Origin of the sequence: Limnohabitans sp. 2KL-3 (assembly GCF_001269405.1) — a bacterium.
Lineage (GTDB): Bacteria > Pseudomonadota > Gammaproteobacteria > Burkholderiales > Burkholderiaceae_C > Limnohabitans_A.
Genome location: NZ_CXON01000012.1, coordinates 1 through 55,891 on the forward strand (window position 1 = coordinate 1; position 55,891 = coordinate 55,891).

Consider the following 55,891-nt stretch of genomic DNA (forward strand, 5'->3'; position numbering starts at 1 on the left):
AGAGGGGCTCAAACGAGAACATGAATGGCTTGGTGCGGCAGTACCTGCCCAAGGGCACGGATTTGTCTGTTTACAGCCAAGAAGAACTGGATGCAATTGCAGATGAAATCAACAACCGCCCGCGCAAAGGTTTGGGGGTACGATCACCGCTGTCTGTTTACAGGGAACTGCTCCTGAACAGTCCGCAACACTCCACTCTCATCCACTGAAAAAAGGGTGTTGCACTTCGCTTTTGAATCCGCCCATCGATTGGATGACCTTCAATCGCTCCAGAAACGAGGTTTGCCAGCTTACTGGTAAACCTCTGTCAGCCAACCGAAGTTTCCAGCACCATACTGAGCGATCAATCGGCGCTCCGCCTCAAAGTAATCCTCAGCTTCAAATTTGACACGAAAACTTCGTGCCCCACCGTCTGTGTAGATATCTGCTTCGAACTTTCGCATCTGAATCTCCTTGTTAAGAGTAATCAGTATCAAGAAAAATTATGACATTTTTTGTCCCCATAAAATCCTATCTTGATTGATATAATTTAAATTAATAGAGACAAGAATTATCTCTATTTCAAACTAATATTTTTCATGTCAAAAAATTTTGTGGCATGGAAGTATTTGTTTATTAATATATGTTTATTTTTAATAAAAGGAGAATATTAAGTGATTAAATATAAGTCGCAAGAATTAGTGTTTGTTAGGCTATGCGTAGATGAAAGGTTAGTGCCTCAACTGACCGAAATTCCGTTAGGATTTAGACAAAAAATTTCGAAAGTTAAAGGTGAAACCATCGTTGATGTAGACATGTATTTGACTGTCGATTTCGTACAATGGATACAGGGTATGGGTTCATCTGTCGAAGTGATCCATCCGCCGGAATTCAGAGAGTTGATCAGGCAAGAGCTTGAACAAACCATCCACCAGTACAGACTGGTGTGAGTCAGTTGAAGGTCAACAACTAATTTAAAAGGTCACCGAATGGTCAAGAGCTCATTCCAAGCTGAATTGTTAGAAAAAATTCCCAGAGAACCTGATGCTTACATCACCATGACTGACATGGTGAAACGCATCCACAAGCACTGGGGTAAATCTACGTCGATAGAGAGTAAGCGTCGAAAGCTCAGTAACAACTTAAAGAAACTTGAGGAAATATTTCCGAATTCCTTAGACAAGAGAAAGTTGCCGGGAAATGACAAAGAGTACTATTTTAGATTTAAAAGTAACTCGTCGATTATGCCTGCGATGATGAGCCAAGAGCAAATGATTGCCTTCGGCCTGTTGAGCAAGTTTGGTACAGACTTACTTTCAGATAGAACCCACAGAGCATTGTCCCCTTTTTTTGAAAAAGCAAAAGAAAGTGCGGCTGGTGTGGCCAGGGATGCAGGGTATGGTGTGCGTGCATCAAAAAATTTGGGGCGGCATTGGCTTGAGAAGATCGCAGTAGTTCCTGCGGTGCTGCCCTTTTGCCCTCCTAAGATTGATGAAACCATCAAACAAATTGTGCATCAAGCACTCATTTTGGAGAAAAAATTACATCTGAAGATTGTCCACTCTCCGTCTAATGACATTGAAGATTGCGAAGTTAGTCCTTTAGCGTTGGTACAACAAGGGGTGCGCACGTATTTGATTGGGAAGAAGAAGGGCAAACGCACTGCAGATCGTTTTTTGTTGAAACGAATCTTGGAAGCAAAACAACTCAAGGGTGATCTTGAGGTCCCAGATAATTGGAACTTAGATACATTTCTTAAACAAGGCATTGGACATCCTGTTTTTCCTGTCGAAATTTACGGAAAGCTCGAGAACATCGAACTCAAGATCGATGCAGATTCTCAATGGCTCAAAGAAACCCCTTTGGCAGAAAATCCAATTATTGACAATTGCGAAGACGGTGGCTACATCATGAAAGTCGAGATGCCCATAACAGAGGAGTTGGTTCATTGGCTTCTCAGCATGGCATTCCATGTGAAGGTTATCAAGCCAGACTATCTGATGGCGCGGCTGAAAGATGATCTTAAAAAATCAGCGGCCATGTACAAGTGACTGCAAGGCATAGGGGATGTTTTAAGGTGTTTCGTCGAAACAGGATCATGCTGGTTGATCCTTGAGCGATGTGATGAATTATAAAGTATTTATTTTATTTCTTTCTCTATCAAAATGAAGACTCAGTGGGCGTTGATCATGCCATGCATCAAGGCGTTCTTCAGTAGTCGTCAGTCTCTGAGTACAGTGCCAAGAATTGCTGAGACGGAGCATTTTGAAATCCTAACGGGATTTTTCCCACAAGTCCGTTGACGTTCTTGACCACGGTGATTTCGGTTATTCCCGGGTTAAGAGTGTTTTTGTTATAGATGTCGTCACGGTAGCTGCACAAGATCAAATCCGCAATTTGATCAATGTTTCCCCATGTTCTTAAGTCTTTCATTTTTGGGCGCTTATATGTGCGCGCCTCTAGATCTTTAGGCAGCTCACAAAGTACAAGCATGGGACACTGGCATTCCATGGCCACAAGCTTCAAGTCGTTTGCCAGGCTGCACATATCAGAGGCCATGCTTTGTTCCTTCAATGAGGTGGTGTCTCTCAACAGTTGAAGTGAGTCCAAAACGATAAGACGCAACTGTCCGTATTGCTGCGAGAGCCGGTATAAGTCAGAGCGCAGCCGATCGACGGTAAGGTCAGGAATTTCTTGCAAGTACAAGGAGTTCGGACCTGAATGCTTGACAAAGTCCTTGAGGCGATCTTCATTTTTCTTTTCGTCATTGCTTGCTTTGAGGTTGAGCTCGGCTTGATCCACTGATCTAGTCTTGGTGAGCAAACTTGAGGCCACTTGACCTGCGTCTTTTTCAATCAGGAAAACGGCTACTGGCAATTCATCAGAGAGGGCAACATGTTCTGCGATGTTCATCGCAAAAACGATTTTTTTCGTTGAAGGACGGCCAGCCAATAAGATCAAATTGCCTGCGCAAAGGCCATTGGTCAACATGTCGAGGTCACGGAACCCGGTGCAGATTCCGCGCATCTGATGTCGGTTTTTTTTCATACTGCGTTCGCCTGGAAAGAGGTTTTTAGATCAGTCTATGACTTGCGATGAAAACTATTAGACTTCATGATTCAGATTATTGGGATTTTTTTGAGATAAAAGTTATCTCAAAATTTAAGTAAGCTATGAGCTTCACTCTTGGCGACATCCAAATGACCAATAAAATGAAAACCAGCAAGCAAACGGCCTTGATGGGTGACAATGCAGGTGTGATTCAAAAATGCGCATCACTGGCACTGGGGCTTGCGATTGCTATGCTGAGCTTCACAGTTTCGGCACAAAACAAGGTCGAGCATCTGACTCGTGATTGGCTCGATTTTTCTGATCAAAAATTGGGCGTGCAATTCAAGTATCCGCGCCACTGGAAGGTCTGGACCCAAGGCGACGATATCTTTTTGGATAAGCGGTCTTCGGTGCAGCAAAAGAGGACAAAATATTTCCAACTTGACAGTGTGGATCGCGCTTTCAATGGTCGCATTCATAGCAATGATGGCCTGTACCTACTTCATCTTGCTACGGGAGCAGGGGATTTCGAAGGCGCAAACAATCGGTATTTGGTTTTTAAACGTGAAGGCAAGGGTCTTCGCTTGGCCTACGGACGATTCGACAATCTTTCTGCTGAAAAAATTAAGACTAAGCAATGGTCAGGCTACGCTTCACCCGCTATCTGCAGCACCGAGGATGCCAGTGGGTTTCACGCCTCTGGTGGATTGTGTTACTGGAGTCTGATCAGTGATGGTCATAAATTTGTCTTGGCTGACTCTCAACCTTTGGAGACTGATCGAGAAGAAAAAATTGTTCACATGATTGTGATGAGCATCATTTTCATAAAGCCCAAAGGATGAACTCGTACGCAATTTCTTCTTGATGTCTTGATGGATAGGTATTAACCATTTATGTGATTTGCAATGCTTTTGTTTGCAAATTTCAGCATTGGCATCTGGGAAATTTTTTAAAGACAAAATTCTTCACATAACGTTCATATCCTAACTATCTAGGCAAGGAAATAGTCATGGGTAATGAAGAACAAATTGATGATCTTGAGGTTGGCGTGAATAGCATTGTTCGCGACGATACTTATACAGAGTTGCTTCGGCAGCGTGAGTTGCTCCAGCAGGCCATTGAGGAATCTGAAGCAATGGAATCTGACGGTCATCGTGAGCCGACTTTGGAATTGTTACCTCTTCCGGATTCTTGACAAATGAAACAAAACTCTGCCCCATACAGTCCCATTGCACGAGGCCTGCAAAGGATCAACCTCAACGCTTACAGACAAATAATCACGCACTCTATGCGGATGAAGGACTACGAGGGCGCCATTGACAGTTGGCAACGGGTCATCGCAATGACTGCACAAATCTGGGGTTCACAACACCTCAAGACTGTGGCGGCTCTGTATGAGCTTGGCAACTGTTACTTCAAAAATCATCAACCTAAATTGGCACTGCCCCACTTTGCACGTGCTTATGAAATTGCCTATCAAAATTATCCTGACATGAGCGCCACATTGCAAGAAATTAGGACCCAGATTCACATTGCCCAAATGGTCGCTGACTCCATTGGTCCTGAACCACAGATCAGCGACTGTTTGCTGACCAAGCTGATGAGTGTCAAAACACTTTTGAAGATGGTCACATTGGCTGAAAAAAGTGCTTTGCGTGGCCGCAACCAAGGCGCAGAAAAACTCTTTAGCGCTTGCCTAGCTGGATCACTAAGCCTGCTCGAGAAGGGTGAGTTGGCGGAAAGTAAAAATCTATTTGAAGTTGGATTCCTGCTGATGCAAGCCAATCGTATTAAAGAGGCGCACCAACTGCTGGCCCAAATTGTGCACGCATACCTAAGCACATATGCGGAATGTCCAACCGGTGGAGCACTGCATAACGCGCTCCTCGACTACAGTGAGTGTCTTCAGCAAATGGGCCTAGAACACTCCGCACTGCAAACAACGCGCCTATCTTTTGAAGTCATCAAACTCTGATCTGGGCCCGGTAACTTTCGTAATGTCTTAGGAGATAGGTTTGAACCAGTGATGGGATGGGCTACGCTCTGGTTTGCCAATTTCAGCATTGGCATCTGGAAAATTTTTTCAAGACAAAATTCTTCACATAACGTCCATATCCTAACTATCTAGGCAAGGAGATAGTCATGGGTATTGAAGAAAAAATTGATGATCTTGACGTTGGCGTGAATAGCATTGTTCGCGACGATACTTATACAGAGTTGCTTCGGCAGCGTGAGTTGCTTCAGCAGGCCATTGAGGAATCTGACGCGCTGGAAACTAACGATCGTAATGAGCCGTCCCCGGCAGTGGAACTGTTGGTGGATGAGGAGCTTTCATTCGTCAGCAGTCAAGATCTTGCATGCCAAGATCCAAAATATGTAGCTTGGTTGCGTATTGTGTGTCTGCGAGTTTTGGTATTGACGCCAGCACTGGGAAAGCTCAAAGAACGATTTGGCTACAGCTTGGTGAAGTTGTCGCAGTTTTTGGGAATGTCAAATCTGGATGAGTTTGCGCAGGCTTACCCATTGTTAAAAGTGCAAAAAACACTAGAGCAGCATTTGCTCGAGTGGGAGTCTCGTAATGGAAAGATGTGTCAATTTCCGGAAGTTCTGAATCAAAATCTTGATGCGATAACGTCATTGATCGGCTTGAGTCCGCTTGAGCGGGAAGTGCTCGGGCTGGGCGTATTGATCCACACGGAATCTTGCATGGATTTTTTGGGAGAAGTGATCGGTGGGGATCTGTTGGGTTATGCCGCTGAGCGAATCTTGGCGCCAATGCTGCGACAAAAAAACGAAATCGTAGCTGATGCGCTCAATCGTGAGGCAAAGCTTTATACGACAGGATTGCTCAAAATCGATATGAATGGGCGTTACATGCTGCGCCAACTTGTTGATTTGCTGACCGATTCTTTTGCTTCTCGGATGTTACTTCCACAAAAGGACATCCGCCTATTGCTGGAAGGCTTTGTGAAGCCTGTTTCAGGCGCAGTTCTGTCACCCAAAGACTATGAACATGTTCAACTTGACTTGAAAATTTCACTTGCCGTGCTCCACCATGCGCTTAAAAGCCATGCAGATGGGGTCAATATTCTGATTTATGGCAAACCAGGAACTGGCAAGACTGAATTTGTTCGTATGCTGGCATCGGTACTGAGTGTTCCGATGATCGAAATCAGTCCTAATAATTTGGCAGGTGAGGCCGTTACACCCATGCGGCGTTTGCACAGTTATCGAATAGCGCAGGCTTTTTTCTGTGATCAGCCGACGCTATTGATGTTTGATGAGTGTGCTGAGGTTCTTCAGCAAGTCACATTTGCGTTGAATGAAGACAATGAAGCCAAAGTGCCACGCAAGTCTTGGATCAACAAAATGCTGGAGAGTAACCAGATTCCTACCATTTGGATCACCAACTCGATTGACGGATTTGATCAAGCTTATTTGCGCCGATTTAGTGTGTGCTTTGAAATGCCTACACCGAGTCAGCAGCATCGCCTGAAAATTTTGGACAAAGCTTTTCAAGGTGCTATCAGTGATTCAGTGCGCCTCAAAATTGCTAAGCATAAGGATGTTTTTCCTGCATTGGTTGAGCAGACGGCTGGCATCGTGATGGCAACGGGAGCTTGTCAAACAGAGCGAGAATCGATGGCGATTCACTTGATCAATACTAAGCTCAAGATCAATGGGCTAACACAGATCAATTCACCCACTAGAACTGGCTTTGGAATTGAAGACTTTAAATCCGAATGGATCAACACCGACGTTGACCTTGAAGGTTTGCGTCAAGCTTTGAGTGACGGTGGCAGCGGTCGAATCTGCCTCTATGGACCTCCAGGGACAGGTAAGACCGCTATTGGTCAATGGTTGGCTTGCAAGCTTGATCTTGAGCATATGGTGGTCAAAGCCTCGGAGTTGATCAGTCCGTTTTTGGGTGAAACCGAGCAAAAAATCGCACAGGCCTTCAATCAAGCGCAACAACACGGCGCAATCTTGCAAATGGATGAGGTGGATTCATTTTTGCAAGAACGGCAAAAGGCTGCGCATCAATGGGAGGTCACACAGGTTAACGAAATGTTGACTCAAATGGAGGCTTTCACCGGTATCTTCATCGCATCGACCAATCTTTTTGAAAGTATCGATGAGGCCTCGTTGCGTCGCTTTGATATGGCCATTCAAATTGGCTTTATGAAGCCCCACGCTGCTTGGAGCATGTTTGTGCAGACATGCGAGAAACTCGGAATTAGCGAAGTTGATCCAAGTTTTCGAATGCGTCTTGCTCGCGTGAAAAACTTGACACCAGGTGATTTTGAGCAAGTGTGTCGTCGCAGTAAATTGCAATCAATCACTACAGCTTTGACAGTTCTGCGTTTTCTTGAGACTGCAGTTGGTCTCAAAAAGACGGCTGTAAAAGGTACGATGGGCTTTTTGAATGTTGCATGAGTGGATTGAAATCGCATGTCTCAATTCAGAAAATGCGCTTCTGCATCGCTCTCATGTGTGCAGGTGGGCGAAGAATTACAAAGAATTTTGCACTTTGTTTGCCCAGTCAATCTGGGTAGCAAAGTCTTCGGGACCGTCCAAGATGAGAACGTTCATCGGATGATCAATCAGTACCATCTCAAGCATGTTCTTTTGAGTTTGTTCAGAAACCATCTGACAGATGACATCTAAAACCATCTGTTCGGAACTGTTTGTGCGAACAAGCTTGTCGTGCGAAGCCACTGCGAAAACGCCAGAAAATGGACTCGAATCTTTGTAAGTGGCTGCGCTGATCCATACGGTCGGCTGGCTTCCCCCTCTGTCACGATAGTTGTCCGGTCTCTTGAAGAGACAAATTCAATCCACCGAGGGGGCGGGAAAGATGGAACTCATGCCTGTCTATGGCCCGCAATTCAAAGAACAGATCGTCAAAAAGATGATGCCGCCTCACAACCAAAGCGTTGCCCAAATCAGCCGCGACACCGGTGTGGCCGTGCCGACCTTGTATTCTTGGAAAAAACTCTTTCGCAACCAAGGATTCGTCGTGCCAGCAAAGTCTTCACGCCCAGATGACTGGGATTCCAAAGCCAAGTTGGCCGCCATCATTCAAACGGCCGCTCTGAACGAGGCCCAACGCTCCGAATACTGCCGGCAACACGGCCTGTACCCCGAACAACTGGACGCTTGGAAGGCTGCTTTTGAATCGCTTGAGCCTGATTCAGCGCCTGCCAGCAAGGCCGACTTGGCTCAGCATCGCAAGAAGCTCAAGCAATTGGAAAAAGAGATCCTCAGAAAGGACAAGGCATTGGCCGAAGCGGCCGCCTTGCTGGTGCTGTCAAAAAAAGCCCAGGCCATCTGGGGCACCAAAGAGGAAGACTGATTCCTCTGAAGATGAAACAGATGGCCATCCAATTGATCACCGAGGCGGTGGCCTGTGGCGCACGCAGCCACAAAGCGTGTGGTGTGCTTGGCATCAGCTGCCGCACCTTGCGCCGCTGGAGCGAGCCTGCCCGCGAGCTCAGTGACCGGCGCGGGCAAGTTGCCCGTGGGCGCATCCACCCGCAAGCCCTCACGCCAGAAGAAAAGCAGGCGATTGTGAACGTGTGCAACACCCCTGAACACGCCAGTTTGCCGCCTTCGCAAATCGTGCCCCGCTTGGCGGACCAGGGGCAGTACCTGGCCTCTGAGTCGAGCTTTTACAGGGTGCTCAAAGAGCACGGACAGGTCAACCGCAGAGGCAAAGCGCAGCCGCCCAAGAAAGTGGCCGCGCCCCAAGCGTGGGTGACCTATGGGGCCAATCAAGTTTGGAGCTGGGACATCACGTATTTGCCGAGCACGATCAAAGGGCAGTTCATGCGCCTGTACATGGTGCTGGACGTGTTCAGCCGGATGATTGTGGGCTGGGAGGTGCATTGGCAGGAGTCGGCTGAAAACGCATCGACGTTGATCGGCAAGGCCTGCCTGAGCCAAGGCATCAGGCCAGATCAATTGGCTCTGCACTCGGACAACGGCAGCCCGATGAAGGGGACAACGATGCTGGCGACGCTGCAAAAGCTGGGCGTGGTGCCCTCATTCAGCAGGCCCAGCGTGAGCGATGACAACCCGTACTCGGAGGCCTTGTTTCGCACGCTCAAGTTCACGCCAGCCTATCCGCGAAAGCGGTTTGAGGATTTGGAACAAGCCCGTGCGTGGGTGCACGCATTCGTGACTTGGTACAACACGCAGCATCGGCATAGCGGGATTCAGTTTGTGACGCCTGCGCAAAGGCATGCGGGCCAAGACAACGAGATTTTGCACAAGCGCAAAGCAGTTTACGAAGCGGCCAAGTGCAGCAATCCGGGGCGATGGAAGTCAAGGCAAACGCGCAACTGGGAGCACATCAAAGAGGTGTGGCTGAATCCGCCAAGGGAGAATCTGAAGTTGCCAGAAAAAATGGCGATAGCCGTTTAGAAAAGCGGACAACTTTGTTGACAAACACCGGCTTTCAGAAAGTTGTGTTTGGACGATTCGGATTTGGCGACTCATGGAAATTCCTCGGTGACAAGGCTGATGATGATTTAACTCTAAGGTGGTATTGTGAAAAAAACTGTCTTTATGTACGGCGAAATCATTCACAGAACGAACGTGTCTGTGCCCTCACCGGACACCGAAGGAGGCGATCACCTCGAATTGCAGCGTGGTGACTTCTCTCTCAAGCTGTACTGATCTGCATCGGACGATTACAATTATCAAACTTAGATCCTTGAAACACCTGAATGAATGGAAATAATGACAATCTTTAATGCCAATGATGTCTTGAATATCATTCAGACGCCTACTGGGCGTGCGGGTGTGTGGTTTCTAAACTGGAAAATTAGTGCCAAACCCATGTCACAGCGCCATGATTCGATTTCGACTCAGTTCGCTGGAGCTGGTCTATATGGACTGTGCTTTGATGGACGGCTCATATACATTGGCAGCTACCTCGGTGAGGGCAATGTAACTGGAGTTAACTTTACTGGTGATGTTGTCAGTTCGCGTTGGTGGACTCATATAGGTGCAATTACGGCTCGTGGCAGTAGATTGCACATTGCCCCGCGAAGCCTGATTGACTTATCCCTGCTTCTTGATGAAGAACATGTGCTTGTTGATGGATTTTTGGGATCGCAACGCCAAATTCTTCATACAGATGATGGTAATTTAAGTCCTCTTCGTCGCTTGGTTTTTGCGGCAGGGTTGAGCCAAGAGTTCTTGGCACCTGATGTTATTCCTGAGCAGGTGCTCTCGCGCTTCACATTTGTATACGTCCGTTATGACACCTTGCCCGAAGGGACGGATAGGTTTGGTCTTAAAGTACACATTGAAGCGGCTGAGAAATCACTCATCCGCCAACTCGCTCCAGTTTGTAATTCCACCCATGTTCCTAGAGGAGCAGAATCCATTAATGTCTCATGCGTTGATGTGAAAGTGCTTCTCCAACAAGCCCTTGGTCAAATAGTTTTGCCTAATGAGGTGCTGCCTCAGGTTGATGATGAGGAAGTGCTACTCCATCAAATCCTTGGTCAAATAGAGCTGTCTAATGATGCGCTGCCTCAGGGTGATGCGCTTCCTCAGTGTGCTAATGTGCTCCCACACGATGAGCGTCACCTTCCCACTGACAAGGATGGCAATGTTGAAGTTTTAGCTGCGGATTGGGACCGTATTTTTTGGACACGACTGCCTCCTGATCCACATCCCTCTAGGGCAATAGTAGATAGTCTTTGCGGTTTGGCCATTCGAAGTTGTGTGCAGACTTACTACACTGGCACAAATGGTGCTGACCTCCGATTCAAGGCGCCAACACAGTCAGGTCGATTGCGTGTTTTCATGACGATTACCTGGCGAAATCGTAACCAGATTATTATTGTGAGAAGCCTTTGTCCAACAATTGAAGCACAGAGTTATTTGGTGCAGTTAGCAGAGCAAGAATCAATTGTCAACACCGTGCCGCCAGAACCTCTTTTAAGCGAGTTGAAATTAACTGCAGATATTGGTCGCTTGATTGGTTTGCGTCAAGTCTTCCTCCACGCCTTGAAAGAGGCTTATCAGCTTCCATGATCTAGTATATTGGAATATTTAGACTATCTTATTTTAATATTCTCTTGTTGAAATTATTTTTGCATTGCGATGGTCTTTGTGGTATTCTGAAATATGTCGTGTTATTTTTTTGTTAAATTGAATTTTTAGAGGTTATCGAATGAATTTAACAACATTGGTAGACGTTCTAAATACAGTGAAAAATCACAACACTGGATTCGGGGACCTAAATCCGGCTTATTGGGATCCAGGCTTGTTCACTCAGGAATTCCATCGATCGCTGGTTCGGTTTCACTGGTCAGCGGCCAAGTTTGTTCCTGTCGAATGTTTAGATGATGACCTTTACGCTGAAATAGTTCTTAAAGATTCTCATTCGCTCCAGGTTGTGCCGGTAAACCGTTTAAATATTATTCTGAGGCAGGTCTTTAATTTAGAGTCAGATAGAGTATACGAACTACTAGCCCTGACTCCCGCTGAATATCTAGAATATGAAACCTGTTTGGCAGCTATTCAGAAAGCCGAATATGACATCAACGAGGTGTTGCAACTGATTCCAGATCAGTTTAGAACACGAGAGCTTTGCATTGCATTTATCAAGGTTAGCGACTCTTATTTAGAAGATCTGCCACCTGATCTTCAGTTCGACAACATGTGCATTGAGATGGCCCTGAGAGGATGCGCATCGATTAATAAGGTGCCCGAAGGTCTTCGAACGCAGGAGATCTATGAACGTGCGTACTTCGATAGTTTAGAGGAGATCCCTGAATCTCATCGAAGCAATTCTCTGTGCATGAAAGCGGTGACTTGGGATGGTAGTGACCTTCGCTTTGTGCCAGACCATTGTCTATCTGATGCTGTAGTGCTCCAGGCTGTGACAACTACAGGAATAGCATTGGAGTTCGTAGATGAAAGATGGCTTAACAAAGGTGTCATCGCTGCAGCGTTACGCTCTGATCCCGTTGCAACAGCATGGGTTCCTCAGTCTTTACGTGATACATCAGAATTTAGGGAGGCTGCAAGTCAACTGATTGGTCAGATCACGCGTATTCCGCATGAGAGGTTGAACCATACTTATGTTATTGATATTGTTGCAGCTGAAGGTAGACTTCTAATTGAACTTCCATTGCATTTTCACACAGCCGAAATCTGTGATTTAGCATTTAGTAACCATCAGCTTTTACTCTCAAAGTTTCCTGAGGAAATGAAAAGCCGCGAAGCATGTCTTGCTTCTGTTAGACATTCTTGGCGGAGTCTGCGTAGAGTGCCTAAGAACTATCTCTTTGACTGCAATCTCCCCGATGTCTGTGAAACAGCAATACGTAAAGGCCCTTTTGCATTCAAGTATGTTCCAAAAAATCACCCAAAATATGTTGAACTTCAAAAGCTTGCGATCCAAATCGCCATTGATTGTGGCATTGATCTTGAAATTATTGAAATGGAACTACGCTGATTTTTACTAGTTAGATCTCAGCTGTAATTTCCTATGTGATTAATCAATTTTATTCACCTCAAACGTTAAAGGTGTAGTGCTTAAATTTTAATGCACCGAATTCCTGAATTAGCTAATTAAAAAAATTCAAAACAATTGAACCCCATCTGTATCAAAATTCTCGTTAAAAAATGATAAACCATAATTTTTCAAAACTTTTGGATCTTACTTCTCAAGATGAAGTTGAGCCTGTTATTCAGGAAATATTCAATGAAGCTAAAATAAAAATTCCAGATGTCATTAATAAATTAAATTACACATTAAGAGATGCTCCATATTCAGGTAAAAAAACATATTTTAATTTTTTCGAAAGTATTTTAGATAATAGTGCATCTGGTGCTAATTCGATGCCAACTTTGTATGCGGATCGTCCCGAGCTTATTCTGCCTTATCTACTAATAACTTCATCAATATTCGCAATTCCCTTGATAGTAATTGATATTTCAAATATGAGGCAGATTGAAAAAACTAATCAATACGCTGATTTTGGTATTCCTATACATGTCTTTGAAAATCTGGAATGTATTGAAGTAACTGAGGATGTGTGGCAACAGGATCTTCGAAATGACCACTTTGATTTGCCGAGAGATCGAAGGTATGGATCTATCAAAAAATCAGTGCTTTTGAATATCTTGGAAAAAATATCACCCAATCCTGATCTCATGCCACATATAAAGCAAAATGAAAAATATGATGAATTTTTTCATGATACGTTGACACTAAGAAAAAGATTTAACAACTTTTTGTATATTCATAGTTCAGGACTAGAGACTGATAAGTTGCGCTTTTTCATTGAAGGGATGCTGAAACATCGGAGTTTAAGTATGGGACTAAAAATTCCAGAAAATTCCAAAATTGTTACCAATTTCAAAAAAAGGCATAACTACTACTCAGGTATAGCTATAAGAATATAATTGCCTTGTTCCTAGTTTTTTTATGAAATGGCGAGATGAATGCTGGCTTAAACGCTTTAAATAGCGTCGGTAGACCTGGCTGGGACACACATGATAGTCAGGCTCACATATGCGAAAACACGTTTGAGGTAATCGTCGCGTGAGATGCGTTCCCTTTTTTTGTGTGATTGGTTGTGTTTCTTAGCTTTCAAAAATTAGCCAGAGTTCGCAAAGGAGATCGGCCGAACCTTATGGGGGACGTTCGTATTGAGATAACAGGTCCATTAAGCACTGAAATCTGTGCCGACCTTAGCGAATTTTTTCCGTTTGTTGCTTCGCTTGCTGATTTCTTGCGTGTGACTGTATGGGCACGGGCACGGGACAAGTAAATGTTTCTTCATGGCTTGGCCCGCACGGTGATTTTTTTGTTCAGGAGGATGCAGTCACCGAAATGCTCGTGATCACATCACCGGCGAAGCCGACAATTCCTTCGTAATGGCCTACCAATTCGATCTCCAAGGTCGAGTCTTCGGTTAGGGGGATTCCTTCAATAGTGCCGTTGACAATCGCCATCAATCTACCGTCTTCTTTTCGTTCAAAACATTGATCAAGATCGAATACTTCGAATGCGCCAGAAAACGGTAAAGATTCCTGAAATTTTGCCTCTGAAAATATCAACACCTGCGCGTCGCTTACGGTTTTATGGCCGGTGGTTTGGATAGTTTTTTTCATGGGATGGGTTCCTTCTGTTGCGGTGATGTACGGTTTTTCAATGCCAATAAATTGCTCGCCGATCTGCATTGATGCATATTCTTCGCTTTTCTTACCAATGAAGTCTTGCACGCTCTTCATCAAGACATTGACCAAGATAGTGCCTGCTTGCTCACAAGTAAATGGTTCAAGGTGTTCGCCGATGGATATTTCTCCATTGATCAATGGTTTATAGGTTCGGATCAGAAGGGATTCGGCTTCCTTCACCAAGTCACGGATACCATCCTTGTTGAGTTGTTGAAGTGCAGCGTTGTCGCCCACCTCAATTCGGGCATAGACAAAGCTGATGCGTTTGAGCATAGCAATGGGATCTGCTTTACAAAAGTCAGCCCAGTTTTGCGCAGCAAAATTCAGGCGGTTGAATGACCCTTGGCATCCTGCATCTTTGTGTTTGAGCACTGACCCGTTGACCAGTGCTGTCACCATGGGGTGGTCATTTGAATGTGCATTTACAAGCTGCGTGATGGTGCTCGCAGTGGTGCTCAGCAAGTTGCAGCGCCCTGTGATGCTGCCCACGTGCCGTGTCCATCGGCCTGGGATGATGTCGCCCGATTGCCATACGGGAAGTTGCGTTCCTTTGTCGCTTCCAGCAAAAGAGCCTGCGTAAATGACCAGTCCATCAAAGCACATGGCGTAAAGACCCGCGCCCATGAATGCGCTGGGATCGCCCGGCCGGTTCTTTCTAGCCACGGCACTGATGCGCCAATTCCAAAAAGGTACACCGGCACGTCCTTGGTCCAAGACATGCACAGTCATGATGTCGGATGCTGAGAATTGAGAAATATTGATCATTTGACTATTCCTTGTCTGGTTGTTCAAAACTGGATCACTGACTACATTGGAATGCGTCATGTCGAGTTCGTGAGGTTTGTTTTGAGACTCAAGCTTAATAAAATATAAGGAATAAAAATGTCACTATTTACATGCGCAAACATCCTGTATCATTCTCTCGGTAAGTCCTATTTGTCCACTTGGATCAACATGACTACTGTGAAGAGATATGCAATGTTCATGATGTGAGGGACGTTTGAGCAGCATTGCGCTTGACTGTTCCTGCGCAAAGTCGACCCGTTCCGGGCTCCAGATAAAAACTTCCCTCATGATCGCATGGCCCGTGACTCGGACCCCATTCCCAGATGCGACCATCAGCGGCGATGACAGTGTGTTTGATGACGTCCCATTCCAAGTGTTGGAGCACATGATTTTGGATGGTAGACCGTCGATTCAACTGCGCCATGATTTCTGAGTAGACATCATTCCAAGAGCAACCAACGCGGGAATGCAGAAAGCGCCACAAGGGCCTCAAATTTTCATTAAACATTTTCAACTTGTAGCCCAGTTGCCGAGAGCGCATGGGTAATTTTTTTCCTGAAAATTCATCGCAAACATCACCGTTTTCGTCCAATTTGAAGTGTTTGGCTTTGCGGTACGCGTTGCGTTTCTCATTCAAATCGCGCGTGGTTGTCCGAGCTTGGTAATGCGCGACACGCCCCCGTTCGACAATTACTTTTTGCATATCGTTGCGCATGACACCATCCTTTCTTGAATTGATAGGATGATCCTTGCATATTGAGACAAATATTGTCTTAATGGATGGACGTCAAGCGGTGATCGTCGCTTAGAACCAAAGGGAGGAGAAGTAGATTTTTTCCAACGTAAGAGGTTCTATATGAGTAAGTCAAAGTTTACCGACAGCCAGATCATGGATGGGGTCAAACGGATCGAAGCGGGCTTTGATGTGCCTGACATTTGCCGGGAGCTGAGCATCAGCAAAACGTGGGTGACTGCGGCGATTGCAGGACTAAATTTTGTGTGCATCAAATTAAACCTCAATACTTCCCAGTCATCTTCAGTGATCAATATTGACCATACCAGCAGGCATACAAGACCTTTTGGCGTGTCGGGAAGTCGGTGAATTAAGAGGCAGTTCAAAAAAAACCAGCACTCACGCTGGTTTTTTCACATCTGCGTCATTAAAAATTAGATCACGAACTGTGCCCGGTCTTTACCGTCAATCCACTTTGGTGCTTTGCCACGGCCAGTCCATGTTTTACCAGTAGCTGCATCTCGATACTTGGGGGCAACTGGATTCTTTGTCGCGCCAGAAGCTTTGGGGCCACGCTTGGCAAAGCCAAATATATCTTCTGCTGTCAAGCCGTGTTCAGCGACCAATGCTTTGACTTTTCCAATAGCGTCAGCAAGTTCTGTTTGCCGAGTTTGTGCGATTTGAGCATCAAGGGCTTCGCGTTGCTTGATCAGTTCTGCAAGTGTCGACATCATAATTCCAGTAATAGTAAAAATTGAAAATGTATTCTATCCGATACGATAGTAAGTATGACCTGCAAATATCTGCTTTTGGGCTGCACATTCGATTATTTGGGCATCCGCTTTGGGTCGGTTACTGCCGGTGAATTGCCGCGTTGCAACAACCGCTAACAGCCTCTTCCGGACGTTCATTGGATGCCAGCAAAAACTTCATTGATGAAAAGACCGGGGAAAGTGTGATCAATTTTTTGAAGCAAATCTCTGAGGCTAATTTAGGGGAACGCAGGGGAGGGTGTTTCGGCCAATCCTATTTGACCAGCACTACCGACCCCTGATGGCCAGTCCAGATTCCCCCACGCGTGGCCACCCTAAATTCTCTCAGGCAGCGCTTCCAGATTATGACCCTTCAGCTTGGACGGCCAAGCGTGCCGCCTCCTCCTTGAGCCTGTAGCTATTGCCGTCAAAAGTGGCCATACTAATGCCGACTTCACGGTAAATATCGGGAACGGTGAACCTGCCCCTGTTGAACGTACCTCTTAGCCATTCGATTATGCTGCCTTCTTTTGCTGTGCCGCGTGCCAGCTTTTCTCAAACTGCATCGGACTGACGTAGCCCAGGGTCGAATGAAGTCTGCGGTGGTTGTAGAACGTCATCCAGTCCATAACCTCGTCCATGGCCTGCCTGCGGGTTTCGAATTTCCTGCCGTACAAGCGACCCACTTTCAGGCGTCCCCAGAAGCTCTCCGTGGGCGCGTTATCCCAGCAGTCGCCCTTGCGGCTCATCGAGCTTTTCATCTTGTAGCCCGCCAGCGCCGCCTGGAATTCGTGGCCACAGTATTGGCTGCCACGGTCCGAGTGAAAGATCACGCCCGCCTCTGGTGCACGCCTGAACCACGCCATGCGCAGCGCATCCGTCACCAGTGAGCTTTGCATGTGCGGCTGCATGCTCCAGCCCACCACCTGGCGGCTGAACAGGTCAAGTACCACGGCCAGATACAGCCAGCCCTCGTCGGTGGCAATGTAGGTGATGTCCCCCCGTCCACACCAGGTTGGGCGCACTGGCCGTGAAGTCGCGTTGCAGCAGATTGGGCTCAATGGGCAGACTGTGCTTGCTGTCGGTAGTCACGACAAACTTCCTCTTGCCCCTGGCCTGGATGCCGTTGTTCTTCATCGTCCGACGAACGCGCTCCTTGCCCACCCGGATGCCCCGCGCCAGCAGCTCCTTCCACATCTTGGGCCAGCCGTACTCCTGCTTGACCTCGGCGTGGATGGCCCGAATATGGGACAACAGCGCCTCGTTGCTGATGCGCTGGCCAGTACCCGCAATGGAAGGCTTGTCAGTGCCCTGGCGGCGAAGGTGCTCAAAGTAGCCACTGGTGCTCACGCCCAGTGCGTCGCATGCCAGCGAAACCGGCCACCGCGCTTTTTGGCTCGCTATCCAGGCGTACTTCACGTTGACTCCCTTGCGAAGTACGCCGTCGCTTTTTTTAAGATGTCGCGCTCCATCTTGACCCGGGCCAGTTCGGCGCGCAGCCGCGCCAGCTCCATCTGATCTGGACTCACCGGCTTGTCCCCAGCCCCCTTGAGCTGGCCTTTGCCATCCAAGCGCACCCAGTTCTCCAGCGTCTGCTTGGGGATGCCCAGTATCTTGGCCGTCACGGCGGCCACCTGACCACCTTTGACCAGTCGCACGGCCTCCAGCTTGAATTCCACCGTGTACCGCGCCCGTCGTTTCGTTTCGCTCATTTCTCACTCCTGTTACTGATTTTTACCCATCAGCTAAGGAGTACGTTTTTCGGGGGCAACCTCAGTATTTCAGCAGCCTGTTAGAACAGCTTTTGTAGATCAGCAATTGCTTGCTCGATATCCTCTGTAGTTGGTATGACTTCCTCAACTCTGCTTGCGCACAGCGGGCAATACTCTCCTTCCTCACGGTGGCGTTCATCTTCATCTTTAGACCAAACATCTTCGACCTCTGAATCATCTCCCATCCACTCACATGAGATACATTTTCGCGTGTGGTTGATACTGAGCAATGAACTGTCGCACATAGGGCATAGAGTTTTGATCACAGTTGGCTCAATTGCGCTTTCGTCATCAACTACTTTGCCATCTTGATCAAAACCGACATAGCGAGCAGAATATTTTTGACCTTCCCAGCGGCAGTGACTGCATTTCCTATTAGGTAGAGGCGGGGCAGGTTCGTGCTTCCAACTTGACTCATCGCCTAGTTCATAACTTACGTCGTAGCCACCCTTGCGTTCCGTCCAAAAATCATCGTTTTGGCGTTCCCAATCGAAGTCAACGTTGTTTTGATTTGCAGCCTCTAATAGCTCTTCTATTGTTACTTCACCAGATTCAATGGAACTTAACTTTGCAGTTAATTCATCTTCATCAAGATCTGGATAAATTTCACTGAGAATTTCTGGCGTTATTTCAAAGGCAAATTGACTGTCAACTTGATGCCATTCGTGCTTGACTAAAGTAACCATAATTTCCTCTTGTTAAAAAATTTTTACAGTTCAAATTTTCGAGATTTGTTCGAATACGAGGTGCATCTTTAATTAACTGATGGTTAGGTGGAAAATATTGTACAGCGGTTGTGGCCCGCGCTTGCCTTCAAACAGACTTTTGGCCTGGGCTTGGATCTCGCGCTTCCATTGGCCGACCTGTATTGGATGGACGCCGTGCTCTTGTGCTAAATGATTGATGGTCTTCATCCCACCGAGCACCTCCAGCCCCACCTTGGCTTTGAACTCCGGCGTATGAACTCTTCGCTTTTTTGACTCAGTCATTGGTAAACCGATTCTTTAGACAGTGTCCCACTTAAACAACTGTCCCAAATTCGGGGTCCACTTCATTAAGAACGCGCACAGATTACAAACGGCAAACGTTGAAGTTCACCCCAGCGCACTCGGAACTGAGCCAATCCAGGTGGTGCGATATGCAAAGAAGCTGTTTCAGGAAGGGGATCCAAATAAGCGCGTTCGCGCCCGAGCATTTGAGAAGGTTTTTGCGCTTTTTGATCGTGATGACCACAAGTCATATTTTGATGCCCTGAAACTTGCGGAGTCGCTTGATGGCAAGCTTCGCAACGATGCCAAACAGCCGGTTGAATTCAAGGCCATCGCGTCCGTGCCTTGTTTTGAGTTGTGGCTGTTGCTGCACTATGAGGACATCCGTCATCCGCTTCACCGCGACGAGGTTCTAACGCGCCTCAAACATCACATTCCGAGCTATGAAAAGGGCGCTGGCGGTAGTTTTTCTACGACCATGGGAAACCTTGATATTGCCAGCCAGCGTGCACGGAAGTTGGCTGCGCTTAGCACCGCGTTTGATGATACCGAGCCATCCACTGAGATCGTTGAGTTGGTCGCATTGCTGATTGCGTTTGGAAACTAGCTTGGTTGATGCCATTCATTGACACAAGAACGCCGGTTTAGGGCAGGGCGTTTTCACGTGTGCGCCCAGCATGGGCGCACACCTGCGGGTGCAAGTCCCGCTGCGAGCTGGTCACAGTGAGCTTGAGTGTTGCGCAACTGCGTGAGGGCGACCGAGCGTGGGAAGGAAGCGTGGAGCGTAAATCGTGAGCCGATGAACAAGAACCGCATAGAAGGCGTTGCCAAGCAGGGCGAGCGGGCACGAAACCGCGAAGCTCTTGTGACCAAGGCGAGGTGGCGTAGATGCGGCGGTTGTGCGATGAAGGTGTGCGACCCTTACCTGGGGAGATCTCGCCTTGTTTCTGAAAGGAAGACGGCTTTGCCGGAGCGAGAAGTCAGCAGAGGTCGTAGTAGCTGCAAGCCGGGGCCGCTGAGGCCACAAGGCAAGAGCGAAGGACCGAACGAGAGTGAGTAACCGAGGACATGCAAAGCCACAAGGTCATGCGTCAGATGCCGGAGCGATCCGGGCGGGCAGGAAGGCGGCACGGTGAAGCCGGGCCAGACACTGCCAGCGACGAAACCCGAGGTACGTTGCATGAGCACCCGGATACAGGGTCGGCAAAGCAACTGGCAGGCACAGGTGGCCTGCTGGAGGCGGCGCTGACAAGGGCAGAACCTGCAGGCGGCATGGAAGCGGGTCAAGGCCAACAAAGGCGCAGCCGGGGTGGACGGGCTCAATATCGAGCAAACCGCCCGTTTGCTGCAAACGAGCTGGCCGGACATCCGTCAAGCGCTGCTGCAGGGCATCTACCGGCCCAGTCCGGTACGCAAGGTATTGATTCCCAAACCGGACGGCAGCCAGCGCGAGCTGGGCATCCCGACGGTGACAGATCGACTGATCCAGCAAGCCCTTTTGCAAGTGCTGCAACCGCTGATCGATCCCACCTTCAGCGAGCACAGCCACGGGTTTCGACCGGGCAGGCGCGCGCACGATGCGGTCAAGGCCGCACGGGCGTACGTCCAATCGGGCAAGCGCGTGGTGGTGGACGTGGACTTGGCCAAGTTCTTTGACCGAGTCAATCACGACATCCTGATCGACAGGCTCAAAAGGCGCATCGATGACGCTGGCGTGATCCGGCTGATTCGGGCGTATCTGAATGCTGGGATCATGGATGGCGGGGTGGTGGTCGATCGCCACTTGGGCACGCCGCAAGGCGGGCCGCTCAGTCCGCTGCTGGCCAATGTGTTGCTCGACGAAGTGGACAAGGCGTTGGAGGCGCGCAGCTACAGCTTCGCGCGCTACGCTGACGACTGCAACGTTTACGTGGGCAGCAGACGAGCTGGCGAGCGGGTGATGGCGTATCTCAGAAAACTCTACACGGGCCTGAAGCTTCAGATCAACGAAGCCAAGAGCGTGGTGGCCAGCGCCTTCGGGCGCAAGTTTCTGGGTTACGAGCTGTGGGTGGCCAAGGGCAAAGAAGTCAAATGTGCGGTGGCCTACAAGGCACTGGACAACTTCAAGGCCCGCATCCGGCAACTCACGCGCCGCTCGGGTGGGCGCAGCATGGCGCAAGTGGTGGAAAAGCTGCGGCCCTACGTGCTGGGCTGGAAGGCGTACTTCGGGATGTCGCAAACGCCCAGGGTCTGGCGAGAGTTGGACGAGTGGCTGCGTCATCGATTACGAGCGATCCAGCTCAAGCACTGGAAGAGGCCCAGGGCGATCTATCGGGAACTGAAGGCATTGGGAGCAAAGGAGAACGTGGCGCGGCAAGTGGCGGTGAATAGCCGTCGCTGGTGGCGCAACAGTGACCGGTTGCTCAAGACGGTGCTGACGATTGCGTACTTTGATAGGTTGGGAGTGCCAAGGCTGTCATGACCTCAAGCTCTCGAACCGCCCGGTGCGGACCCGCATGCCGGGTGGTGTGGCAGGGGCGGCTGCGAAAATCGCGGCCCCCCTATGCCGATCAGAAGAAACAAGTCTCGAATCACCCGCCAAACTTTTTGTCATTGAGCCTTCTGACTTTCGAACATTAACCATGACTTTTTCAACCGTCCAACCAAAAAGTGATGATTTGAGGGTTAGAATATCGCTTGTCGGAGCGTAGCGCAGCCTGGTAGCGCATCTGCTTTGGGAGCAGAGGGTCGCGAGTTCGAATCCCGCCGCTCCGACCATTTTCTTAAACTCAAATTTAAGAAAATACCCTCAAAAGTCTTTTCCAAGACGCACAGTTCCCAAAGGCCCGTCAGGGCCTTTTGTGTTTCTGTCTCATCTGAAGTTTCTGCCCGTAGCTCAGTTGGATAGAGCAACAGCCTTCTAAGCTGTGGGTCACAGGTTCGATCCCTGTCGGGCAGACCATTTTGACCCTCCATTCCAACACATGAATCTCATTCAGAGATGCATGTGTTGATGGGTCGGCATGCTGGTTTAACCTCATCCAGCAAGGACTTGGCAATCAAAAACCTGCCCCAAATCAGAAGCCATTTCAGCGGCACCTCTTCGGGTTTTCTCGGATGGGAGTCTGCAATTTAAGCCCACAAAAAGTTCCATAATGGATCTGTCTTTCTCGCCACAAGCCTTTTTGTAGCGTGTGCAAAATTGTCCTCCACTTGGAAAACCCATGACCCTCTCTTCTTCACGTCGGCAAATCTTGACCCAAGGCGCAAGCCTGTTGGGTGCATCAACAACTGGTTTGCTGCTCCCCCAAAATGCCCTGGCCCAAAGCGGCAAGATCCGTGTGGGCTTCATGCTGCCCTACACCGGCACCTTTGCCCAACTGGGCGTGGCCATTGAAAACGGCGTGCGCATGGCCATCAACGAGCAAGGTGGCAAGCTCGGCGGCCGTGAGATTGAATGGTTCAAGGTGGACGACGAATCCGAGCCCTCCAAAGCCATTGAAAACGCCAACAAGCTGGTGCAACGCGACAAGGTCGATGTGCTGATCGGCACCGTGCACTCGGGCGTGCAAATGGGCATTCACCGCGTGGCTCGCGAAAGCGGCGTGATCAGTTTGATCCCCAACGCGGGCGTGCACATTGCCACCCGCGCCCAGTGCGCCCCCAATGTGTTCCGCACCAGTTTTTCCAACAGCCAGCCCACCATGGCGCTGGGCGAAGCCATGGTCAAGCGCGGACACAAAAAGGCCGTGTGGATCACCTGGAAATACGCCGCTGGTGACGAAGCCTTTGAAGGTTTTAAAGAAAGCTACACCAAAGCGGGCGGGACCATCATCAAGGAATTGGGCCTGCCTTTCCCCAACGTCGAGTTCCAGGCGCTGCTCACCGAAATCGCCGCGCTCAAGCCCGACGCTGTGGCTTGCTTCTTTGCCGGCGGCGGCGCGGCCAAATTCTTGCGCGACTACGCCGCAGCGGGCCTCAAGGGCAAGATTCCGCTGTATGGCTCAGGCTTTTTGACCGAGGGCGTGCTCGAAGCCGCAGGGCCTGCTGCCGACGGCGTGCTCACTGCCCTGCACTACGGTGACGGCATCGAGACCAAGCGCAACAAGGAATTCCGACTCAACTACGCCAAAACCTTCAAAATGCAACCCGATGTGTACGCCGTGCAAGGTTACGACACGGGCTTGCTGTTGGTGCAAGGAGCCAATGCGGTTCAAGGCGATGTCAGCAAAAAAGCCGCCATGATCAAGGCCATGGAAACTGCGGTGATCGACAGCCCGCGCGGTAAGTGGACCATGAGCAAGTCGCACAACCCCGTGCAAGACATTTACCTGCGCGAAGTCTCAAACAAAGAGAACAAAGTGATCGGCATCGCTGCCAAAGCCTTGGCCGATTCTGGCGCAGGTTGCCGCATGTGATGGGGTCGGCAGTGCCTTTGGGTTATCCCAAGGCACTGCTGGCTTGAAACACCCACGTGCGTCACCCCAATTGACCGTGATCTGCAGCGATGCGCATCACCCATCAAATGGGTTTTCTTGTTGGGGGCAGCGGAATCATGGATCCTGTGCATCTCGCCCAAGACTTGCCTGGTGCAACAGAGAAAAAAGCACATGCACGTGTGCATAAACCAGAGGGTACCGGTCACAAACATCTCCAGCATTCACCCTGAATTGGCCGATGGATGCCAGCCATGAGCACCCTCAAGCCGCTGCCAGATGCTCAATGAAACCTATCAGGGGTTTCGCATGAGATCAAACACTGACGGCATGTCGTATCCAACTCACGCGCCAAGCCAAGCGGCAGAACCCTCAAGCAGAAGAACCACCGTCGCAAACGACTTTCGAAGGCATTGCACCGGAAAAATAAATCATCGAGGTAAAACACCCTTGATGAGGCTGCTCCAGGGAAAACAATCCATCAATTCATCATGAGCGAGGTCGGTTTGGCCTGGCCCAACAAACTGGGCAGAGACTTCCAAGCATCAGCGATGTCCTTGATCAGGCTTTGCACTTCTTCAAGCGCTGCCAAATCATTGTAGGCATTGACATGGAACAGTCGCCGCGTCACATAGACATACAACTCGTTGAGATTTTGCGCCAACTCGCCACCACGCTCGAAATCCAAAGCGCCTTGCAAACCCACCACAATGCGGCCTGCACGCGAAATAGACTTTGACTTTTCCTCAATCGAGTTGTTCATGATGTGACCTTTGGCCGATGCAAGACTTTCAGTCAAGCCATCAAATAACATCTGAATCAGCTGGATGTTGTCCGCCATCGCCACACCGGTGACCACTTGCACCGAACCGTAACTTTGAGCCGCTCTTGAATAGGCACGCATATTAGAAACCCTTTATCAACTGCTTGTATGAAGGGTATCGACCAGGCGGGTAAAAACTTGAGCCCCTGGATGCGAGCCAGCAGGATTTAATGCACAGGTGAGGCTACGGCCATCTCGGGTGCATCCACAACAGGCTGAGGCATCAAACTATGGGACAGTGGCTGCCGCAAAGTCAGCAGGGCCATGGTGTAAAGGGTTTGACCCGCTTCATCGAGATCAGTGCGCAAACCATCCCATTGGTCTGCAGGCAACTCCGAACTGCCCAAACCGCATTTGTAAATGGTATTGACCTGGGCCGATGGCAGCCACGACTCAATCGGACCGTGTAATGAAGCCACCACCTTGGTGTTTTTGGGTTCCCCGGACATGCCACGCTGCCCATCCTTCACACCCTCTTGAAAAATCGCCTCAATGTGTTTTTGCAAAACCGACTCGTAACGCTCACGCACCTCAGCCACCACAGAAGGGTGGGTGCCCTCTGGGATACGCCCTGTCATGGCATCCCAGAGTTTTTTAGACGTAAAGCCCGCAAATGGTCCCTGCGCTCGCGCTTCGTCAGGTGCACGCAAAGAACGAGAAAACTGGCGTGTTTCTTTTTCGATGGCGTTCACCCGGTCCACCAAATAAATGATAAAGACCAATATCACCAACAAACCAATGGCAATGAAAGCCAAAACAAAGGGTTCCATGAGGCTCTCCTAGGATCAAGTTGACAAGGACCTCAAGGCAATTCACCAGTGCTTGAAATGACTGGTGATTGGCTCAATTCATCCCGAAGAAATTGCAAAACCTGAAACGGCTCTGACAATCTCAATTCATACAAACACAGTTGATCGGCTAAAGCCTGGATCGTTTCAATTGCCGTTAACGCAGGAATTTCGGCACGCTGGTAACGTGCCCCCAGGAAATAGGCCTCATGTGCGTACTCCTCTGGCAAGTAAACATAAACGTCGTTGTCACCTGCCTTGATTTTTTGAAAAACCGAAGGTTCAGGCTGTGGCGGTTTTTTTTTCCCGTTGGCGATGGCCCATTCAATCGACGCTTGCCATGTCGCCATTTGCTCGGCACCTGCGACAAAAGACTTGTCCATGTGGGCCTTGCAAAGCAAAGCCATTCGCAGCCTCAAGTTTCTCGTTTCCCGAGAATCTGACTTGGAAGACGTCACTTTTTCAAAAAGCGCTTGCGCTTTTTGCATCTCATCGTCAGGTGATTTAGAAGAAAAAATCGAAAACATTGATCAACAATTTCATTAATTTAGGAACCTACGCGCAGAGTCAGCCGTAACTTTTTGACGACTGTCGAAAGGATCTGACTGACCCGGGATTCGCTCACACCCAGTACCTCACCAATTTCCTTGAGGTTCAACTCCTCGACATAGTAGAGGTTCATGACCATTTTTTCCCGATCGGGTAAATCGTCTATGGCCTGTACAACCGCATCCATGAACTCAGCCTCCTCCACCATCACCTCGGGCTGCATGGCGCGATCGCCGGGCATGCTCATGACCTCGTCGTTGACCACTTCCATGGAAAACGTTTCAAAACGCTTGGCCAAGCCGCGTTCTTTTTGAAAATCTTCAATGTCTTTGCCCATGAACAAGGCCAGCTCCGACTGAGTGGGCGCACGACCTAACTCAGCAGCCAATACGTGGACGGCCTCATTCTCACTCCTGTTAAAGGCAACAGCAGACCTGGGCAAAAAAGACTGTCTGCGCACCTCATCCAAAATGGCCCCACGGACACGGCTCAGCGCAAAATTCTCGAACTCGAAACCCTTGGTCGGATCAAAAGAACGTGCGGCCTCAATCAGCCCGACCATGCCCACCTGGATCAACTCATCAAGCTCCATGAAAGGCGGCACACGTGCTTTCAAATGAATCGCCACCCGCTTGACCATCGGCATGTGCGCGATGATCAGCGACTCGTGGCGATTGTCCACTTGCTCATAAAGTGAAATGGTGCTGACCACTCTGATTACCCAAGAGTAGCCGCGCGCAGCATGCGCTCAGAAAAGAACTGCACACGACCGGATGAGCCCTCAACTGGCGGCAGTAAGTCAATGGCATCGGCCAGCCACCGGAAGTCTCTTGCAGCTGCACTGCCTTGTGCAAATTCAAGAACAGACTGGTATTTGCGCAGGGACTGCAAGACCAAATCATCGGCCTCAATGGACTGCAATAACTTCACCGAAATCCCGAGGAATCGATTGCACACATCGTTCAAACGGCGGTGCAACTGACGACCATCATGGGCACTGCCAACCATGTTCGGGATCAGGTAAATCTCGTTCAGCGATTGCTCGGTGGCCATGACCTTGATCAGCCCATAAGCATCAGCAATGGACGAAGGTTGGTCACACACCACCACAAAACGACGCTGACAAGCGGCCATGAAATCGAGCACAGCTGGAGCAATACCAGCGGCCACATCGACCACCAAGTAGTCCACAGGCTCCGTCAGAGCGTCAAAAGCCCTCACGATGCTGGCAATTTGCTGGACGTTCAGCGCCGCAATGTCACGCACACCCGAAGCACCGGGCACCAGACGAACGCCCTGCTTGGTGGTCACCATGACCTCCTCCAGCGTTTTTTCGCCGCTGAGCACATGGCTGATGTTGTAGGGTGCATGGGCACCCAAAGTGATTTGCGCATTGGCCATGCCCAAATCGGCATCAAACAACATGACCTTGTGACCACGCAAGGTCAATGCAACGGCCAGGTTGACAGAAACCGTGGTTTTGCCAGCGCCGCCTTTGCCACTGGCCACACCAATCACCTGAGGAAAAGGTTTCTTATCCATTCAAAATTTTCTTTCCAGATGGAATGTTGGGTGCTTTTTCCCGCACAGCAGACGCCTCCAAATAACCCTTCAAAGTGGGAATTTCAATGGCGTCGGAAACCAAAATTTTGGTGATCTTTGATGACATCAAAGTACTTTTTTCGTGTTCGACTTCCACAGAACTGACCAGCTTTGGTTTGAAGGCAGTGTGCCTGTTGATTCGAGATGTGGACGCAACAGCTGTCGTCCTTTGTCCCGCATCAACAGCCCCATGCATGAGACTCAACAGAGGATTCAATGCCAATTGAACCAAGCGGGCCGCATCAAAGGGCTCGGCAGGTTGATCAATTCGGTCGCTGCCTGAGGTACAAGAAACCGCGCAGCTCTTCTCGGACAAACCTGTGATCAAAGCCCAAGGGTAAGCGGCCTCGTCCACCTTGGTCAGCATCAGGGATGACCAATTCAAGGACGAATTTTGAAGGGTTTTTTGCACACTTGTGACTGTAGCATCAAGCGGCAAAACGGCATGTCGCAAGACCTGTGGGTGCTGTGACAAAAGCAATTGGGCCTGCGCCACGTAGTCGGTTCCGCTGGTATCGATCCACACGGTCTTGCCCTCCATGTCCTGCAGCAAAGTGCGCAGCATTTCGCAACTGGTGGCGCGAAAACAATTCACACCCGACTGTGCGGCCAACAACTGCATCTGAGCCCACGCCCCTGGGCGCTGGTCGGCAAAGCTCACCATCACTTGGCTTTCAACCCCGCGTGCCTGAGCCCCTGCATGGGCCAATCGGCCCACCATCAAAGTTTTGCCCGAACCCGATGGACCGCACAGTGCGTGCACCCCGACTTCGGGCGTCGGCATGATCGAGCCACTCAATGCATTGATCAGCAAACTTTGCATCACAGGAAAAGCCTGCTCGAAACTGTCTAACTCTTGAATGCTGTCGGTCAACAAAGCACGCAAACCGACCGGCACACCCGCTTCGATCATGGCCATTGAGACTTGCTGGATCGCTGGGGGCAAGCGCAAACCATCTTGCCAAGGCATCATCTGACGCGACAAGCTGAACTCCTTGCGCATGGCCGCAATTTCCAAACGCAGCAACTCCACGATTTCCTGACTGCGCTGACTTTCGTGGCGCAATTGCTGGCCGTCGGTTTGCCCCGCCTGAACAGGCAAAGCCTGTTGAGGAGATCGGTCCGAATTTGGAGGCACAGCGGCTGTGGGCACGGCCACCAAAGGAACCGTTCTGTGAGCTGCCACAGGCCGCCCATCAGCCCCCAGGGGACCAAAGGCGCTGGCATCATGAAACAGCTTGGCAAAAGGCACAAAATCGTCAGGGGCGTTTTCGCGCACAGAACCCTGCAACGGGGGGGGCGCTGCTGACACGGCAGGGGCTGCGGCATTCGAATCGAGGTCCACCGCCACGATCAACTCAATCTGGTTGTCCAGGCGCTGGCTGGAGATGATCAGCACCTCTTTGCCATACATCTGAATGGCTTTTTCATTGGCAGAGCGGCTGTCTCGGGCGAGGATGCGTTTGAGTTCCATAATTTATCAGGCCTTTGTCACGGAGGGGTTGTTGTTGCGGGGCTCGGCTTGCACGGTGTTGATCACCTTGACAGGCTGGTCATCTGGAATTTCGCTGTAAGACATCACGGTCAATTCGCTCACGCGAAAACGAACGGCCTTGGACATCCATGGGCGAATGGCGGGAGACACCACCAACACGGCCGGAAAGCCCTGCTCTTCGGTGTTGCGGGCACTTTCGCGCAAAGCAGCAAAGAGGCTTTCGGCCAGGCTAGGCTCCAGCACCATGCCAGACAAGCCATTGTTTTGTTGCAACACGTTGTGCAGCAACTGCTCCAAATGGGGATCCAAAGTCAGCACCATCAAGGTATCGCGGTTGTCCAGCAAACCCTGAACAATCATGCGACCAAGCTTGGGGCGAACCAGTTGCGCCAATTGGTCGGGATCTTGCGTGCGACTGCTGACCTCAGTCAAAGCTTCAACCACCGTGCGCATGTCTCGAATCGGCACAGACTCTTGCAGCAAATTTTGCAGCGTGCGGGTCACCACCCCCAAGGACAATTTGCCAGGCACCAGTTCTTCGACCAATTTGGGGGACTTGGCCGCCAGTTTGTCCAGCAATTTCTGGACCTCGTCATGGCTCAAAAGCTCGTGAGCGCTTTCACGCAAAACCTTGTTCATGTGGGTGGCAATGGCCGTGCTGGGGTCGACAACGGTATAGCCCAAGGCGCGGGCTTGATCACGCCAAGCCGGCTCAATCCAGACAGCATCCAAACCAAAAGCAGGCTCCTTGGTGGGTTGGCCTTCCACAGTGCCATAAACCTTGCCGGGATTGATGGCCAACTCCCGGCCCACCTTGACCTCGCCTCGGCCACGCACCACGCCATTGAGGACGATGTGATAGGCATCCGGCTCAAGATTCAGGGCATCTCGAATGCGCACGGGTTGAACCAAAAACCCCAATTCAGCCGACAATTTTTTACGCACCCCTTTGACACGGGCCATCAACTGACCGCCCGATTCCTGATTAACCAGGGGAATCAAGCCGTAACCAATTTCCAGGCCAATCAAATCCACCTGCTCCACATCGTCCCAGTCCAGCTCTTTGGGCCCTTCATTGACTGGCAAAGTGGGCTTGTCCAAACTTTGCTCGAGTTGCATCTGTTTGCGCATCACCATCACGGCCATTCCGGCAGTGGCACCCGCCAATGTCAGGAACACCAAATGGGGCATACCGGGGACCAAGCCCAAAATGGTCAAAATACCCGCCGAAATGAACAAAGCGGGCACATTCGACAATTGGCTGGAGGCCTGCTCTGTCATGGACTCGGAAGTCGTCACCCGGGTCACAATGATGGCGGTGGCCAGCGACAGGAACAGTGAAGGAATCTGAGCGACCAAACCATCACCAATGGTCAAGAGGACATACAAACGGGTCGCCTCGCCGACAGGCAAATTGTGCTGACCGATGCCAATGGCCAAACCCCCGACGATGTTGATGATCAAAATCAACAGACCCGCAATCGCATCGCCACTGACGAATTTGGAGGCACCGTCCATCGACCCAAAGAAGTCAGACTCTTGCGCCAATTCTTCCCGGCGTTTTTTGGCGGTTTCCTGATCAATGACGCCAGCGTTCAAGTCGGCATCGATCGACATTTGCTTGCCGGGCATCGCATCCAAGGTGAATCGGGCATTGACCTCAGAGACGCGACCCGCGCCCTTGGTCACCACAAAAAAGTTCACGATCATCAAGATCACGAAGATGATGAAACCGACCAAATAGTTGCCTGCGATGACGAACTCGCCGAACGCTGCAATCACTTTACCGGCCGCCTCGGGCCCCTCATGACCATGGACCAAGACCACACGGGTGGACGCCACGTTCAAGGCCAGTCGCAACATGGTGGCAAACAGCAACACCGAGGGAAAGGACGAAAACTCCAGAGGCTTGCGGGTGCCAATGGCAATCATGATGACCACCAGGCCAATCATGATGTTGAACGTGAACAGAATGTCCAACAGCAAAGGGGGCAGCGGCACCACCAGCATCGCCATGATCAACAAGACCAAGGCAGGCAAACCCAGACCCGCCAGATCGTAGCGTGACAAGTTCTGTCGGATCGTTGACAGGGTCAAGGTGTTCATGTGCAAAAGGCCGCTGTTTGAAGAAGAAAAATCAGGGTTTATCGGTTTTTCAACACCATGAAGCAAGCCGCGTGCCAACAAACCTGACAGCGCCGTACTCAAAACCATGACGATCGCATGAACGACCCAAGCTGGTGCGCAACTTGCTCAAGAGAGTCATAAGCAAGATGAGCGGCAAAGATTGGCCGCCAGCCGTTCAAGAACAAACACCTTTGGAGAAGCTCAATCCATGACGATCAACCTCAGTGACAACTTCAGCCAGACCAGCGTTCATCCAAATAAGAACACCTTTGAAGTCAAACCAGACACCAAAGCAATACCTGATGGTCGAAATTTTGGTCACCACTTGTCCGACCTTTTCCACGCGCAGGCCGCAAGTTCAGCCGAGACCGATTTCAAGGAGAAGTCGCTGGCTGAAAAGCCCGGGCAGGAAATTGCCGTCCCATTCACGATGGCCGGACAGGTTTTCTCGGTCGCCCCTCAAGCCGGAGCGTTGCAAGACCAGCCCTTGCAAACCGTGGCATTGAAAGCCGTGACCCTGGGCCCTCACATGAGTGTCATCACGCCGACAAGCTCACCTCCAGACTCGCAAAGTCTGCAGGCATTTGCACGCGCCCAAGGCCTGGATGAAACCGCCATCCATTGGCTCTTTGGCGGCCATGTGGACACCACGAACACCCATTTGATCGCCAACCCTGGCAACGCCAATGGTATGGCCATGGGCCATGCCATCGGTTTGGCCGAAACAACGAAGGCTGTTCAATTCAGCCCCCCGCAAGCCCCCCTGGACATTCAAACCCGCGCCTCGGCCGTGCAAGCCGCCGCCACACTCCCTGGGCAAAACTCAGGCTTGGCCACCCCGTTATTTGGCCACGCGATACCTGCTGCGCCAGTCACCGCGACCAGCCATGAGCTAACCCCAGGTTTTGCCCCCCACTCACTTGGCTTGGTGCTACCTGCAGCGCAAGTCACGGCAACAAGCAGTGTTCAAAACACAGGCTTGGCCCCCCACACCCTTGGCGACGCGACACCAGCAGCGCAAGTCATTGCCACAGCCCATGGGCCAAACACAGGCTTGGCCACCCACTCACTTGGCCAGGCGGTGACTGCAGCGCAAGCCCTCTGGGCCATGGCTGACGCCCCCGATCAAACCCCAAAACCCACAGCGACCCACAGCACCGAAGAAATCCCTCCCCTGCACATGCTGCGCATGGCACCTCCAGCAGCCATTTGGATGCAACGCAACGTCAACCCCAACTTGCTGCAGCACAACGAGCGCGCCCCCAAAACAGCCCCCATCAGCCTCAGCGAGTTGGACCTGGGCGCGGACTGGGGCGGCGAAACACTCGAGCAGCTGCTGGGCTCCGAAGGCGGTGCCCAAAGCACAGGAACCCAGAGCACGGCCTACGGCAACTTGGTGCCCAGAATGGACGCACAGGCCAGCCACCGAAACGAGCCCCCCCACAAGCTCGGCACTGCACCCGAGCTGCCCGACACCAACGCCCGCAGCGAAAACATCCAAAACCTGGCCGACAAGATGGGCCAAGCCGTGGGACAACGCATTCTGTCCGAGATGGAAAGAGGCCAATGGCATCTCAAACTTTCACTGCGCCCCGCCACCTTGGGGCACATCGAAGTCGAAATGAAAATGCGCAGCGGTGAATTTGACGCGCTGTTCACCGCACCCAATGCCGTCACCCGCGAGTTGCTGCAAGAAGGTCTGGGCAAACTCAAAGAGACGCTCAACCAAATGGGCATGAATTTTGCTCAGATTGATGTAGCGGATGGTAAATCTGGCAAAAATGATGGAAACCCGACACCCGGTTCATTCCGGGGACAACCTGCTTCGATCCCGGCAGGTCATGCGGAAAACACCATTGAAACCACAACCCGAACACCCAGCATCAAGAACCCTGCAGAGGGTCTGGATGTCTTAGTCTGACACCCAAGTAAAGAGAGCACACCATGGCTGAAATAGACACCGAAGTTGAAGGCAAAAAGAAATCACCCATCGTCAAGATCATCTTGATCGCAGTGGTGACCCTCTTGCTGCTGGCAGGAACCGTCGCAGGCACCCTCTTTGTCACGGGTTTCTTCGACAAAAAAGACACGGCTGCGGCCGAAGCCCAGCTGAAGGCTCTTGAGCAAGAAGCGGCAGGAACAAAAAATGCAGTGGCCGAGTTGCCTCCCAAAAAGGTCACCAAAGACACGCCCGAGTTGACCCGATTCGAAAACCAATACATGGAACTCGAAAAAGACATGGTGGCCAACCTCACCAACTCACGAAAAGTGATTCAGGTGAAGCTGGCCATCATGACCCACTATGACGAACGCGTCTTCAAAAACGTCAAGAAACATGAGTTTGCGCTGCGCGCCACCGCACTCGACGTGATGCGCCTGACCACAGATGCCGATTTGAACCAAGCTGATTTCCGGAAAAAAATGGCCGAAAAAATCCGCTCTGAATTCAATGCTGTGCTGGAAAAATACGAAGATTTCGGCGGAATCGAGGAAGTTTTTTTCACCAGCTTTGTGGTGCAGTAAAACCCGTTGGACAGATTGACCATGGCTGATTCCCAACCCCTTTTGTACACCGAGGAACTGGCCGCCCTGTCGGCCACCCTCGTGGATGACAACCTGGACAACGCCTCCGGATACAACCTGGATGTTCAGGTCCGCAAGCATGACTTGGCCGCCGAAGACAGCACCTTGGGTGTGAACCTTGCGTCGCTGGACATGATCAACGAACGCTTCATTCGCCTGTTCCGACTGGGCATGTTGGAAGTGTTGCGCACCAGCCCACGGATGAACCCCACACGCACGCAGATCTTGCGCTTTGGGGACTACCTCAAAGACCTCAAAGCGCCGCTTTCAGTCAACATCGTGCGCATGAGCCCCCTGCGTGGCTATGCCATGGTGGTCATTGAGCCCACGGTGGTTTTCAGCTCCCTCGACAGCTTTTTTGGCGGCTTTGGCCGGGGTGTCGGCCAGTTGCCACCCGGGCGTCTGTTCACGCCCACCGAAACGCGCATCATCAAAATCATCCTGCAAGTCTTCTTTCGCTCCCTCAAAGAAGCCTGGTCCCCCATAACACCCGTTGATTTCGAGCACATCAGCTCAGAAATCAACCCTCAATTTGCCCAGATCGTTGATGAAAACGACCTGGTGATTCTCTGTCGCTTCGAATCCGAAGCCACCTCACAGGGCTCGGGATTCCTGGACATGGTCATCCCCTACGTGGCCCTCAAACCCGTGCGCGATCTGCTGCGAAACCGCGTGCAAACCGGTGACGGCAACGAAGACTCCGACAAAATTTGGCGTGCCCAACTCAGCCACGCTGTGCAGGACGCCGAACTCGAAATGCAAGTCCTGTTGGGCAAACTCAACCTGACTTTGCAACAGCTCAAGAACATGCAAATAGGCGATGTGCTGCCCTTCAAAAAAGCCGACTTTGCCCGCGTCATGGTGCAAGACATGCCCGTCTATGACGTTGAAGTTGGGTCCATGGCCGGCCAGGTGGCGATCAAGATCGTCAACGCCGTCAGCCCCAACGCCCCACACTGAACATCTACCCCAAGGAAAGCCATGAGCGAACAAGCCATCCCCAACGCCATGCCCAGCGAGACCCCTGACAAGGGTCAAATCCACACGGACGTGTTGCAAAACATCCCGGTCACCCTGGCCATTGAAGTGGGCCGTGCCCAGATCAAGATCCGCGACCTGATGCGCCTGACCCAAGGCAGTGTGGTCGAACTCGATCGCATCGCAGGCGAACCGCTGGACCTGTTGGTCAACAACACCGTGGTGGCCCAAGGCGAAGTGGTGCTGGTCAACGACCGCTACGGTATCCGCCTGACCCGAGTGGTGCCCGCTTCCGAGCGCCTGGACAACCTGTAAAGCCAAATCATGAAAGCTGGATGGTCCTTTGTTGACGGGCTGCAATATGCATTGAGCTTCGCACTGGTCATTGCCTTGCTGCTGGCCATGCTTTGGGGGCTGCGAAAAATGCAAAGCGGTGCCAGCTTCATGCGCAAAAACACACAAAGGCTTCAAACCATCGAAAGCATTTCCGTGGGCACCCGGCAAAAAATTGTCCTCATCCAGCTCGATGGCCAGGACGTGCTGGTGGGTGTCACCCCCCACCAAATCACCGCGCTTTCTCCCTGGCCCGTGCAAACGCCTGCGCCTGCCCAACCCACAGAAACCCCTACGCCATGAAGCGTCCTCTCAGCTTTGGCTTGTTCTTGATCCTTGCCTTGAGCCTCTTGCCCCTGTTGGCGCAAGCGGCCCCTGACATGCCGGTCATCACCGCCACCAACACGGGCAAGGGCACCCAGTACAGCCTGACCTTGCAACTGTTGGCGCTCATGACCATGCTGTCGGTGCTGCCCTCGCTGTTGCTCATGATGACGGCCTTCGTGCGCATCGTGATCGTCATGTCGCTGCTGCGCCAGGCCCTGGGCACAGGCCAGACCCCGCCCAACATGGTCATCATCGGGCTGTCCTTGTTTTTGACCCTGTTCGTCATGTCCCCGGTGCTCACCGAGGTCTACCAAAACGCCTTGCTGCCTTACATGAACCAAGGCATGGCTTTTGACAAAGCCCTGGCCGCCGCTGAAAAGCCCATCCGCGCCTTCATGTTGCTGCAAACCCGCGAAGACGACATCGCCATGTTCATGCAAATCGCACGCAACACCAACTTCAGCAGCCCACAAGACGTGCCCTTTACCACCTTGGTGCCGGCCTTCCTCACGTCTGAGCTCAAAAGCGCCTTCACCATCGGTTTTCTGATTTACATCCCGTTTGTGGTCATCGACCTCATCGTCGCCAGTGTGCTCATGTCCATGGGCATGATGATGCTGTCGCCCATGATGATCTCAATGCCCTTCAAACTCATGCTGTTCGTGCTCGTTGACGGCTGGAGTTTGATCATGGGCTCACTGGCTGGCAGCTTTGCCATGCCCTAAAGGAACACTGCCATGGACACCGCCACCGTCATTGATCTGGGACGACAAGCCTTATGGACCATCGCCCTCGTCAGCGCGCCACTGCTGCTCGTAGCCCTGGCCGTGGGCCTGCTCATCGGCATCATCCAGGCGGCCACCTCGATCAACGAGATGACCCTCAGTTTCATCCCCAAACTCATCGCCATGGCCCTGGCCTTGTTGCTGTTTGGCAGTTGGATGCTGGTCACCCTGGTCGACTTCACGCGCAGCATCTTCGAGCGCATCCCGACCCTGTTCGTCTGAACCGCCCGCAGGTCACCCCATGAACTTCCTGGCCGCCGATGTCGTTGAAAGGTTTTACACCTTTTTGTGGCCCATGCTGCGCATCTCGGCCCTGATGATCACCGCCCCCATCTTCTCACTCAGCGCCTTCAACACCCGCATGCGCATCCTGGTGGCGCTGGTGCTGGCCTGGCTGGTCTACCCCTTGTACAACTGGCCTGTGATCGACCCCACCAGTGCCCAAGGCTTGGTTGAAGTCTTCAACCAAATCATGATCGGCGCCACCATGGGCCTGATCCTGCAAGTCGTGGTCGCCGCCGTGGTCGTGGCGGGCCAAAGCATTGCAGCCGCCATGGGCCTGTCCATGGCCAACATGCTCGACCCCAACATGGGCAACGTGCCGGTCATCTCGCAGCTGCTCGTGGTCATGTCCACATTGATTTTTGTGGGCTTTGGGGGCCATGCCATTTTGCTCGGCCTGATCCTCGAATCCTTCAACAGCCTGCCCATCGGCACCAACATCCTGAACCAAGCCGTGTACGGCCGGGTGCTGCAATGGAGCTCCATGATGTTTCTGGGGGCTGTGCTGATGGCATTGCCCGTCATGGTCTCGCTGCTCTTTATCAACGTGGGCCTGGGCATCGTGACCCGCGCCGCCCCCAGTCTCAACATTTTTGCTGTCGGCTTTCCCGCCATGATCATGGCGGGCTTCATCATTTTGATCGTCTCGCTCGAGAGCATCGGCGGACGCATTGAATGGCTGTGGGGGCAAGGCTTTTCAGTCGTCCGGGACGTCATGGGAGTACCGCGTGTCTGAAAGTACCGATGACAAAACCGAAGAACCCACGGCGCAAAAACTCAAAAAAGCGCGCGAAGACGGTCAAGTTGCACGCTCGACTGAGCTGCCCGCCGCCATCATCGTCATAGGTGCCTTTTTGGTGCTGATGCTCACCGGTGGCTGGCTGATCACCCGCCTTTCTGCCGTGTTTGCACAAGGCTTTGTATTCGACCGTCAACTGATCGAAAAACCGCTGCTATTGCCCGCCCACTTTGGGGAACACCTGCTCGCCGGATTTGTACTGGTCATGCCCATCATCGTCTTCACCATGATTGCCGCAGTCGTGGCATCCGGCATCACTGGTGGCTACCTGTTGTCCTTCAGTGCCGTCATGCCCAAGGGCTCCAAACTCAATCCCATCAGCGGGCTCAAGCGCATCTTTGGCACCCACGCCTTGGTCGAGTTGGGCAAAGCCATCCTCAAATTCGTGCTGGTGGCCACCGTGCTGTGGTGGTCCCTGGTCTCCAACATGGAAGCACTCGTCCAGATCGGCCAAATGAGCTTGGAGCCCGCCCTCAACGCGGCGGGCCGAATGATCATGCAATCGGGACTCTGGGTCGCGCTGAGCCTGGCCGTCATCGCCATGATCGATGTGCCCTGGCAAAAATACACCTTCAACAAACGCATGCGCATGAGCAAGCAAGAAATCAAAGACGAATACAAGCAAATGGAGGGCAGCCCCGAAATCAAGGCGCAAATCCGCAGACGTCAACGCGAAATGGCCAACTCCCGCATGATGAGCCGCGTCAAAGACGCTGACGTGGTGATCACCAACCCCGAACACTTCGCCGTCGCCCTCGAATATGACCCCACCGGAGACGGCGCTCCCATCATGGTCGCCAAAGGCTCTGATCACATGGCCGCTCGCATCCGCGAGGAAGCCAAAGCCCATGGCATCCACCTGTTCCAAGCGGCCCCACTGGCGCGAGCCATCTACTTCACCACCGAAGTCGAGCAACAAGTGCCCGAAGACCTCTACCACGCTGTGGCCCAAGTCATCGCGTACGTCTTCAGCCTTGAAGCGGCCTCCCCCATGAACGCGCCGCGCCCCAAACCCCAAGTCAAAGTCCCCATCAGCATGCAATTCAGTCCTGACGGCAAAAAAGCAAGCGACCAAGGAGTCCATGCATGAACGCCAACCTCGCCACCCCCACTGACTTCGTGTTCCGCGCAGCCGACCGCATGCGCATTGACGGCTGCACCCATGCCATCGCCCGCGAAGGCATGAGCTTGTCGCTGCAATGCGAACACGAAGCCCTGCTTGACCACTACTTGGGCATTCTGCTGAGCAACTTGCGCCAGGAATCCCCCGAAAACACCATCGAGTCCTACTTTCCCAGCAACACCGACTCCCTGCTGAACCGCTTCAACGAAGCCCTGGCAGGCCAATCGGTCGACCAAGCCACCCGTGCGCCCGCCAACGCCAGCCGCGCCAAAATTTGGATCGTGCACGACGCACAAAACCTGCCTGAAGCCGAAATACAACTCCTGGCCCGCCTCATCCAGAACTTTCCGGGTGCCAACATCCGAGCCATCTTGCTCATGATCGGGGCCAACGCCAGCAACAACCTCAGCACCTTCGGGCGCAAAATCCTGCGCTGGGACATTGAAGCCCCCAACGCCGAGCAAGCCCAAGCCGCACTCGAGACTGCCCGCACCGAAGGGTATCTGCTGCCCGTGACACAACTGCTCAAACGCATTCAACACCCAAGCCAGAAGAACGAAGCCGACATCAAGCCCCAGGATGTCGCCAACTTTGCCGACCCCAACCCGCAAGACCCCAATTCCAGTTTACGCACACAACAGGTCAAACAACAGGTTCAAGCCTTCCATGACAAGGGCCAGCAAGCCATCACCCAAAGCACACACAGGCTAGGCAAATGGCGCAAAAACAATACCCTCGTGGGCATGGCCATCGGCGCAGCCTTGGGCTTGTCAACCCTGTCCATGCTGTGGATCCAACCCGAAGCATTTGGCATCTATGTCGGCACCAAGATCAAGGCCCACACGCCCCTGCCAATGGAATGGCCAGAACCCCTCAACGCCCCGGCAAAAGCCAACACAGAAGCCGCAGCCCAGAGCATTCCCCCCGCTTCCCCCACTGCGCCAGATCAGCCGCGCTAAGCCGCAAAGGAACACACCGTGCCCCCCAATACCCTCTTTCGCAGAGACACCAAACAAGCCGTCAACATGTCGACAGGCTCCAACGCGGCCGAGCCCCAAACCAAACAGACACTCAGCGAGCCGGTCGCCCAGCCAGTCGCACCAAGCAACATCCAGAAACTGCCCCACCCCCAACACAACCCCGCCAAACGCAAAGCGGCAAACACCTTACTGGCCAAAAGCTTGCGCGTGAAAGCCATCCTCGCGCAGCCTGGCAAGGCTGCAGGACAGGCACCCACACAAGTCCCTGCACCTGCACCGGCACCAGCCCCCACCCCGGTCCCCAGCCTGGCCATCTGGGGTCATGACAGCGCGGTCAAAAAACGCATTGAACAACTGAAAATCCGCAACGCCCAGTTGGCCGAACAACTGCAGCGACTGCCGTCATCGGCCAAAGCCTGAGGAAACCCACCATGAGCGACAAAGAATTCACCCCGACAGAACCCATCCTGATGGATGCACCCGCCGCCGACATCCCTGACGCGCCGGCCGAAGACAAGCCAAGTGCTGCAAAACCTGCGGCCCCCATCGTGGCCCCGACGGAGACAAGGCCGCCAGTGGACGTGCCCCTCGACGACTTGGCCTACCAGCAATACCAAGCACTGGCCCACGCCGTGCTCGACTCCGCCGACATCGCCAGCAAGTCCGCCGAGGCCGCCGCCGCGGCCAGCCGGAACATGCACAAGGTCACCAGCGAATTCAAAACCTTGACCGAAGTCGGCCACAAAAAAGCCCTCTGGCTGCTCGGAGGCACCAGCGGCCTGCTCATCATCTGCCTGGTCTTCTTTTTGGTCATGGGCGTTCGCATGAACAGCCGCATCAACCAACTCGACAGCATGATGTTGGCCGTGGGCAAACGCGTCGTCGACCTCAACGGTGGACTCGAATCGCTCGACGTCATCAACCGCAGCATCGAAAGCCTCAATGCCCTGCAAGCTGAACAAGCCAAATCGCAAGGCCTCATTGAGCAACGCATCAACGAAGCCATGAAAAAATCTGAAACCATGGTCCAAAGCGTGCCCGGTGAAACCGCCAAACAAGTCGCCGCCAGCAGCGACAACTTGCTCAAGCAAGTCCAAGCCATGAACAGCCGATTGCAGACCCAGGCCAGCGCCGTTCAATCCCTGGGCAACGAAGTCAAAGCCCTCAAGGGTGCTGTGGGCAACGTGGACAAACTCAACCGCGACGTCGAAGCCCTGGTCACCTTGCAAAAAGAACGCTACCTTGAAAACCTTCAGAAAAACAACGCGGCCAGCAACCGCGACAAGGCGGTCCAATTTCCAAGGGTGACCCCCGCCAAAGCCCCAGGCGACGCCACACCGCAACTCACGGCACCCAAATGAATCAGCCACAGTGCTGATCCCTTGTTGCCCATCCGTTTGTCATGCAGCGCGCGCCCTGCAGCGGCGTCGCTGTGGGCTGTGGGCTGTGGGTAGGGGCTGCGGTTGAGGCGCTGACGGCTGTTGGCCCTGTGCGGTGAAGCCCCCAGGTCAGGGGGCTTCCAAGACGGGCCACGCGCGATGCAGCGCAGGGTGATTGATCGAAGCGCACCGAGGCTGCCAGTGCCACGGGCACCCATGCGCCACAAAAAAGCTTACTCGATGCACACGGCAATGTAAGTCAGCACAAAAACACCATTGGGCGGGATCTTTCGCCAGTAGCCCATTTCTTTGACATTGGCGAGTTTTTCACCTGTCATTTTGGGACCGGCGTAGCTGGTCATCTGGCCCAAACGGTGCATTTTGTAGGTGCAGTCGTATTCGTTCAGATAGTGTCTGGAGCGCACCCCTTCAGCGTCGGGTGTTTTCAGGTCCTGCATTTCCCAGACCCTGCGAATGCTGTCTTCCCGCTCGATGGCATTGCGGTTGACGTAAAGCGCCACTTCCGGGGTTTCGCCCATGCGGGTCCAAGCCTGTGCTGCCAAGGGAACCAAGCCACTGAGCAAGCCTGCACAGCACAGCCCCCACCGGACCACACCACGCAATGAAAAAACTGGCATCGTCATGTTTGCTCTCAAAAATAAGTTCCCGCGAAGGTGATAGGTTGACCGCCTGCGCCCAATTTGAAGCGTGAGATGCCGGGTAAATCGTGGGTATTGACGCCCCCCAGATCAAGCACCTCAATGCCCATGTCCTTGAGGTAAGCCATGGCTTGCCAGAGCAAGGCATTGTGGGCATTGAGCCGTCGGCCTTCTTCGTCAGACCAACCCACATGGTAACTCGCAACCCGGCCGTGAATCAGAAAGAGCATGCCGCCCACGGTGTTCTTGCCAAGCTCGGCATAGGCCACCACAAAAGCCTGACGGTGGTCGGCAGCACAGGCGATATAGGCCTTCACAAAATCGGTGGGCAGCCCATGAAATTTTTTGGCCTCGCGCTGGGCGAGCTCCTGGCCCAGCAGCCAGTCACAGCGCTTCAAGCTCGCTTGCACATGCACTTGCAGCTTCACATTGGCCAACACTTTGTTCAAGCGGTTGCGCCACTTGCCCTCAAGCTGAGCCTTCAAAGTGCTCAGTGCTTGGGTCAAATCGAGCAGCACGGTGGAATAACCGGTCATCACCCGTGACATGCCGCGGGTTTCCACTGGATCGAGTTGTTCGCCCGAGCAATTTGGCGAAAACAAGGGCACTTTCAAGTGCGGCACTGGAACCGATTGGCGCAAGCGCTTGTAGATGGCCGCACGATCAGCGGGACTGAGATCGGGATGAAAAATCGGACCCCGTGTGCAAGAGGCCAAAGAGATGTAGCCAAGCACCCTTTTGCACATGAATTGGGCAATCGCCACCAGTTGGCCATCTTGCCAAACCATGGCCCGCGCCATGCTCACCCCCAATGAAGTCAAGGCCTCACCGTAAATCCACGCCTGCTGCAAAGCGCCGCGCTGGGACGAATGAAATTCTTCCCAATCGGCCTGAGACAGAGACTCCCATTTCACATCCATATCGTAATTCTTGGCAAATTTATCAAATTCAACTCAAGATAACCCATTTGAGTCCGATAAATGGAGGTGTCTATGGAAAAAAAGAGCGCGTCATCCCCTCAAGAACATGCCATCTTGGGGCATGACATTCCCAAAGCCCGCTTGACCGTGTTGGGTTGGACTTGGGGAGCCCTGTATTTGGGTCTGCCTGTCATTTTGCTGGGCAATTTGCTGGACTTCTTTTTTCAATGGACGCTGGGTTGGTGCATCGGTGTTTGGTGCATTGTCTAGACTTAAAGGGCCACCATGTTTTTCTTTGTCGGTTTAGCGGTTGTTTTTGGTGCCGTTTTTGGCGGTTACGTCCTTGCTGGCGGAAAAATGGCCCCCATCATCAAAGCCGCACCTTTCGAATTTCTCATCATCGGAGGTTCGGCCATTGGCGCTTCTTTGGTGGCCAACAGCTTTCCTGTCTTCAAGGCCGCCATGGCGGGCATTGGTCAGTGCATCAAGGGACCCAAATGGCATCAGGCGGATTACCTGGCCCTGATGCTCTTGATTGGGAAACTGCAAAACGTGATGAAAAAAGAGGGGGTTGTGGCCCTGGAATCGCACGTCGAGAACCCCGACTCCAGCCCGATTTTTGGGGAATTTCCCAAATTGTCAAAAGACAAGTCCATTGTTCAGATGATTTGTGATCCCCTTCGATTGATGGTGATCTCACAGGGCAACCTGGACGCCGATGCTTTGGACGACTTGATGAAAAAAGCCATCAAGGTGCACCACCATGAAGCCTTGTTGGCACCCGGTGCGTTGGCCAGTATTGCAGGGGGTTTGCCCGCACTGGGCATCGTGGCCTGCGTGTTGGGTGTGGTCAAGACCATGGGTGCAATTGACCAACCCCCACCTGTCCTCGGTGCGCTGATTGGCGCTGCGCTGGTGGGGACCTTGATGGGCGTGTTTTTGGCCTACGGCATGTTTGAGCCCTTTGCCGGGCGGCTGACCCAAATCATCAACGAAGACTCGCAAATGTTCGACGTGATCCGAGAGATGATCGTGGCCAACCTCAAGGGGCATCCACAACCCTTGGTGATCGAATCAGCCCGGGCCTGCATCTCTCACCACTGCCAACCGAGCTTCTCCGAAGTCTTTGACGGCATGCGAGGTTCCTGATGGCCACAGCAGCAAATGCAGCGCCTGCTGCCACCGATCCAGCGGCGGCTGCTTCGCCGGTCGTTCGGCCCATCATTCGCAAAATCATTGTCGAAGAGGGTCATGCAGGCGCCCATGGTGGTGCCTGGAAAATCGCCCTGGCCGACATGATGACGGCGATGATGGCTTTCTTCTTGTTGATGTGGCTTTTGGGTGCCAACAACGAAGACAAGCGCAGAAGCGTGGCCGACTATTTCAGGCCCTCCTCCCACAGCCAGATCGTGTTTGGCGAAATGGCAGGCTCCAACGGCTTGTTCGGCGGCAAGTCCATCATCGACCCCGATGGTTTTCCTTTCTCCGCCAAACAAACAGCGATGCTGGAGCGCTTGACGCCCAAGGCCCAAGGTGGCCCAGGCGAGAGCTTTGGCTCGTCTCAGGAAGAAAACAACAAAGACGGCCCTTCCGAGCAAGACCCCGGCAAAGAGAGCGGCACCGGCACACCGAGCCAGAAACAAGACAAGGAAAATTTCGACAAGGTCGAAAAGGACCTCAAGCAGAAACTGTCTGAAAGTCAACAGTTTGAAAAAATCAAGGACCAAGTCAGCATCACGCGCGAAAAGGACGGCTTGCGCATTGAAGTCATCGACAAGGCCGACTTCGCCATGTACGCCTCGGGCGGCGCAGTGATGAGCAACAAAGCCGCTGCCCTGATGGCCGAAGTGACCCAATCGCTCAAACCACTGCCCAACAAATTGTCCATCCGTGGACACACCGACAGCATGGGATTCGCACCTGACAGCATGCGCAACAATTGGAGCTTGTCGACCGAGAGGGCGGATGCCACGCGGCAGTTCATGCAATCTCAGGGCATCAACGCCAATCGGTTTTCTCGCATCGAAGGCGTCGCCGATACCAACCCCAAAGTGCCGAGCAATCCTGCAGACCCGCGCAACCGCCGCGTCAGCATCACGGTGCTCAACCAGTGATCTGGTCGATGCGTTAAAGCCATGTCAAGATGACAAACTGCTTGGGCCCATCAACCCATACCTTTTAAAGGTTTCCCATGTTCAAAAATATTGCAATCGGCATCGCCATGGGTCTTTTGATCATGGGCGGCATCTGGGGGCTGGTGCACCTCATGGGGGACAGCCGTCCAGAGCCCGAATTGACGGCCCAAAGCATGCCTGGAGACAGCAAAGGGGTCATGGATCTGATTTGTGAACTGGATCTGGATCTGGACGGTCAACTGGCTTTGGGCATCAAAGAAAACGAGCCCTCCAGAATCACCATGGCTCAGATTGATTTTGAGAAAAAATCAGGCTGGTACCAAGGCAAGATCAGCATCTCTGAAAGCCGCACAGGCACCCTGCAGCTGATGGGCACACGACTGAAAGTTTATCGCCCGGCCATGTTCCAGCGCTTTGGCGTCATGATCACTGGCGAAGAGTTTGTTTTGGACCGCAAAACAGGCAGTTTTGTTCAATCCCTGAGTATCAGTGACGGGCGCAAAGTCAACCTCATCAAAGGCACTTGCGCCAAAGTGATCAAACCGCCCTTCTGAAAAAAGAGATCTCAGGCAAATCCACGCAACTCGTACTTGTTGATTTTTTCGATCAGGGTGGTTCTTTGCAATTGCAGAAGTTTGGCCGTTTGAGACACATTGCCTTGGGTGCGGTTCAAGGCTTGCTCGATCAAGGTGCGCTCGATGTCGATCAGGTGCTGCTTGATCGAGATGCCATCGGGCGGCAGCATCTGAATGCCTTGGGCCAACAAGATGACTTCTTCGACCGTGCTCATTTCGTCGTTCGAAGCCGACAAGGCCATGGGGGGCATCGCGGAAATGTCCGAAGGGCTGCGCACCTCATCGCCACCGCCCAGAAACTGGATCAGCGGGTCGCTCTCATCCCAAGGGCTGGCCGATGCTGGATCAGCAGGTGCACCGCTGGCTTCATCCACAGCAAAAACCTGAACAACCGGGTTGCTGGGTCGTGCGTCGACGGGGGCCGCCAAGGGGGTGGGCAACACAGGCAAAACCGTCGACACCGGGTTCAGCCGTTGGGCCTGCAAAACAGCCAGACCCGAGGGCATCATGCAGGCGGGCACCGTGTGCACATGCAAAGTTTGCGATGGAAACAAGGTCGAAAAACGGTCCACCAAATTGGACAGTTCACGCACATTGCCAGGCCATGCGTAGGCTTGGAGCAATTTCAGCATGTCGGGCGCAAATTTCAAAGGACGCTGACCGGGCAACACATGCTTGTCGGCATAAAAAGCCAGCAAGCAAGCAACGTCATCAGGCCGCTCGCGCAGTGCCGTGGTGGTGATGGGCAGCACGTTGATGCGGTAGTAAAGGTCTTCACGGAAGCGCCCCGCAGCCACTTCTGCTTCGAGATTTTTGTGGGTGGCGGCCACCACGCGCACGTCGATCGGCACCTCACGCGAGCCCCCCACGGGCAAGATGCAGCGTTCTTGCAAAACACGAAGCAGCTTGACTTGCATGTCCATGGGCAGGTCGCCGATTTCGTCCAGAAACAAGGTGCCACCATGGGCCAACTCAAAGCGCCCCAAACGGTCGGCCACGGCCCCGGTGAAGGCACCTTTGCGATGACCGAAGAGTTCGCTTTCAATCAAGTCACGAGGAATGGCCCCGCAATTGATGGGCACAAAGGGCCCTGCGGATCGCGGCCCTTGTGCATGCAGCGCTTGCGCCACCAGCTCTTTGCCCGTCCCACTCTCACCGGTGACCAAAGCGGTCGATGAAGAAGTTGACAAGGTCTGGATCAGCTCTCGCAGAAACTGCGTGGCACGGCTGGGTCCAAGAATTTGGGGTTTTAGAGTGACTTTCATGGTGTTCAAGTAACGGGTGGGAGTCCATTGACCATGAGGACTTGTATTGATGTTGATCAAATCTTATAGGTAAATAAAAAAATTGCCATTATTTTTAAATTGATTGACTTTTAAACGTTAAGAGCAAATTTAGCAATTTTTAACCTTGAAATTTGATTTTCAATTTATAAATCTATAAATTTATCATTTGAAAATACTCATAAAAAACATCTGAAAAAATTGGCCCCATCGGCTCAAGATGGGGGTTTTGGTGCCGATGTAGCCTTCAAGACACACCATTTTGAGCGCCACGATGTGAGGCGCAGGTGTCTGTTCATGGAGAAGGACAATGACCCCTAGCCGATCACTGACAGCCGCCTTGCTGACCACCTTAGCCTTGGCTGGATGCCATTTCATACCCTTGAACACCGTGAGCCAAGAGGCCACGGTCATGCCCACACCGCCGACCTCGATGATCACGCCCTTGGTCGAAAAGCGCGAAACCCTGGTGGCCACAGGCTATGCCGTCATCAGCGTGCAGAACCACAAAAATCCGGCGCAGCAACGCCTCTTGGCCATCCGGGCGTCCAAACTGGACGCTTACCGCTCGTTGACCGAGCAGGTTTATGGCCAGCAACTCGACGCTGCCACCACCGTGGCCGACATGACCGTGATGAGCGACACCTTCCGCGCCAAAGTTGAAGGCGTCATTTATGGGGCCACCATGGTCAGCATCACCCCGGTGGGTGAGGACACTTACGAGACCACCATGTCGCTGGACCAGAACGTGGTGCGTGACCTGCGGGCCCTGTACCTGGGCCAAATGGCCTCACGCCGTCGCTGATCTTTGCGCCACACACCAAAAGCCAACCCGGATTGGAATTCCCCATGCTGAGCACCCCCGAACTGCCAAGCCCTGCCCTGCCCGGCCAGGCTGGCTGGACCAAGACATGGCTTGGCCGCAGCGCTGTCGTGCTGACGGCTTGCTTGGGGACCATGGCCGCTGCCGAAAGCCTCAGCCCGGCTGAGTTGGCCTCCAAAGCCGTGGCCATGAGCGCTGTGCGCATGGCGTCACAGCCCGTTGCCAATGCGAATCAAACCGCGCTGACGCACCCGCAAAAAGAACACGAAACCCAGTTATCGGCCATCCGCCAGGCCATTTTGGACGCGACCTTGGACCGCCCAACCCGCGTGATCAGCTCAGCCTGGGTGGACGACAAGGGGGCGCTGCACGAAGCATCCCATTTCCACTCCGAGGCCAAAGTGCGGGGTGTACGCGTGCTCAAGTATGTGCAAGGCGATGAGCCCCAGCCCCTAGTCAGCGCCGAAGTCTTGCCCTGGGGCTGGAAGCCTGTGGGCACCACTCAAAGTTGCCAAGCTCCGCCCAATCCTTGGCGTTTGCCTGTGGGCGTTCAGGCCCTTGATCTGAGCGGATTCAGTGGCCCCCAACAATTTGCCAGCCAAACCCTGCTGAACATGGCACAGCAAACCTGGACGAAGCAACTGCAAAGCTCGCAGCGTTGGAGCCCCCAAGCGCTGGCCTCCACCCCAGCCCCTGAGGTGGAAAACCATTACATGCGCGCTTTATTGACAGGCCCCAACGATGTACGCAGTGGATGGGTGGCCGAATTTTCCCTGCAGCCGCACGCCCCTGCAGCAACGCAGCCCAGTTCATGGACCGAACGCTTGAACTCAAGCACCCAAGCGCCCGAGTGGCGGTGGACACTGCACTTGAAACTGGGTCAAAAAACCAACCCTGGCTCAAGCCTGCAGCCTGAGTGGCAAATGACACAAACCATCTCGGTGGCACCCATGGCACTGGGGCAAAACCCCACAAGCTGGGCCCAAGGTCTGCAAACCGAGCTGCAAAACCACATGAGCCAATGGGTGGTTTTGCTGGACAAACACACCGAATGCGAGCCCATACAGTTTCATGTGCGACGCAACGCCAGCCTTGGCCTGGAGCTGCAAGCGGGCCTGGACAGTGGCCTTCGCCCCGGTGACCGTGTCTTGTTGATGAACCCCAGCCATGTACCCAGCCGAATGCTCGAGTCCAGTGTGGCGCAGCACCTGGCTTTGGCCCAAGTGGTCAAAGTCGGCAGGAACCGCACCGAGTTGCAGCAACTGGCAGGCCCTGCCCTGGCCTCACAAGGTGCCTGGATGGCGCTTCCCTTGTGAACCCCTTCACCTTGCTACGGAAATGACACCATGACCCACGCCGCTTCACCGCCCATTCGTCAAGCCGCCTGGCTGGCTCTGGCCAGCCTCCTGGCCACCGCATCGAACCCGGCCTGGTCGACCGACAACACCGCAAGCCTGGCCTTGACAGCGCTGCTGGGCACACAAGCGGTCTTCCAGCAAGCAGGCGACTTGCGCCAGACAGCGGAGCCGTCGGTTGGGTCCGCCGCAGCGAACACGGCAATGGCTGGCACGTCGGCCCCCACCAGCGCCGTGAGTGGCACAGTCACCGTGCAACGCGGCGAAACCCTGGACCGACTGATCCGGCGGGCTTTGCCCGATGTCCCCTTGCACCCCGATTTTTTGCGCAAAGCCTTCGTCACCCTGAACCCCCAAGCCTTTCCGTCTGGCGCACCCCATCAGATGCGAACCGGGACCATTTTGCAGGTGCCCAGCATGGCCGCTTTGCGTCAAATGCTGCTCGCTCAGCACCCTGCCTCAGTGGCTTTGCTGAACAACGTTGGCGGACCCAATGCAGAGCGAGCCGCCACCCAACAAGACAGCAAGGAACCCAAGCGTTGGGTGCGCTTTCCCTGATCACAGATCGGGCAAGCCAATGATCACCGGGGCTGAAACCGCCCACCTGAGCCCCAAAACCCCAACCGTGATTTGGGAGGGACGGCTGCCTCTGGTGGTCGAGCGTGTCGCTGCCGAACTGGGTTTGCGCGACGGTCAGATCATCCAGGCGGTCATCGAGTCGCGCATGGACCGTCTGCGCTTGGTGCTGCAAGACCCCGCCCAAGCAGGACGCTTCATTGACTTGCCCAAAGACCTGCCCACAGGGCTGCGCCTGGCGGCGGGCGACACGGCCTTGTTTCGTGTGCAGGTGCAGGCCGACGGCTCCATTTTGCTGCGCCCCCTGCCAGCCCAAGGCGTCAACCGTGCAGGTTTGAACGTGGGTACAGGCAGCGTCCCGCCCGATGCGCAGGTGCCCAGTCGCCTGCAACAACTGAGCTTTCGGCCACCAGACATGCTTGCACTGGCACAACTGCTGCGGCCTGGCGGACTTGACACTTTGCTGCAAGGCCTCAACCCCGCCGCCCCCGAAGTGGCAGCCATTCAGCAATGGCAAAGCATGCGCCCCCACATGGCCCAGCTGACACCCGAAAAACTCAAGCAACTCTTGCAGCGCAGTGGGCTGTCCACCGAAGCCCTGCTCGCGCAAGGTCAGGCCCAGGGTCTGGTGGACCTGAAAACCGGACTGCGCCAACTGCTGCGCCTGCTGCAAAGCACCTCAAGCGAGGCAATGGGGCGGGTACAGGAAGCGCTGGACGACATCGAATCGCGCCAACTCACAGCCGCCGAAACACTGACAGGCCGTGAATGGGTGCTGTCCATGATGCTACCCTTTGCCGATGCAGAACCGGTGGCCTTGCGCTTTGTACGCAGCCGCCAAATGGGCAAAGACAAGCCGCCACTGGTCATTCACCTGCACACACGCAACCGGGACTTGGGCGAAATCTGGTTGCAAACCCGCATCCACCAACAAACCGAGGTCGACATGGTCATGTGGGCCCTGCGAGAAGATGTGGTGCACCGCGCCCGGGAACTCACGCCCAATCTGCAAGAAGAGCTGGACAGTGCCGGATTGAACATGACTCGACTGATGGTCATTCACGGACCGGGCCCCACCGAACCCGTGACCTGGAACCCTCCAGCAACCGGCAGCTTGCTGGACATCAAGACATGAAAACGCCGCTCAAGCAAGCCATTGCCTTGGAATACGGCCTGCGCAAAACCCCGGTCGTCACCGCCAAGGGCGACGACGACCTGGCCCAAAAAATCATCAATGAGGCACTGCGCCATGGCGTCTATGTGTCCGAAGACCCCCATTTGCTGGCCTTGCTCAGCCGAATCGACCTGGACAAGGAAGTCCCCCCTGAGCTCTACACCGCTGTGGCCGTGATCCTGTCGTGGGTTTATTGGCTCAAAGGCATGCGCCCTGGTGACGAAAAAAACAGACACCTTGACCCCTCTTGACCCGGCACGGTGGAGTGGTCTGCGAGGCTCTATCGCGAAGAGGGCATCGCTCCTGCAGGGACAGTGCCCTGCATTTTGTGGGAGCCCCGCCCTCGGGGCGATGGGTGGTGGTCTGCGAGGCTCAATCGCGACGGGGGCGTCGCTCCTACAGGGGACTGCCTGCATTTTGTGGGAGCCCCGCCCTCGGGGCGATTCTTGGTGGTCTGCGGGGCTTTTCGCGACGGGGGCGTCGCTCCTACAGGGGGCTGCCTGCATTTTGTGGGAGCCCCGCCCTCGGGGCGATGGGTGGTGGTCTGCGAGGCTTTTCGCGACGAGGGCGTCGCTCCTACAGGGACAGTGCACTGCATTTTGCGGGGGCCCCGCCCTCGGGGCGATTCTTGGTGGTCTGCGAGGCTTTTCGCGACGAGGGCGTCGCTCCTACAGGGGGCTGCCTGCATTTTGTGGGAGCCCCGCCCTCGGGGCGATGGGTCGTGGTCTGCGAGGCTTTTCGCGACGGGGGCGTCGCGCCTACAGGGGGAATGCCTGCATTTTGTGGGAGCCCCGCCCTCGGGGCGATGGGTCTTGGTCTGCGAGGCTTTTCGCGACGAGGGCGTCGCTCCTACAAGGGACTGCCTGCATTTTGTGGGAGCCCTGCCCTCGGGGCGATGGGTCTTGGTCTGCGAGGCTTATCGCGACGAGGGCGTCGCTCCTACAGGGAGCTGCCTGCATTTTGTGGGAGCCCCGCCCTTGGGGCGATGGGTGCTGGTCTGCGGGGGTTATCGCGACGGGGGCGTCGCTCCTACAGGGGGCTGCCTGCATTTTGTGGGAGCCCCGCCCTCGGGGCGATTCTTGGTGGTCTGCGAGGCTTATCGCGACGAGGGCGTCGCTCCTACAGGGAGCTGCCTGCATTTTGTGGGAGCCCCGCCCTCGGGGCGATGGGTCGTGGTATGGGTGTTGACCCTCAGGTCCAACACAGGGAATGCGCCACTGCGGGCTCAGGCGTCGAGGAAGGGACCAGCCACCGGACAGGGTGTCACTTTGCCCATGCGGTCGTAAAGGTCGACCGTGGTGCTGGATTCGCCTTGGAGGGCTTGCAAGGCACCCTTGACCCCTTGCAGTTGGCGCTGCAACAACTGGATGTTGCGCAAATGGTCTTGTTTGCATTGTTGCAAACCAGGCTGAAGGTCTTGCCACAACTGAGGGACAGGGGATTGGGCTGTCGCCCACTCGGCCACCCAAGCCAACCGCTCAAGCAGCGTGATTCTTTCTTCTTGCAGGGCTTCAAATCCAGCTATGTTTCGGATTTTGAGCAATTCGAACTCTTGGGCCAGCAACTCGCTCAGGCGAGCCGCATCCACGGGCACGGAAGTGCTGAGACGGCCCGAAGGGGTGTCGGTCAACTCGTGCGCGGGCAGCTGGGTGCTCATGCCGGCGTCACTCATTGATCATTTTTTCCAAAGCCATGAAGCTTTCAGCAATCCGGCGAGAGTCCATGTGGTACTGACCTTGCTGGATCGCCAGTTTGATGGCCTCGACCTTGGCGCGGTCAAATTCGGGCTCTTGCATGGCTTTTTGTGCCAGGGCGCTCAGTTGAACTTCATCAGTCTGAGGCGACAAAGGTGCGACGCGGACTTCGGGCGTGGCTTCTACAGCGCCTTCCTGGCCCTTGGCAGACATTTGGCGGTTGGACGAGTCCATTTGGGCAACCCGGCGAAAACTGGAGATGGGATCCGTCATGTAGGTTCTCTTTTCTGTTTTATGGTCAGTGAGCTTAGACATCGCTCTCCATCAGATTCGACGGTAGATTCTAAATCTTGAGCTCGAAAATCGTTTTTGAAAAATTAAACAGGCCGCGGCCTCACAGGCCTTGGACCAAGTTGGGGCCTTTGACCATTCCGGTCAGTATTCGGCCTGATTCGCTGTTTTTAAGTTTGATCTGTTCGCCATAGCGACCGTCTTGTTGGGCTTCGACCCGGGCCGAGATTTGAAAACCCTGGGCTTGTCCGATCGACATCAAGACCATCTGGCCTCTTTTGACCAACACCATGGGGCGCAGATCCTGGCTGCTCAAGGGGGTGCCAGGGCGCACATCGCGCAGTAGCTCAACGTATTTCACTTGTGACACCTGCTCCAGCACTTTGGCGGGCAGACCTTGCGCATCCAGCTCGGCCACCCGGACATGTTCAGCGCTCAAGCTCATGCCCCGATGCAGCGCCATGGTGGCCACCAGCACTTGGCGTTTTTCGGGGGGCTTGGCGGCGGCCTGTACCGGGGCCTGGGCGGGCACCCGAGCGGGCAAGCTCACCCGCACATACAGCTGCCAGGCGGGGTCGGCGCAGCGAACGCGGACAGTTTCGGCACTTGAAAAGGGCAGGTCCATCGCCAAGGGGCTGCTGCAGGCTCTCACTTGCAGGCGAGGGTCAAGCGGGGCCATCACCACCTTGTCTGGATCGACCGCTTGGGTTTGTGCAGACCAATCGACCACCGCTTTTTGCAGGACGGCGGCCGGGGTCTCAGGCTGTGCACGGGGGTTGGCCCAAACACTGACGCTGAAACAACACAACAAGGCAGCCCAACACCAACACCAAAGGGCCATCTGATCCAGAAGTCGGCACAGCATTTGCTTGAAGGCGTTCATGGGTGTGGAAGTTTTGACGTTGTTCATGATTTCCAGATGCCAAGCAAAAACGAGACCAGGCTTCAACACACCACAGAACAAGACACTCTGACATGACCCAGCTGCCGCCCTCATCCAACACCCTGCCCGCGCTGAACCCTGCCATCCAGACCGGCAGGAACGAGTCACAGCCCTCGTCCAGACCCTCGCTCGCGTTTGGACAGGTGATGTCCCAAGAGACCCAGCGTCCAGGGTTCGTGCAAGTCCAAACGGGCGACACCTTGATTGGTCTGGTCAAGGCCCATTACCGGCAAAACCAACTGCCAATTTCAGAAAACCAGGCCATGCGACTGGCGCACCAAGTGGCCGCTCGCAATGACATCGCGAACCCCAATGTGATCCAGACGGGTCAAAAAATTGATTTTTCATCCTTACAGATGCCCGACCTGGCCCGAGCCGAGTCCTTTGGGCCGCTGGATTTGAATGCCCGCAGCACCCAGGCACTGAACAAACTGAATGCGTCCATTGCACCCGCTGCCGCCACTTTGACCCGCAACGCCTTGGCTGCCCGACCGGTCACCTGGACCCAAGCTTCGGCCAGAAGCGCAGGCCACCCGATTTTGGATCGCACATTGGAGCGGGCCGTGGCCAAAGGCTTTGTTGCAGCAGCCGAAGTGCCTGCGGTGCGCGACAAGGTGCTGACCCTGGCAAAACGCTACAACTTTCAACCCGATGACTTTGCACGCCTGACCCTGATGGAGAGTGGCGGCATGAACCCGCAAGCGAGCAATGGCAACTGCCACGGCATCATCCAGTTTTGCAACGGTCCCAACCGGGGTGCGGCCTCGGTGGGTTTCAAAGACAACCCCCGCGACATTTTGGGCATGGGTTTGCTGCAACAGCTCGACCTGGTGGACCGTTATTTCTCGCAGGCCGGTCTGCGCGGCCAAGGCCCAGCCCTGGGTTTGGATGATTTGTACCTGACGGTGTTGACCCCCGCCGCCCGCCAGGAAACCCGCCCCGATGCACCCTTGCCCATTGCCGGGCCACAAGCGCGTTTCCTGCATGTGGGCCAAGACACAGCGGCCCCGATCACACGCAACTCGATCCTGGCTGGACTGCACAGCTTGACTCAAGCGCTGCTGCCCATGAGCGCCAAGCCGTCTGCTGCCGCTGTCTTGGGTGCGCCCGGCAAGAGCCAGGTGGCGCGTTTGTACAACGAGGTGGGCAGCAACTCGCCCACCGGCATGCGCTGAGCAGCGGCAAAGGATGGCCGCAGGTCTTTGCCGGTGACCACAAATTGCCGCTGCCGTGTGCTTTTGCCTCACACCCCGCAGGCAAAGTCCACCAAACAAGGTTGGCATCAATTTTGCTGATATCGAAGTCAAGCGGCTCAACTTGAGCCGATCGGGTCAAAAGTTTGGCCCACCCAGAACCTCGAACCGTCTCATCAGGAGTTCAGATGAATTTGCTCAACCAAGCACTTGGCGTGCACGAACAAGCCTTGAATGTCAAAAGTCAACGCCTGGAAGTGTTGGCTCAAAACATCGCCAACGCCGACACCCCCAACTACAAATCGCGGGACATCGACTTCAAAGCCGTGATGAAAGAGACCCAACTTCAGGGTGCCGCCATGCAAGTCACGAACAAAGGCCACTTTGCAGTGGGCCAGGAGCTCAACCCCGATGGCATGCGTTACCGCATCCCCTTCAACACCTCATTTGACGGCAACACCGTCGAGATGAGCGTGGAGCAAGCCAATTACGGTAAAGCCGCCGCCGACTACCAAGCGACGCTGAATTTTCTGGAAAACCGCGTCAGCGGCATTCGCAAAGCCTTGCGAGGAGACTGAACATGAGCATGGACAATATTTTTGGTATTGCAGGCACAGCGCTGAACGCGCAGCTGACCCGCATGAACTCCACCGCCTCCAACCTGGCCAACGTCGGCACGGTGTCGACCACCGAACAAGATGCTTTTCGCGCCAAGCGCCCCATCTTCAAGGCCCTGATGGACTCGGAGATGACCAACAGTGGCGCGTCCTATGTGGGCGGCGTCAAGGTCTTGCGCATGGCCGACGATGCCGCACCACCCCGGCGCGTCTCCGACCCGAAAAACCCCATGGCCGATGAAAACGGCTACGTCTACCAATCGAACGTGAGCGAAGTCACTGAAATGGTGGAAATGATGGCTGCGGCACGGTCTTACCAAAACAACGTCGAAGTGATCAACACAGCACGCCAATTGATGATGCGCACGCTGGACATCACCAAGGCCTGAACAGAAAGCACCCCATGGCCACCAACACCGTCACCTCATCGAGCTTGCTCCAAAACGTTTCGCGTTACGAAGACGTCAAAGACCAAGCCAAGAAAACCAAAGAAGAAATGGGCAAGCAGGAATTCCTGACCTTGTTCACGGCCCAGTTGCAAAACCAAAACCCGCTGGAGCCCGTCAAGAACGAAGCCTTTGTGGCCCAACTGGCGCAGTTCTCCCAACTCGAAGCATTGACCAATATGCAGACCTCGCTGGACGGTTTTGTCACCTCCATGTCGAGCGAGCGCATGCTGGGCAGTGCAGCCTTGATTGGCAAAAAAGTGGCCATCACCGACACCCCCACCCAGCTCACCGCTGGCGGATCGATGGAGGCCACATTGAGTCTGCCCATGGGTGCCAGCGGCGTACAGATCACGGTGAACGACGCCCAAGGCCGCTTGGTGAAAAACATGATCGAAGGCCCCCAGACCCCAGGCACGATGAGCCTTCAGTGGAACGGCAAAGACGCGGCAGAAAACCCAGTGCCCACAGGCCTGTACCAATTGAGCGCCACCGCCGTCGTGAACGGTCAAACCGTCAAAGTCCCGGTCAGCACCTTGTCCACCGTGCGGGCCATCTCCACCAGC

The 55,891-nt window shown here is 53.5% G+C and carries 58 protein-coding genes, 2 tRNA genes and 4 pseudogenes (1 of these 64 cut by a window edge); 42 read left to right on the top strand and 22 right to left on the bottom strand.

Annotated elements, in window-relative coordinates; genetic code table 11:
* Positions 1 to 209 (top strand): IS30 family transposase (locus tag AMM41_RS14305; RefSeq protein ID WP_194944795.1); only part of this gene is annotated, 209 nt, incomplete at its 5' end.
* Between the two features lie 81 nt (positions 210 to 290).
* On the opposite strand, the gene AMM41_RS14310 is transcribed toward AMM41_RS14305, so the two are convergent.
* Positions 291 to 443: a hypothetical protein gene (locus tag AMM41_RS14310; RefSeq protein ID WP_194944796.1), complete on the bottom strand. Its 153-nt coding sequence runs from the start codon at positions 441 to 443 to the stop codon at positions 291 to 293.
* A 237-nt stretch (positions 444 to 680) separates the two neighbouring features.
* Here AMM41_RS14310 and AMM41_RS14315 point away from each other — a divergent pair, with 237 nt between their 5' ends.
* Together AMM41_RS14315 and AMM41_RS14320 are read left to right on the top strand one after the other, a co-directional pair.
* A complete protein-coding gene (locus AMM41_RS14315) occupies positions 681 to 929 on the top strand; it encodes a WCX domain-containing protein (RefSeq protein ID WP_255350447.1) in 249 nt (82 codons plus the stop codon).
* 39 nt (positions 930 to 968) lie between these two features.
* The gene (locus tag AMM41_RS14320; RefSeq protein ID WP_089960129.1) at positions 969 to 2,030 is read left to right on the top strand and encodes a helix-turn-helix transcriptional regulator; all 1,062 of its coding nucleotides are present in this window, start codon (positions 969 to 971) and stop codon (positions 2,028 to 2,030) included.
* 160 nt (positions 2,031 to 2,190) lie between these two features.
* On the opposite strand, the gene AMM41_RS14325 is transcribed toward AMM41_RS14320, so the two are convergent.
* On the bottom strand, positions 2,191 to 3,027 hold the full coding sequence (locus AMM41_RS14325; protein WP_089960131.1) for a DnaB-like helicase C-terminal domain-containing protein: 837 nt from the start codon (positions 3,025 to 3,027) through the stop codon (positions 2,191 to 2,193).
* A gap of 125 nt (positions 3,028 to 3,152) precedes the next feature.
* On the opposite strand from AMM41_RS14325, the gene AMM41_RS14330 reads away from it, so the two are divergent.
* From AMM41_RS14330 to AMM41_RS21960, 8 genes are all read left to right on the top strand, one after another.
* Positions 3,153 to 3,872, top strand: coding sequence for a hypothetical protein (locus AMM41_RS14330; protein WP_089960134.1), 720 nt, complete (start codon positions 3,153 to 3,155; stop codon positions 3,870 to 3,872).
* 167 nt (positions 3,873 to 4,039) lie between these two features.
* Positions 4,040 to 4,225 (top strand): hypothetical protein, encoded by a 186-nt coding sequence (locus tag AMM41_RS21945; RefSeq protein WP_194944798.1) that lies wholly within the window; start codon positions 4,040 to 4,042, stop codon positions 4,223 to 4,225.
* 3 nt (positions 4,226 to 4,228) lie between these two features.
* On the top strand, positions 4,229 to 5,005 hold the full coding sequence (locus tag AMM41_RS14335) for a tetratricopeptide repeat protein (protein ID WP_089960138.1): 777 nt from the start codon (positions 4,229 to 4,231) through the stop codon (positions 5,003 to 5,005).
* 167 nt (positions 5,006 to 5,172) lie between these two features.
* Positions 5,173 to 7,467 carry an AAA family ATPase gene (locus AMM41_RS14340; protein WP_089960143.1) on the top strand — a complete coding sequence of 765 codons (2,295 nt, stop codon included), beginning with the start codon at positions 5,173 to 5,175 and terminating at the stop codon, positions 7,465 to 7,467.
* Positions 7,468 to 7,897: 430 nt separating this feature from the next.
* Positions 7,898 to 9,456 (top strand): IS3 family transposase gene (locus tag AMM41_RS14350; RefSeq protein WP_228769298.1). Its coding sequence is split into 2 segments (ribosomal slippage): positions 7,898 to 8,351 and positions 8,351 to 9,456, totalling 1,560 coding nucleotides; the frame shifts between segments, so codons are not numbered across the junction.
* A gap of 309 nt (positions 9,457 to 9,765) precedes the next feature.
* Positions 9,766 to 11,082, top strand: coding sequence for a hypothetical protein (locus AMM41_RS21950; protein ID WP_228769289.1), 1,317 nt, complete (start codon positions 9,766 to 9,768; stop codon positions 11,080 to 11,082).
* A gap of 139 nt (positions 11,083 to 11,221) precedes the next feature.
* Complete coding sequence (locus tag AMM41_RS21955; RefSeq protein WP_194944800.1) at positions 11,222 to 12,511, top strand: DUF4116 domain-containing protein; 1,290 nt, start codon at positions 11,222 to 11,224, stop codon at positions 12,509 to 12,511.
* Positions 12,512 to 12,708: 197 nt separating this feature from the next.
* Positions 12,709 to 13,464: a hypothetical protein gene (locus AMM41_RS21960; RefSeq protein ID WP_194944801.1), complete on the top strand. Its 756-nt coding sequence runs from the start codon at positions 12,709 to 12,711 to the stop codon at positions 13,462 to 13,464.
* A 408-nt stretch (positions 13,465 to 13,872) separates the two neighbouring features.
* On the opposite strand, the gene AMM41_RS14355 is transcribed toward AMM41_RS21960, so the two are convergent.
* Positions 13,873 to 15,006, bottom strand: a complete 1,134-nt coding sequence (locus AMM41_RS14355; RefSeq protein ID WP_089960150.1) for a hypothetical protein — start codon at positions 15,004 to 15,006, stop codon at positions 13,873 to 13,875.
* A 217-nt stretch (positions 15,007 to 15,223) separates the two neighbouring features.
* The gene (locus tag AMM41_RS14360) at positions 15,224 to 15,742 is read right to left on the bottom strand and encodes a hypothetical protein (protein WP_089960153.1); all 519 of its coding nucleotides are present in this window, start codon (positions 15,740 to 15,742) and stop codon (positions 15,224 to 15,226) included.
* Between the two features lie 141 nt (positions 15,743 to 15,883).
* Between AMM41_RS14360 and AMM41_RS22475 the strand changes: the two are divergent.
* Positions 15,884 to 15,985, top strand: a pseudogene (locus tag AMM41_RS22475) (transposase); the annotation flags it as partial.
* A 209-nt stretch (positions 15,986 to 16,194) separates the two neighbouring features.
* On the opposite strand, the gene AMM41_RS14370 reads toward AMM41_RS22475, so the two are convergent.
* The 4 genes and pseudogenes from AMM41_RS14370 to AMM41_RS14385 form a co-directional block, all read right to left on the bottom strand.
* Positions 16,195 to 16,491, bottom strand: coding sequence for an H-NS histone family protein (locus AMM41_RS14370; protein ID WP_089960524.1), 297 nt, complete (start codon positions 16,489 to 16,491; stop codon positions 16,195 to 16,197).
* 536 nt (positions 16,492 to 17,027) lie between these two features.
* Positions 17,028 to 18,224, bottom strand: a pseudogene (locus tag AMM41_RS14375) (IS3 family transposase).
* Positions 18,225 to 18,304: 80 nt separating this feature from the next.
* A complete protein-coding gene (locus AMM41_RS14380) occupies positions 18,305 to 18,970 on the bottom strand; it encodes a hypothetical protein (protein WP_089960160.1) in 666 nt (221 codons plus the stop codon).
* 105 nt (positions 18,971 to 19,075) lie between these two features.
* Positions 19,076 to 19,273 (bottom strand): annotated as a pseudogene (locus AMM41_RS14385) (transposase); the annotation flags it as partial.
* Between the two features lie 22 nt (positions 19,274 to 19,295).
* On the opposite strand from AMM41_RS14385, the gene AMM41_RS14390 reads away from it, so the two are divergent.
* The 5 genes and pseudogenes from AMM41_RS14390 (at position 19,296) to AMM41_RS14415 (ending at position 23,670) form a co-directional block, all read left to right on the top strand.
* Entirely contained in the window at positions 19,296 to 19,880 is a 585-nt protein-coding gene (locus AMM41_RS14390; RefSeq protein WP_089960168.1) for an RloB family protein, read from the top strand.
* Between the two features lie 461 nt (positions 19,881 to 20,341).
* Positions 20,342 to 21,734, top strand: a pseudogene (gene ltrA / locus AMM41_RS14400) (group II intron reverse transcriptase/maturase).
* Positions 21,735 to 21,953: 219 nt separating this feature from the next.
* Positions 21,954 to 22,030, top strand: a tRNA-Pro gene (locus AMM41_RS14405).
* A 107-nt stretch (positions 22,031 to 22,137) separates the two neighbouring features.
* Positions 22,138 to 22,214, top strand: a tRNA-Arg gene (locus tag AMM41_RS14410).
* Between the two features lie 262 nt (positions 22,215 to 22,476).
* Entirely contained in the window at positions 22,477 to 23,670 is a 1,194-nt protein-coding gene (locus AMM41_RS14415; RefSeq protein ID WP_089960171.1) for an ABC transporter substrate-binding protein, read from the top strand.
* Positions 23,671 to 24,169: 499 nt separating this feature from the next.
* Here AMM41_RS14415 and fliS read toward each other — a convergent pair whose 3' ends face one another.
* The 7 genes from fliS to flhA all read right to left on the bottom strand — a co-directional run bounded on the left by fliS (position 24,170) and on the right by flhA (position 31,051).
* A complete protein-coding gene (fliS, locus tag AMM41_RS14420) occupies positions 24,170 to 24,592 on the bottom strand; it encodes a flagellar export chaperone FliS (RefSeq protein ID WP_089960173.1) in 423 nt (140 codons plus the stop codon).
* A gap of 86 nt (positions 24,593 to 24,678) precedes the next feature.
* Entirely contained in the window at positions 24,679 to 25,281 is a 603-nt protein-coding gene (locus tag AMM41_RS14425) for a hypothetical protein (protein ID WP_089960177.1), read from the bottom strand.
* A 32-nt stretch (positions 25,282 to 25,313) separates the two neighbouring features.
* Positions 25,314 to 25,826 (bottom strand): hypothetical protein, encoded by a 513-nt coding sequence (locus tag AMM41_RS14430; protein WP_194944802.1) that lies wholly within the window; start codon positions 25,824 to 25,826, stop codon positions 25,314 to 25,316.
* A gap of 20 nt (positions 25,827 to 25,846) precedes the next feature.
* Positions 25,847 to 26,560: an RNA polymerase sigma factor FliA gene (gene fliA / locus AMM41_RS14435; RefSeq protein WP_228769290.1), complete on the bottom strand. Its 714-nt coding sequence runs from the start codon at positions 26,558 to 26,560 to the stop codon at positions 25,847 to 25,849.
* A gap of 5 nt (positions 26,561 to 26,565) precedes the next feature.
* Positions 26,566 to 27,390, bottom strand: a complete 825-nt coding sequence (locus AMM41_RS14440) for a MinD/ParA family protein (RefSeq protein WP_089960189.1) — start codon at positions 27,388 to 27,390, stop codon at positions 26,566 to 26,568.
* On the bottom strand, positions 27,383 to 28,924 hold the full coding sequence (locus AMM41_RS14445; RefSeq protein ID WP_089960192.1) for a flagellar biosynthesis protein FlhF: 1,542 nt from the start codon (positions 28,922 to 28,924) through the stop codon (positions 27,383 to 27,385). Before AMM41_RS14445 ends, AMM41_RS14440 begins: the two co-directional genes overlap by 8 nt.
* 6 nt (positions 28,925 to 28,930) lie before the next feature.
* A complete protein-coding gene (gene flhA, locus AMM41_RS14450) occupies positions 28,931 to 31,051 on the bottom strand; it encodes a flagellar biosynthesis protein FlhA (RefSeq protein ID WP_089960527.1) in 2,121 nt (706 codons plus the stop codon).
* A gap of 229 nt (positions 31,052 to 31,280) precedes the next feature.
* Between flhA and AMM41_RS14455 the strand changes: the two genes are divergently transcribed.
* The 12 genes from AMM41_RS14455 to AMM41_RS14510 are packed head-to-tail and all read left to right on the top strand — an operon-like array spanning position 31,281 to position 40,623.
* On the top strand, positions 31,281 to 32,993 hold the full coding sequence (locus AMM41_RS14455; RefSeq protein WP_089960197.1) for a flagellar hook-length control protein FliK: 1,713 nt from the start codon (positions 31,281 to 31,283) through the stop codon (positions 32,991 to 32,993).
* 23 nt (positions 32,994 to 33,016) lie between these two features.
* Positions 33,017 to 33,595, top strand: a complete 579-nt coding sequence (gene fliL, locus AMM41_RS14460; RefSeq protein WP_089960202.1) for a flagellar basal body-associated FliL family protein — start codon at positions 33,017 to 33,019, stop codon at positions 33,593 to 33,595.
* A 21-nt stretch (positions 33,596 to 33,616) separates the two neighbouring features.
* Positions 33,617 to 34,615, top strand: coding sequence for a flagellar motor switch protein FliM (gene fliM, locus AMM41_RS14465; RefSeq protein WP_228769291.1), 999 nt, complete (start codon positions 33,617 to 33,619; stop codon positions 34,613 to 34,615).
* Between the two features lie 21 nt (positions 34,616 to 34,636).
* Positions 34,637 to 34,948: a flagellar motor switch protein FliN gene (gene fliN, locus AMM41_RS14470; protein ID WP_089960206.1), complete on the top strand. Its 312-nt coding sequence runs from the start codon at positions 34,637 to 34,639 to the stop codon at positions 34,946 to 34,948.
* Positions 34,949 to 34,957: 9 nt separating this feature from the next.
* Positions 34,958 to 35,269, top strand: coding sequence for a flagellar biosynthetic protein FliO (fliO, locus tag AMM41_RS14475; RefSeq protein ID WP_089960209.1), 312 nt, complete (start codon positions 34,958 to 34,960; stop codon positions 35,267 to 35,269).
* A complete protein-coding gene (gene fliP / locus AMM41_RS14480; RefSeq protein WP_089960211.1) occupies positions 35,266 to 36,018 on the top strand; it encodes a flagellar type III secretion system pore protein FliP in 753 nt (250 codons plus the stop codon). The genes fliO and fliP overlap by 4 nt, the downstream gene beginning before the upstream one ends.
* A gap of 12 nt (positions 36,019 to 36,030) precedes the next feature.
* On the top strand, positions 36,031 to 36,300 hold the full coding sequence (gene fliQ / locus AMM41_RS14485; protein WP_089960215.1) for a flagellar biosynthesis protein FliQ: 270 nt from the start codon (positions 36,031 to 36,033) through the stop codon (positions 36,298 to 36,300).
* Between the two features lie 19 nt (positions 36,301 to 36,319).
* A complete protein-coding gene (gene fliR, locus AMM41_RS14490) occupies positions 36,320 to 37,096 on the top strand; it encodes a flagellar biosynthetic protein FliR (RefSeq protein WP_089960221.1) in 777 nt (258 codons plus the stop codon).
* Positions 37,089 to 38,249, top strand: coding sequence for a flagellar biosynthesis protein FlhB (flhB, locus tag AMM41_RS14495; RefSeq protein ID WP_089960226.1), 1,161 nt, complete (start codon positions 37,089 to 37,091; stop codon positions 38,247 to 38,249). The genes fliR and flhB overlap by 8 nt, the downstream gene beginning before the upstream one ends.
* On the top strand, positions 38,246 to 39,241 hold the full coding sequence (locus AMM41_RS14500; protein ID WP_089960229.1) for a hypothetical protein: 996 nt from the start codon (positions 38,246 to 38,248) through the stop codon (positions 39,239 to 39,241). The genes flhB and AMM41_RS14500 overlap by 4 nt, the downstream gene beginning before the upstream one ends.
* Before the next feature lie 18 nt (positions 39,242 to 39,259).
* On the top strand, positions 39,260 to 39,682 hold the full coding sequence (locus tag AMM41_RS14505) for a hypothetical protein (protein ID WP_146186250.1): 423 nt from the start codon (positions 39,260 to 39,262) through the stop codon (positions 39,680 to 39,682).
* A gap of 11 nt (positions 39,683 to 39,693) precedes the next feature.
* Positions 39,694 to 40,623 carry a hypothetical protein gene (locus AMM41_RS14510; protein ID WP_089960236.1) on the top strand — a complete coding sequence of 310 codons (930 nt, stop codon included), beginning with the start codon at positions 39,694 to 39,696 and terminating at the stop codon, positions 40,621 to 40,623.
* A 251-nt stretch (positions 40,624 to 40,874) separates the two neighbouring features.
* Here AMM41_RS14510 and AMM41_RS14515 read toward each other — a convergent pair whose 3' ends face one another.
* Positions 40,875 to 41,285 (bottom strand): surface-adhesin E family protein, encoded by a 411-nt coding sequence (locus AMM41_RS14515; protein ID WP_228769292.1) that lies wholly within the window; start codon positions 41,283 to 41,285, stop codon positions 40,875 to 40,877.
* A gap of 8 nt (positions 41,286 to 41,293) precedes the next feature.
* Positions 41,294 to 42,220: a GNAT family N-acetyltransferase gene (locus tag AMM41_RS14520; RefSeq protein WP_089960241.1), complete on the bottom strand. Its 927-nt coding sequence runs from the start codon at positions 42,218 to 42,220 to the stop codon at positions 41,294 to 41,296.
* 72 nt (positions 42,221 to 42,292) lie between these two features.
* On the opposite strand from AMM41_RS14520, the gene AMM41_RS14525 reads away from it, so the two are divergent.
* The 4 genes from AMM41_RS14525 (at position 42,293) to AMM41_RS14540 (ending at position 44,909) form a co-directional block, all read left to right on the top strand.
* Entirely contained in the window at positions 42,293 to 42,490 is a 198-nt protein-coding gene (locus AMM41_RS14525) for a hypothetical protein (RefSeq protein WP_089960245.1), read from the top strand.
* 15 nt (positions 42,491 to 42,505) lie between these two features.
* Positions 42,506 to 43,369 carry a flagellar motor stator protein MotA gene (gene motA, locus AMM41_RS14530; protein ID WP_089960250.1) on the top strand — a complete coding sequence of 288 codons (864 nt, stop codon included), beginning with the start codon at positions 42,506 to 42,508 and terminating at the stop codon, positions 43,367 to 43,369.
* On the top strand, positions 43,369 to 44,334 hold the full coding sequence (locus AMM41_RS14535; protein WP_089960253.1) for a flagellar motor protein MotB: 966 nt from the start codon (positions 43,369 to 43,371) through the stop codon (positions 44,332 to 44,334). Before motA ends, AMM41_RS14535 begins: the two co-directional genes overlap by 1 nt.
* 77 nt (positions 44,335 to 44,411) lie before the next feature.
* Positions 44,412 to 44,909: a hypothetical protein gene (locus tag AMM41_RS14540; RefSeq protein ID WP_089960257.1), complete on the top strand. Its 498-nt coding sequence runs from the start codon at positions 44,412 to 44,414 to the stop codon at positions 44,907 to 44,909.
* 11 nt (positions 44,910 to 44,920) lie between these two features.
* Here the strand turns inward: AMM41_RS14540 and AMM41_RS14545 are convergent, their stop codons facing one another.
* Both AMM41_RS14545 and AMM41_RS21965 read right to left on the bottom strand, forming a co-directional pair.
* The gene (locus AMM41_RS14545) at positions 44,921 to 46,195 is read right to left on the bottom strand and encodes a sigma-54 interaction domain-containing protein (RefSeq protein WP_089960534.1); all 1,275 of its coding nucleotides are present in this window, start codon (positions 46,193 to 46,195) and stop codon (positions 44,921 to 44,923) included.
* 183 nt (positions 46,196 to 46,378) lie between these two features.
* Positions 46,379 to 46,621, bottom strand: coding sequence for a hypothetical protein (locus AMM41_RS21965; protein ID WP_194944813.1), 243 nt, complete (start codon positions 46,619 to 46,621; stop codon positions 46,379 to 46,381).
* Between AMM41_RS21965 and AMM41_RS14550 the strand changes: the two genes are divergently transcribed.
* The 5 genes from AMM41_RS14550 to AMM41_RS14570 are packed head-to-tail and all read left to right on the top strand — an operon-like array spanning position 46,605 to position 50,392.
* A complete protein-coding gene (locus AMM41_RS14550) occupies positions 46,605 to 47,018 on the top strand; it encodes an LPP20 family lipoprotein (protein ID WP_228769293.1) in 414 nt (137 codons plus the stop codon). The genes AMM41_RS21965 and AMM41_RS14550 overlap by 17 nt on opposite strands.
* Positions 47,019 to 47,062: 44 nt before the next feature.
* Positions 47,063 to 48,352 carry a hypothetical protein gene (locus tag AMM41_RS14555; RefSeq protein ID WP_194944803.1) on the top strand — a complete coding sequence of 430 codons (1,290 nt, stop codon included), beginning with the start codon at positions 47,063 to 47,065 and terminating at the stop codon, positions 48,350 to 48,352.
* Between the two features lie 30 nt (positions 48,353 to 48,382).
* On the top strand, positions 48,383 to 48,949 hold the full coding sequence (locus AMM41_RS14560; RefSeq protein WP_089960268.1) for a LysM peptidoglycan-binding domain-containing protein: 567 nt from the start codon (positions 48,383 to 48,385) through the stop codon (positions 48,947 to 48,949).
* Positions 48,950 to 48,968: 19 nt separating this feature from the next.
* The gene (locus AMM41_RS14565; RefSeq protein ID WP_089960271.1) at positions 48,969 to 50,102 is read left to right on the top strand and encodes a hypothetical protein; all 1,134 of its coding nucleotides are present in this window, start codon (positions 48,969 to 48,971) and stop codon (positions 50,100 to 50,102) included.
* A complete protein-coding gene (locus AMM41_RS14570) occupies positions 50,099 to 50,392 on the top strand; it encodes an EscU/YscU/HrcU family type III secretion system export apparatus switch protein (RefSeq protein ID WP_089960275.1) in 294 nt (97 codons plus the stop codon). The genes AMM41_RS14565 and AMM41_RS14570 overlap by 4 nt, the downstream gene beginning before the upstream one ends.
* 974 nt (positions 50,393 to 51,366) lie before the next feature.
* Here AMM41_RS14570 and AMM41_RS14575 read toward each other — a convergent pair.
* The 3 genes from AMM41_RS14575 to flgA form a co-directional block, all read right to left on the bottom strand.
* Positions 51,367 to 51,813 carry a hypothetical protein gene (locus AMM41_RS14575; protein ID WP_089960278.1) on the bottom strand — a complete coding sequence of 149 codons (447 nt, stop codon included), beginning with the start codon at positions 51,811 to 51,813 and terminating at the stop codon, positions 51,367 to 51,369.
* Positions 51,806 to 52,108: a flagellar biosynthesis anti-sigma factor FlgM gene (gene flgM, locus AMM41_RS14580; RefSeq protein ID WP_089960282.1), complete on the bottom strand. Its 303-nt coding sequence runs from the start codon at positions 52,106 to 52,108 to the stop codon at positions 51,806 to 51,808. Before flgM ends, AMM41_RS14575 begins: the two co-directional genes overlap by 8 nt.
* A gap of 121 nt (positions 52,109 to 52,229) precedes the next feature.
* The gene (flgA, locus tag AMM41_RS14585) at positions 52,230 to 53,036 is read right to left on the bottom strand and encodes a flagellar basal body P-ring formation chaperone FlgA (RefSeq protein WP_228769294.1); all 807 of its coding nucleotides are present in this window, start codon (positions 53,034 to 53,036) and stop codon (positions 52,230 to 52,232) included.
* 65 nt (positions 53,037 to 53,101) lie between these two features.
* Here flgA and AMM41_RS14590 point away from each other — a divergent pair, with 65 nt between their 5' ends.
* The 4 genes from AMM41_RS14590 to AMM41_RS14605 form a co-directional block, all read left to right on the top strand.
* Positions 53,102 to 54,244 (top strand): hypothetical protein, encoded by a 1,143-nt coding sequence (locus AMM41_RS14590; protein ID WP_089960287.1) that lies wholly within the window; start codon positions 53,102 to 53,104, stop codon positions 54,242 to 54,244.
* Between the two features lie 206 nt (positions 54,245 to 54,450).
* Positions 54,451 to 54,840 carry a flagellar basal body rod protein FlgB gene (gene flgB, locus AMM41_RS14595; RefSeq protein ID WP_089960292.1) on the top strand — a complete coding sequence of 130 codons (390 nt, stop codon included), beginning with the start codon at positions 54,451 to 54,453 and terminating at the stop codon, positions 54,838 to 54,840.
* A gap of 2 nt (positions 54,841 to 54,842) precedes the next feature.
* Entirely contained in the window at positions 54,843 to 55,268 is a 426-nt protein-coding gene (gene flgC / locus AMM41_RS14600) for a flagellar basal body rod protein FlgC (protein ID WP_089960298.1), read from the top strand.
* Between the two features lie 14 nt (positions 55,269 to 55,282).
* Positions 55,283 to 55,891 carry the 5' portion of a flagellar hook assembly protein FlgD gene (locus AMM41_RS14605; protein ID WP_089960303.1) on the top strand. Its footprint extends 81 nt past the window's final position, so 609 of the gene's 690 nt are visible here — the first part of the coding sequence; the start codon lies at positions 55,283 to 55,285; its stop codon lies off the right edge, out of view.

What these genes read in the sequence shown, in the direction of transcription:
- AMM41_RS14430 (WP_194944802.1), bottom strand. Translation starts at nt 25,826, where the DNA reads ATGTTTTCGATTTTTTCTTCTAAATCACCTGACGATGAGATGCAAAAA.
- AMM41_RS14325 (WP_089960131.1), bottom strand. Translation starts at nt 3,027, where the DNA reads ATGAAAAAAAACCGACATCAGATGCGCGGAATCTGCACCGGGTTCCGT.
- AMM41_RS14440 (WP_089960189.1), bottom strand. Translation starts at nt 27,390, where the DNA reads ATGGATAAGAAACCTTTTCCTCAGGTGATTGGTGTGGCCAGTGGCAAA.
- fliQ (WP_089960215.1), top strand. Translation starts at nt 36,031, where the DNA reads ATGGACACCGCCACCGTCATTGATCTGGGACGACAAGCCTTATGGACC.
- flhA (WP_089960527.1), bottom strand. Translation starts at nt 31,051, where the DNA reads ATGAACACCTTGACCCTGTCAACGATCCGACAGAACTTGTCACGCTAC.
- flgC (WP_089960298.1), top strand. Translation starts at nt 54,843, where the DNA reads ATGAGCATGGACAATATTTTTGGTATTGCAGGCACAGCGCTGAACGCG.
- AMM41_RS14575 (WP_089960278.1), bottom strand. Translation starts at nt 51,813, where the DNA reads ATGAGTGACGCCGGCATGAGCACCCAGCTGCCCGCGCACGAGTTGACC.
- flgB (WP_089960292.1), top strand. Translation starts at nt 54,451, where the DNA reads ATGAATTTGCTCAACCAAGCACTTGGCGTGCACGAACAAGCCTTGAAT.
- fliN (WP_089960206.1), top strand. Translation starts at nt 34,637, where the DNA reads ATGAGCGAACAAGCCATCCCCAACGCCATGCCCAGCGAGACCCCTGAC.
- AMM41_RS14510 (WP_089960236.1), top strand. Translation starts at nt 39,694, where the DNA reads ATGAGCGACAAAGAATTCACCCCGACAGAACCCATCCTGATGGATGCA.
- AMM41_RS14560 (WP_089960268.1), top strand. Translation starts at nt 48,383, where the DNA reads ATGACCCACGCCGCTTCACCGCCCATTCGTCAAGCCGCCTGGCTGGCT.
- AMM41_RS14330 (WP_089960134.1), top strand. Translation starts at nt 3,153, where the DNA reads ATGAGCTTCACTCTTGGCGACATCCAAATGACCAATAAAATGAAAACC.
- AMM41_RS14370 (WP_089960524.1), bottom strand. Translation starts at nt 16,491, where the DNA reads ATGTCGACACTTGCAGAACTGATCAAGCAACGCGAAGCCCTTGATGCT.
- AMM41_RS14310 (WP_194944796.1), bottom strand. Translation starts at nt 443, where the DNA reads ATGCGAAAGTTCGAAGCAGATATCTACACAGACGGTGGGGCACGAAGT.
- fliS (WP_089960173.1), bottom strand. Translation starts at nt 24,592, where the DNA reads ATGCGTGCCTATTCAAGAGCGGCTCAAAGTTACGGTTCGGTGCAAGTG.
- motA (WP_089960250.1), top strand. Translation starts at nt 42,506, where the DNA reads ATGTTTTTCTTTGTCGGTTTAGCGGTTGTTTTTGGTGCCGTTTTTGGC.
- AMM41_RS14425 (WP_089960177.1), bottom strand. Translation starts at nt 25,281, where the DNA reads ATGGAACCCTTTGTTTTGGCTTTCATTGCCATTGGTTTGTTGGTGATA.
- AMM41_RS21955 (WP_194944800.1), top strand. Translation starts at nt 11,222, where the DNA reads ATGAATTTAACAACATTGGTAGACGTTCTAAATACAGTGAAAAATCAC.
- AMM41_RS14415 (WP_089960171.1), top strand. Translation starts at nt 22,477, where the DNA reads ATGACCCTCTCTTCTTCACGTCGGCAAATCTTGACCCAAGGCGCAAGC.
- fliR (WP_089960221.1), top strand. Translation starts at nt 36,320, where the DNA reads ATGAACTTCCTGGCCGCCGATGTCGTTGAAAGGTTTTACACCTTTTTG.
- AMM41_RS14455 (WP_089960197.1), top strand. Translation starts at nt 31,281, where the DNA reads ATGACGATCAACCTCAGTGACAACTTCAGCCAGACCAGCGTTCATCCA.
- AMM41_RS14355 (WP_089960150.1), bottom strand. Translation starts at nt 15,006, where the DNA reads ATGATCAATATTTCTCAATTCTCAGCATCCGACATCATGACTGTGCAT.
- AMM41_RS14545 (WP_089960534.1), bottom strand. Translation starts at nt 46,195, where the DNA reads ATGAAAGTCACTCTAAAACCCCAAATTCTTGGACCCAGCCGTGCCACG.
- AMM41_RS14535 (WP_089960253.1), top strand. Translation starts at nt 43,369, where the DNA reads ATGGCCACAGCAGCAAATGCAGCGCCTGCTGCCACCGATCCAGCGGCG.
- AMM41_RS21945 (WP_194944798.1), top strand. Translation starts at nt 4,040, where the DNA reads ATGGGTAATGAAGAACAAATTGATGATCTTGAGGTTGGCGTGAATAGC.
- AMM41_RS14445 (WP_089960192.1), bottom strand. Translation starts at nt 28,924, where the DNA reads ATGGAACTCAAACGCATCCTCGCCCGAGACAGCCGCTCTGCCAATGAA.
- AMM41_RS14320 (WP_089960129.1), top strand. Translation starts at nt 969, where the DNA reads ATGGTCAAGAGCTCATTCCAAGCTGAATTGTTAGAAAAAATTCCCAGA.
- AMM41_RS14520 (WP_089960241.1), bottom strand. Translation starts at nt 42,220, where the DNA reads ATGGATGTGAAATGGGAGTCTCTGTCTCAGGCCGATTGGGAAGAATTT.
- AMM41_RS14525 (WP_089960245.1), top strand. Translation starts at nt 42,293, where the DNA reads ATGGAAAAAAAGAGCGCGTCATCCCCTCAAGAACATGCCATCTTGGGG.
- flgA (WP_228769294.1), bottom strand. Translation starts at nt 53,036, where the DNA reads ATGAACAACGTCAAAACTTCCACACCCATGAACGCCTTCAAGCAAATG.
- AMM41_RS14570 (WP_089960275.1), top strand. Translation starts at nt 50,099, where the DNA reads ATGAAAACGCCGCTCAAGCAAGCCATTGCCTTGGAATACGGCCTGCGC.
- AMM41_RS14335 (WP_089960138.1), top strand. Translation starts at nt 4,229, where the DNA reads ATGAAACAAAACTCTGCCCCATACAGTCCCATTGCACGAGGCCTGCAA.
- AMM41_RS14340 (WP_089960143.1), top strand. Translation starts at nt 5,173, where the DNA reads ATGGGTATTGAAGAAAAAATTGATGATCTTGACGTTGGCGTGAATAGC.
- AMM41_RS14500 (WP_089960229.1), top strand. Translation starts at nt 38,246, where the DNA reads ATGAACGCCAACCTCGCCACCCCCACTGACTTCGTGTTCCGCGCAGCC.
- AMM41_RS14555 (WP_194944803.1), top strand. Translation starts at nt 47,063, where the DNA reads ATGCTGAGCACCCCCGAACTGCCAAGCCCTGCCCTGCCCGGCCAGGCT.
- AMM41_RS21950 (WP_228769289.1), top strand. Translation starts at nt 9,766, where the DNA reads ATGGAAATAATGACAATCTTTAATGCCAATGATGTCTTGAATATCATT.
- flgM (WP_089960282.1), bottom strand. Translation starts at nt 52,108, where the DNA reads ATGACGGATCCCATCTCCAGTTTTCGCCGGGTTGCCCAAATGGACTCG.
- fliO (WP_089960209.1), top strand. Translation starts at nt 34,958, where the DNA reads ATGAAAGCTGGATGGTCCTTTGTTGACGGGCTGCAATATGCATTGAGC.
- AMM41_RS14565 (WP_089960271.1), top strand. Translation starts at nt 48,969, where the DNA reads ATGATCACCGGGGCTGAAACCGCCCACCTGAGCCCCAAAACCCCAACC.
- AMM41_RS14380 (WP_089960160.1), bottom strand. Translation starts at nt 18,970, where the DNA reads ATGGTTACTTTAGTCAAGCACGAATGGCATCAAGTTGACAGTCAATTT.
- AMM41_RS14515 (WP_228769292.1), bottom strand. Translation starts at nt 41,285, where the DNA reads ATGACGATGCCAGTTTTTTCATTGCGTGGTGTGGTCCGGTGGGGGCTG.
- fliP (WP_089960211.1), top strand. Translation starts at nt 35,266, where the DNA reads ATGAAGCGTCCTCTCAGCTTTGGCTTGTTCTTGATCCTTGCCTTGAGC.
- fliM (WP_228769291.1), top strand. Translation starts at nt 33,617, where the DNA reads ATGGCTGATTCCCAACCCCTTTTGTACACCGAGGAACTGGCCGCCCTG.
- fliL (WP_089960202.1), top strand. Translation starts at nt 33,017, where the DNA reads ATGGCTGAAATAGACACCGAAGTTGAAGGCAAAAAGAAATCACCCATC.
- AMM41_RS14590 (WP_089960287.1), top strand. Translation starts at nt 53,102, where the DNA reads ATGACCCAGCTGCCGCCCTCATCCAACACCCTGCCCGCGCTGAACCCT.
- AMM41_RS14360 (WP_089960153.1), bottom strand. Translation starts at nt 15,742, where the DNA reads ATGCGCAACGATATGCAAAAAGTAATTGTCGAACGGGGGCGTGTCGCG.
- AMM41_RS14540 (WP_089960257.1), top strand. Translation starts at nt 44,412, where the DNA reads ATGTTCAAAAATATTGCAATCGGCATCGCCATGGGTCTTTTGATCATG.